Source organism: Pseudomonas bijieensis (assembly GCF_013347965.1).
Classification (GTDB): domain Bacteria; phylum Pseudomonadota; class Gammaproteobacteria; order Pseudomonadales; family Pseudomonadaceae; genus Aquipseudomonas; species Aquipseudomonas bijieensis.
Genome location: NZ_CP048810.1, coordinates 1,669,861 through 1,727,531 on the forward strand (window position 1 = coordinate 1,669,861; position 57,671 = coordinate 1,727,531).

General features: G+C 60.6%; 50 protein-coding genes, 1 tRNA gene and 3 pseudogenes (2 of these 54 only partly in view). 34 read left to right on the forward strand and 20 right to left on the reverse strand.

Features of this window, described 5'->3' with window-relative positions; all coding sequences use genetic code 11:
* From GN234_RS07010 to GN234_RS07040, 7 genes are all read left to right on the forward strand, one after another.
* Positions 1–346, forward strand: partial view of an ABC transporter substrate-binding protein gene (locus tag GN234_RS07010; RefSeq protein WP_176688157.1) — the 3' portion only. The gene continues 572 nt to the left of window position 1, outside the view; 346 of the gene's 918 nt are visible here — the last part of the coding sequence; its start codon lies off the left edge, out of view; its stop codon occupies positions 344–346.
* Positions 346–1,509, forward strand: coding sequence for a phosphotransferase enzyme family protein (locus GN234_RS07015; protein ID WP_176688158.1), 1,164 nt, complete (start codon positions 346–348; stop codon positions 1,507–1,509). Before GN234_RS07010 ends, GN234_RS07015 begins: the two co-directional genes overlap by 1 nt.
* Positions 1,506–2,390 carry a sulfurtransferase gene (locus tag GN234_RS07020; RefSeq protein WP_109755271.1) on the forward strand — a complete coding sequence of 295 codons (885 nt, stop codon included), beginning with the start codon at positions 1,506–1,508 and terminating at the stop codon, positions 2,388–2,390. Before GN234_RS07015 ends, GN234_RS07020 begins: the two co-directional genes overlap by 4 nt.
* 120 nt (positions 2,391–2,510) lie before the next feature.
* Complete coding sequence (locus GN234_RS07025; protein WP_176688159.1) at positions 2,511–4,700, forward strand: TonB-dependent siderophore receptor; 2,190 nt, start codon at positions 2,511–2,513, stop codon at positions 4,698–4,700.
* Positions 4,701–4,735: 35 nt separating this feature from the next.
* Positions 4,736–5,362: a nicotinamide riboside transporter PnuC gene (pnuC, locus tag GN234_RS07030; RefSeq protein ID WP_109755273.1), complete on the forward strand. Its 627-nt coding sequence runs from the start codon at positions 4,736–4,738 to the stop codon at positions 5,360–5,362.
* Positions 5,363–5,431: 69 nt separating this feature from the next.
* Entirely contained in the window at positions 5,432–6,166 is a 735-nt protein-coding gene (locus GN234_RS07035) for a UTRA domain-containing protein (protein ID WP_109755274.1), read from the forward strand.
* Positions 6,167–6,299: 133 nt separating this feature from the next.
* Entirely contained in the window at positions 6,300–6,746 is a 447-nt protein-coding gene (locus GN234_RS07040) for a helix-turn-helix domain-containing protein (protein ID WP_233459532.1), read from the forward strand.
* A gap of 18 nt (positions 6,747–6,764) precedes the next feature.
* Here GN234_RS07040 and GN234_RS07045 read toward each other — a convergent pair whose 3' ends face one another.
* The 6 genes from GN234_RS07045 to pstS form a co-directional block, all read right to left on the reverse strand.
* A complete protein-coding gene (locus GN234_RS07045) occupies positions 6,765–7,409 on the reverse strand; it encodes a hypothetical protein (RefSeq protein ID WP_411828784.1) in 645 nt (214 codons plus the stop codon).
* Positions 7,409–8,107 carry a hypothetical protein gene (locus GN234_RS07050; protein ID WP_109755275.1) on the reverse strand — a complete coding sequence of 233 codons (699 nt, stop codon included), beginning with the start codon at positions 8,105–8,107 and terminating at the stop codon, positions 7,409–7,411. Before GN234_RS07050 ends, GN234_RS07045 begins: the two co-directional genes overlap by 1 nt.
* Before the next feature lie 93 nt (positions 8,108–8,200).
* Positions 8,201–8,962: a phosphate ABC transporter ATP-binding protein PstB gene (gene pstB, locus GN234_RS07055; protein WP_025214260.1), complete on the reverse strand. Its 762-nt coding sequence runs from the start codon at positions 8,960–8,962 to the stop codon at positions 8,201–8,203.
* A gap of 75 nt (positions 8,963–9,037) precedes the next feature.
* Positions 9,038–9,949 (reverse strand): phosphate ABC transporter permease PstA, encoded by a 912-nt coding sequence (pstA, locus tag GN234_RS07060; protein WP_116832030.1) that lies wholly within the window; start codon positions 9,947–9,949, stop codon positions 9,038–9,040.
* Entirely contained in the window at positions 9,949–10,914 is a 966-nt protein-coding gene (pstC, locus tag GN234_RS07065) for a phosphate ABC transporter permease subunit PstC (RefSeq protein ID WP_109755277.1), read from the reverse strand. Before pstC ends, pstA begins: the two co-directional genes overlap by 1 nt.
* Before the next feature lie 75 nt (positions 10,915–10,989).
* Positions 10,990–12,021, reverse strand: a complete 1,032-nt coding sequence (pstS, locus tag GN234_RS07070) for a phosphate ABC transporter substrate-binding protein PstS (protein ID WP_109755278.1) — start codon at positions 12,019–12,021, stop codon at positions 10,990–10,992.
* A gap of 183 nt (positions 12,022–12,204) precedes the next feature.
* Between pstS and ppk2 the strand changes: the two genes are divergently transcribed.
* The gene (ppk2, locus tag GN234_RS07075) at positions 12,205–13,122 is read left to right on the forward strand and encodes a polyphosphate kinase 2 (RefSeq protein ID WP_163854264.1); all 918 of its coding nucleotides are present in this window, start codon (positions 12,205–12,207) and stop codon (positions 13,120–13,122) included.
* 160 nt (positions 13,123–13,282) lie between these two features.
* On the opposite strand, the gene GN234_RS07080 is transcribed toward ppk2, so the two are convergent.
* Entirely contained in the window at positions 13,283–14,215 is a 933-nt protein-coding gene (locus GN234_RS07080) for a LysR family transcriptional regulator (protein WP_109755280.1), read from the reverse strand.
* A 123-nt stretch (positions 14,216–14,338) separates the two neighbouring features.
* Between GN234_RS07080 and ilvD the strand changes: the two genes are divergently transcribed.
* The 7 genes from ilvD (at position 14,339) to GN234_RS07115 (ending at position 23,415) form a co-directional block, all read left to right on the forward strand.
* Positions 14,339–16,051: a dihydroxy-acid dehydratase gene (gene ilvD, locus GN234_RS07085; RefSeq protein ID WP_204334258.1), complete on the forward strand. Its 1,713-nt coding sequence runs from the start codon at positions 14,339–14,341 to the stop codon at positions 16,049–16,051.
* The gene (locus GN234_RS07090) at positions 16,048–17,331 is read left to right on the forward strand and encodes an aconitase X (RefSeq protein ID WP_176688160.1); all 1,284 of its coding nucleotides are present in this window, start codon (positions 16,048–16,050) and stop codon (positions 17,329–17,331) included. The genes ilvD and GN234_RS07090 overlap by 4 nt, the downstream gene beginning before the upstream one ends.
* Complete coding sequence (locus GN234_RS07095; protein WP_163854268.1) at positions 17,328–17,810, forward strand: aconitase X swivel domain-containing protein; 483 nt, start codon at positions 17,328–17,330, stop codon at positions 17,808–17,810. Before GN234_RS07090 ends, GN234_RS07095 begins: the two co-directional genes overlap by 4 nt.
* 91 nt (positions 17,811–17,901) lie before the next feature.
* A complete protein-coding gene (locus tag GN234_RS07100) occupies positions 17,902–19,179 on the forward strand; it encodes an FAD-dependent oxidoreductase (RefSeq protein ID WP_176688161.1) in 1,278 nt (425 codons plus the stop codon).
* A 78-nt stretch (positions 19,180–19,257) separates the two neighbouring features.
* Positions 19,258–20,622 carry an MFS transporter gene (locus tag GN234_RS07105; RefSeq protein WP_176688162.1) on the forward strand — a complete coding sequence of 455 codons (1,365 nt, stop codon included), beginning with the start codon at positions 19,258–19,260 and terminating at the stop codon, positions 20,620–20,622.
* Positions 20,623–20,735: 113 nt separating this feature from the next.
* Positions 20,736–21,965: an OprD family porin gene (locus GN234_RS07110; protein ID WP_176688163.1), complete on the forward strand. Its 1,230-nt coding sequence runs from the start codon at positions 20,736–20,738 to the stop codon at positions 21,963–21,965.
* A gap of 52 nt (positions 21,966–22,017) precedes the next feature.
* Entirely contained in the window at positions 22,018–23,415 is a 1,398-nt protein-coding gene (locus tag GN234_RS07115) for an MFS transporter (protein WP_163854274.1), read from the forward strand.
* Positions 23,416–23,498: 83 nt separating this feature from the next.
* On the opposite strand, the gene GN234_RS07120 is transcribed toward GN234_RS07115, so the two are convergent.
* The 5 genes from GN234_RS07120 to GN234_RS07140 form a co-directional block, all read right to left on the reverse strand.
* Complete coding sequence (locus GN234_RS07120) at positions 23,499–25,217, reverse strand: RopAA-2 (protein WP_233459533.1); 1,719 nt, start codon at positions 25,215–25,217, stop codon at positions 23,499–23,501.
* A 243-nt stretch (positions 25,218–25,460) separates the two neighbouring features.
* On the reverse strand, positions 25,461–26,297 hold the full coding sequence (locus GN234_RS07125) for a sugar phosphate isomerase/epimerase family protein (protein WP_176688164.1): 837 nt from the start codon (positions 26,295–26,297) through the stop codon (positions 25,461–25,463).
* A 1-nt stretch (position 26,298) separates the two neighbouring features.
* The gene (locus GN234_RS07130) at positions 26,299–27,540 is read right to left on the reverse strand and encodes an NAD(P)/FAD-dependent oxidoreductase (RefSeq protein WP_176688165.1); all 1,242 of its coding nucleotides are present in this window, start codon (positions 27,538–27,540) and stop codon (positions 26,299–26,301) included.
* Between the two features lie 9 nt (positions 27,541–27,549).
* Positions 27,550–27,870, reverse strand: a complete 321-nt coding sequence (locus GN234_RS07135; protein WP_109755288.1) for a MocE family 2Fe-2S type ferredoxin — start codon at positions 27,868–27,870, stop codon at positions 27,550–27,552.
* 36 nt (positions 27,871–27,906) lie between these two features.
* A complete protein-coding gene (locus GN234_RS07140) occupies positions 27,907–28,995 on the reverse strand; it encodes a fatty acid desaturase family protein (RefSeq protein ID WP_116832020.1) in 1,089 nt (362 codons plus the stop codon).
* A gap of 162 nt (positions 28,996–29,157) precedes the next feature.
* Between GN234_RS07140 and GN234_RS07145 the strand changes: the two genes are divergently transcribed.
* On the forward strand, positions 29,158–30,207 hold the full coding sequence (locus GN234_RS07145; protein WP_176688166.1) for a LacI family DNA-binding transcriptional regulator: 1,050 nt from the start codon (positions 29,158–29,160) through the stop codon (positions 30,205–30,207).
* A 45-nt stretch (positions 30,208–30,252) separates the two neighbouring features.
* Here the strand turns inward: GN234_RS07145 and GN234_RS07150 are convergent.
* Positions 30,253–30,393 (reverse strand): annotated as a pseudogene (locus GN234_RS07150) (FAD-dependent oxidoreductase); the annotation flags it as partial.
* Between the two features lie 325 nt (positions 30,394–30,718).
* On the opposite strand from GN234_RS07150, the gene GN234_RS07155 reads away from it, so the two are divergent.
* The 7 genes and pseudogenes from GN234_RS07155 (at position 30,719) to GN234_RS07185 (ending at position 38,541) form a co-directional block, all read left to right on the forward strand.
* Positions 30,719–31,456: a FadR/GntR family transcriptional regulator gene (locus tag GN234_RS07155; RefSeq protein WP_116832018.1), complete on the forward strand. Its 738-nt coding sequence runs from the start codon at positions 30,719–30,721 to the stop codon at positions 31,454–31,456.
* A complete protein-coding gene (locus tag GN234_RS07160) occupies positions 31,453–32,457 on the forward strand; it encodes an ABC transporter ATP-binding protein (RefSeq protein ID WP_116832017.1) in 1,005 nt (334 codons plus the stop codon). The genes GN234_RS07155 and GN234_RS07160 overlap by 4 nt, the downstream gene beginning before the upstream one ends.
* The gene (locus GN234_RS07165; protein ID WP_176688167.1) at positions 32,454–33,572 is read left to right on the forward strand and encodes an ABC transporter ATP-binding protein; all 1,119 of its coding nucleotides are present in this window, start codon (positions 32,454–32,456) and stop codon (positions 33,570–33,572) included. Before GN234_RS07160 ends, GN234_RS07165 begins: the two co-directional genes overlap by 4 nt.
* Positions 33,569–35,070: pseudogene (locus tag GN234_RS07170) on the forward strand (ABC transporter substrate-binding protein). The gene GN234_RS07165 and the pseudogene GN234_RS07170 overlap by 4 nt, the downstream one beginning before the upstream one ends.
* A gap of 34 nt (positions 35,071–35,104) precedes the next feature.
* A complete protein-coding gene (locus tag GN234_RS07175) occupies positions 35,105–36,052 on the forward strand; it encodes an ABC transporter permease (RefSeq protein ID WP_176688168.1) in 948 nt (315 codons plus the stop codon).
* Positions 36,049–36,921 carry an ABC transporter permease gene (locus GN234_RS07180; protein ID WP_076384070.1) on the forward strand — a complete coding sequence of 291 codons (873 nt, stop codon included), beginning with the start codon at positions 36,049–36,051 and terminating at the stop codon, positions 36,919–36,921. The genes GN234_RS07175 and GN234_RS07180 overlap by 4 nt, the downstream gene beginning before the upstream one ends.
* A gap of 24 nt (positions 36,922–36,945) precedes the next feature.
* Positions 36,946–38,541, forward strand: a complete 1,596-nt coding sequence (locus GN234_RS07185; RefSeq protein ID WP_176688169.1) for a gamma-glutamyltransferase family protein — start codon at positions 36,946–36,948, stop codon at positions 38,539–38,541.
* A 192-nt stretch (positions 38,542–38,733) separates the two neighbouring features.
* Here the strand turns inward: GN234_RS07185 and GN234_RS07190 are convergent.
* From GN234_RS07190 to GN234_RS07215, 6 genes are all read right to left on the reverse strand, one after another.
* Positions 38,734–38,809 (reverse strand) — tRNA-Gly (locus GN234_RS07190).
* Between the two features lie 63 nt (positions 38,810–38,872).
* Positions 38,873–39,433: a CDP-diacylglycerol--glycerol-3-phosphate 3-phosphatidyltransferase gene (pgsA, locus tag GN234_RS07195; protein ID WP_018608070.1), complete on the reverse strand. Its 561-nt coding sequence runs from the start codon at positions 39,431–39,433 to the stop codon at positions 38,873–38,875.
* Between the two features lie 32 nt (positions 39,434–39,465).
* Positions 39,466–41,289, reverse strand: coding sequence for an excinuclease ABC subunit UvrC (gene uvrC, locus GN234_RS07200; RefSeq protein WP_109751823.1), 1,824 nt, complete (start codon positions 41,287–41,289; stop codon positions 39,466–39,468).
* 2 nt (positions 41,290–41,291) lie between these two features.
* The gene (gacA, locus tag GN234_RS07205; protein ID WP_003182764.1) at positions 41,292–41,933 is read right to left on the reverse strand and encodes a response regulator transcription factor GacA; all 642 of its coding nucleotides are present in this window, start codon (positions 41,931–41,933) and stop codon (positions 41,292–41,294) included.
* 127 nt (positions 41,934–42,060) lie between these two features.
* Entirely contained in the window at positions 42,061–42,495 is a 435-nt protein-coding gene (locus tag GN234_RS07210) for a GNAT family N-acetyltransferase (RefSeq protein WP_109751822.1), read from the reverse strand.
* Between the two features lie 10 nt (positions 42,496–42,505).
* The gene (locus GN234_RS07215) at positions 42,506–43,264 is read right to left on the reverse strand and encodes a carbon-nitrogen hydrolase family protein (protein WP_176688170.1); all 759 of its coding nucleotides are present in this window, start codon (positions 43,262–43,264) and stop codon (positions 42,506–42,508) included.
* A gap of 616 nt (positions 43,265–43,880) precedes the next feature.
* On the opposite strand from GN234_RS07215, the gene GN234_RS07220 reads away from it, so the two are divergent.
* Complete coding sequence (locus GN234_RS07220) at positions 43,881–44,951, forward strand: 3-deoxy-7-phosphoheptulonate synthase (RefSeq protein ID WP_176688171.1); 1,071 nt, start codon at positions 43,881–43,883, stop codon at positions 44,949–44,951.
* Positions 44,952–45,011: 60 nt separating this feature from the next.
* On the opposite strand, the gene GN234_RS07225 is transcribed toward GN234_RS07220, so the two are convergent.
* On the reverse strand, positions 45,012–46,073 hold the full coding sequence (locus GN234_RS07225) for a hypothetical protein (RefSeq protein WP_232200179.1): 1,062 nt from the start codon (positions 46,071–46,073) through the stop codon (positions 45,012–45,014).
* 323 nt (positions 46,074–46,396) lie between these two features.
* Here GN234_RS07225 and GN234_RS07230 point away from each other — a divergent pair, with 323 nt between their 5' ends.
* The 10 genes and pseudogenes from GN234_RS07230 to GN234_RS07275 form a co-directional block, all read left to right on the forward strand.
* On the forward strand, positions 46,397–47,281 hold the full coding sequence (locus tag GN234_RS07230; RefSeq protein ID WP_176688172.1) for a lipase family alpha/beta hydrolase: 885 nt from the start codon (positions 46,397–46,399) through the stop codon (positions 47,279–47,281).
* Between the two features lie 96 nt (positions 47,282–47,377).
* Positions 47,378–47,659 (forward strand): peptidylprolyl isomerase, encoded by a 282-nt coding sequence (locus tag GN234_RS07235; RefSeq protein ID WP_109751817.1) that lies wholly within the window; start codon positions 47,378–47,380, stop codon positions 47,657–47,659.
* Positions 47,660–47,858: 199 nt separating this feature from the next.
* The gene (locus GN234_RS07240) at positions 47,859–49,727 is read left to right on the forward strand and encodes an extracellular solute-binding protein (protein ID WP_176688173.1); all 1,869 of its coding nucleotides are present in this window, start codon (positions 47,859–47,861) and stop codon (positions 49,725–49,727) included.
* A complete protein-coding gene (locus tag GN234_RS07245; protein WP_176688174.1) occupies positions 49,727–50,785 on the forward strand; it encodes a microcin C ABC transporter permease YejB in 1,059 nt (352 codons plus the stop codon). Before GN234_RS07240 ends, GN234_RS07245 begins: the two co-directional genes overlap by 1 nt.
* Positions 50,785–51,807, forward strand: a complete 1,023-nt coding sequence (locus GN234_RS07250; RefSeq protein WP_176688175.1) for an ABC transporter permease — start codon at positions 50,785–50,787, stop codon at positions 51,805–51,807. Before GN234_RS07245 ends, GN234_RS07250 begins: the two co-directional genes overlap by 1 nt.
* 26 nt (positions 51,808–51,833) lie before the next feature.
* Entirely contained in the window at positions 51,834–53,414 is a 1,581-nt protein-coding gene (locus GN234_RS07255; RefSeq protein ID WP_109751851.1) for an ABC transporter ATP-binding protein, read from the forward strand.
* 136 nt (positions 53,415–53,550) lie between these two features.
* Positions 53,551–54,966, forward strand: a complete 1,416-nt coding sequence (locus GN234_RS07260) for a sigma-54 interaction domain-containing protein (protein ID WP_163854421.1) — start codon at positions 53,551–53,553, stop codon at positions 54,964–54,966.
* Between the two features lie 302 nt (positions 54,967–55,268).
* Positions 55,269–56,660 carry a GntP family permease gene (locus GN234_RS07265; RefSeq protein WP_176688176.1) on the forward strand — a complete coding sequence of 464 codons (1,392 nt, stop codon included), beginning with the start codon at positions 55,269–55,271 and terminating at the stop codon, positions 56,658–56,660.
* 7 nt (positions 56,661–56,667) lie between these two features.
* Positions 56,668–57,444: a 3-hydroxybutyrate dehydrogenase gene (hbdH, locus tag GN234_RS07270; protein ID WP_116832006.1), complete on the forward strand. Its 777-nt coding sequence runs from the start codon at positions 56,668–56,670 to the stop codon at positions 57,442–57,444.
* 157 nt (positions 57,445–57,601) lie between these two features.
* Positions 57,602–57,671, forward strand: a pseudogene (locus GN234_RS07275) (acetoacetate--CoA ligase); it runs 1,887 nt beyond the window's last position.

The following is a 57,671-nucleotide window of genomic DNA, read 5'->3' on the forward strand; positions in this document are numbered from 1 at the left end:
TTATCACAGCTACCTGCTGGGCGCCCATGAGCGGACGCTGGAAACGCAACCCGAACTGACTCGCGCCTTCCTGGCAGCCACCGCCCGAGGTTACCTGGCCACTGCTGCCGATCCCGCCAGCGCCCTGCAAGCCTATGAGACTGTCACCCCCTATTTTCCCCGTGAGCTGCTGGCGGAATCACTGCAGAAGATCGCCCCGACCTGGTTGCACGAGGGCGCCTGGGGCCGGCAACGGGATGAATTGCTCAAACCTTACGCTCACTGGCTGCAAGACAACGGCGTGCTTGACGATGCCGAAGCATGGCGCCAGGCAACCAGTAACGCCTACTTGCCGGAGACGGTCTGATGGCCACCGTCGAAGCCTTGATGGTGCACGGTTTGAGCCACGAGCCGGTGGCTGCGGACTGGCCGCCACTGGATACCCGCGATGTCGAACAACTGTTGCTCGGCTACCCGCAACTCGGGCCGCTACTCAGCCTCAATTGGCATAGCCCCCGACCATTTTCGGCAGCCAGCCTGGTACAGACTCGCGCCGCAACGGTGTTCATCAAACGCCACCATCAGCGAATTCGCACCCCCGCTTGGCTGAGCGAGGAGCATCGGTTCATGGCGCATTTGCGTCAACGTGGTGTACCGGTGAGTCAGGTATTGGCCGACCGCAACGGCGAAACGGCGGTCGCCCAGGGCGAATGGACGTATGAAGTGCATGGGCTGGCGGAAGGTCAGGATCTGTATCGCGAGTCGTTGTCCTGGACACCGTTTTTCAGTCAGCAACACGCCTGGTCCGCCGGCGCGTCCCTGGCCCGATTGCACCTCGCCGCCAAGGACTATCAGGCCGCACCCCGCCAAACCCCGGTGCTTCTGGCTAACTTCAAACTCTGCACCTGCCAGGATCTGCGTGCCTGTCTGCAAAAGGCCATACACTTGGACCCCGTACTCACCGACTACATGAGTCAGCACGACTGGCGCGGCGAATTGCTGCCGCTGCTACTGCCCTGGCATCGCCAGTTGCAACCGTTGCTTGGCCAGCAGCCCGGGTTATGGACCCACAACGACTGGCACGGCTCCAATCTGCTATGGAGCTCAAGTGCCGTCGACGCAGCGGTGAGTTGCGTGCTGGACTTCGGCCTGTCGGACCGCACATTCGCCCTCTTCGACCTGGCCACAGCCATCGAGCGCAATGGCATTCCCTGGCTGGAGCTGGACGATGGCGGCAGTGCCCAGGCCGCGTTGGATGACATCGATGCCTTGCTGGATGGCTATGCCAGCGAAAAACCCTTGTCCTCGGCCGATCTACTGACGCTGGCAGCCTTGTTGCCACTAGTCCATGTGGATTTCGCCCTGTCCGAAATTGCCTATTTCCAGGGTGTGGTGGGTTCCACCGCCAGTGCCGACGTGGCGTACCACGCCTACTTGTTAGGCCACACGCGCTGGTTTTCCACTGAACCGGGCCAGTCTCTGCTCGATCATTTACGGCGCCTTGCCTTAACCAGGAGTTCTGGATCATGACCGCCACCGCAGCCCCCATCCTGATCAGCCCCGAAACGCTAGTCGGGTACATGGCCGATCCCGATCTGCGAATTCTCGATGCCAGCGTCGAATTGCCGACGCCGCGTTTCGATCAGGATTATCGCGTCGCCAGCGGCCGCGACGGTTGGCTCCAGGCCCATATACCCGGTGCGCTACACGCGGACCTGCTCGAAGAACTGGCCCAGCCTCAGGCCTCATTCAGTTTTGCCCTGCCCTGCGCCGATCACTTCGCCAGCGCATTGGCCAGACTGGGCGTCGGAGCCAATAGCCACATCGTGATTTATGACCGCACCGACGGCTTCTGGGCCGCGCGTCTGTGGTGGATGCTACGCAGCGTGGGCATTGCGGCTCAGGTGCTGGACGGCGGTTTCAATGCCTGGCGTGCTGCCGGTTTGCCTCAGCGCCAGGGCAATGAATCACCCGTGCCAATGGCCGAACTGCGGTTGCAGCAAAGCCCGGGGTTCTGGATTGACCGTCAAGGCGTGCAGGCAGTGCTGGCCGGCGAGCGTCCCGGGGTACTGGTCTGCGCCTTGTCCTCAGCCTTGTTCAGCGGTACCGCCCCAAGCCGCTACGCCCGACGCGGGCATATTCCCGGTAGCCTCAATCTGCCGGCCCGTAACCTGCTGGACCCACAGGGCAAATACCTGCCGAGCACGCAACTGAAAGACCAACTGGGTGACGAGCTGCTCAAGACGCCAGCCCCTCTGGTGCTCTATTGCGGCGGCGGTATTTCAGCTGCCGCAGTGGCCCTGGCGATGACACTGGTCGGACGTGACAACGTCCTCTTGTATGATGGCTCGCTTCAAGAGTGGGCCGCGGATTCAAACTTGCCAATGACCACCGGAGCAACTCCGGCCTGACGCCCCCAGGGCACACATCGCTTTTTCCTGTATTAACAGCACGGCTCGTTCCTGGAGCGCGCCTGGGTACCTGTGCCCGGTGTTCGCCTGTCTCGGGATCGCAATCGTCGAGGAGTATTCATGGATATGCTTTACCGGACGTCCCGCGAGGGAGTATCCGCCCCACGATTCACGCTCAATCTTCTGACCCTGAGCCTGCTGCTGGCCAACACGGTGCATACCGCGCAGGCCGCCGACACCGAACTTCCGGCGGTGACCGTAACGGGCGAGGACACCTCTGGCTATCAGGTCAAAAGCGCTTCAGTTGGCGGTTTCGATGCCACGCCATTGCTGGATGCACCGGCGTCGATTTCGGTGATCAACGAGACCTTGATCAACGACCAGCAGGCTCGCCTGCTCAGTGAAGTTCTGAAGAACGATGCCTCGGTGGGTGAAAGCTACGCGCCGGTTGGCTACTACGAAAACTTCGTCGTACGTGGCTTCTCCCTGAACTCCGCCAGCAGCTACAAGATCAACGGCCGCACCATCACCGGCGAGCAAAACGTCGGGCTGGAAAACAAGCAACAGGTTGAAGTACTCAAGGGGCTTTCCGGCTTGCAGAGCGGCGTCACCGAGCCTGGTGGACTGGTCAATTACGTGACCAAACGGCCGACCGATGTGCGTTCGGTCACGGTGGCCACTGACGATCGCGGCAGCGGCTACCTGGCGACAGACGTGGGAGGATTCTTCGGCAGCGAACAGCAGTTCGGGCTGCGTGCCAACGTGGCTCATGAAGACCTGCATTCCTACGTCGAACATACCAATGGTCAGCGCGACTTCGCCTCCCTGGCCTTCGACTGGAACATCAGCCCCGATGCCCTGCTGCAACTGGATGCCGAGTACCAGACCAAGGAACAACGCTCGGCACCGGGATATCAATTGCTCGGCGGCTCCAGCCTGCCACACCATGCCTCACCGAAAAAACTGCTGGCACACCAGAGCGGCTCGAAGCCCGTTACCACCGATGCACTGAACCTCAACGGCAGCTTCGAGTATCGTTTCAGCGACACTTGGAAAGGCAACATCAGTGCAGCGCGCAGCCGTGTGGTGATCGATGACTACAGCTCGTTCGCCTGGGGCTGCTACGGCTCCGCCAGTTGCGCCGGCGCGGCTGTGCCCAACTACTTCAGCCCGGAAGGCGACTACGACATTTACGACTTCCGCAGCCCTGACGATACCCGCCGCAATGACGAGGTACAGGCTGTCCTCAATGGCGTCTTCGACACCGGTGGCCTTGGTCACGAACTGAGCGTAGGCACCAGCGCGTTTCGTCGCGTGGTGGATAAACGCGACGCCATCAACGTGATGATCGGCAGCGCCAATATCGATAGCGAGCCGGCAGATTTCGCACGCTACGACGGTCCGCTCAACGACTCTTATCGACGCCTGGACAGCCGCCAGTACGGACTGTTCTTCAATGACCGGATCAGCTTCAACGAACAATGGCAGACCGTGCTCGGCGGGCGCGAAGTGCGTCTGGATGAGGAGACATTCGACAGCCAGGGCGATACCACCCGACACACTCAACGCTACGTGTTCCTGCCCCAGGCTGCACTGATCTACAAGCCGGTGCAGAACCTGTCGCTGTATACCCGCTACAGCAAGGGCCTGTCACTGGGCGGTGAAGCGGCGTGGTTCACCACCAACGCCTATGAAATCCTCGCGCCCACCGTATCCCGGCAGATCGAGGCGGGCATCAAGTATGACTGGCAACGTATCAGCCTGACCGCAGCGCTGTACCAGATCCGCCAGGCATACCAGTACTCCCGGCCGAATGACGACGGCACGTTCACCTTCACCCAGCAGGGTGAACAGAAAAACACCGGACTGGAACTCTCGGCCAATGGCTGGGCCAGTCAGCGCCTGCAGATTTCGGCCAGTGTCGCGGCGATCCGTGCACGGGTCAGCGACAGCGGCACACCGGCCTATGAAGGTCACCAAGCGATCAACGTGCCGACACTGCGCGCCAGTCTCTACGGTGACTACGCCCTGCCCTGGGTCGAGGGGCTTGCCCTGCTCGGCGGTGTGCAATACAGCGGCAGCAAATACGCCAATCGCCAGGGCGAGGTCGAGACTGGCGCCTACGCCATCTTCAACGTTGGCAGCCGCTACAGCACCCGTATCGACGGTTACGACACCGTGTTCCGACTGACCGTCGACAACCTGTTCGACAAACGCTACTGGCGTGACGCCGGTGAATACATGGGCGATGGCTACCTGTTCCAGGGCGCACCACTGACCGCCCGCTTGAGTGCCTCGATCAACTTCTGATAGCTCCCCTTATCGCTTCAGTTGAGGAACACGTTATGTCCGATCTTGAAATCATCGCCGTCGTGCTCAACATCCTCGGCGTCTGGCTGACCGCCCGGCGCATCCGCTGGTGCTGGCCTGTCAGTGTGCTGGCGGTGTTGCTGTATGCCTGGATTTTCTATCAGGCCAAGCTCTACTCCGACACGCTGTTGCAGGGCATCTTCGCCCTGCTGCAAGGCTACGGCTGGTGGCGCTGGAGCCAGGGCGGCCTGACCCATGGCAAGGTCCGGGTGGCCAGGCTGCCCTTGCGTGAGGGATTGCTCGGCCTGCTTTTCGGCGCGCTCGGTGCCGTGTTGCTCGGCGCCCTGATGTACGGCTTCACCGACGCCGCAGTGCCCTGGCTCGACGCGCTGCTGACCGCCTTCAGCCTGGTGGCGAGTGTCTGGGCGGCACGCAAGTACGTGGTCAGTTGGTGGCTGTGGATCGTCCTCGACTGCCTGTATGTCGGCCTGTTCCTGTTCAAGGACTTGCGCCTGACGGCCGCGCTGTACGCAGGCTTTGTGCTGCTGGCGGTGTATGGTCTGCGGACCTGGCAACGAGATCTGGCGCGCCAGGGGCTGCAACCGGATGCCGGTGACAGTGTGCTCGCAGACAGCTCGACGGCTGGCGAGCCGATTCGTTAGTGTAAGCAGCTTATCGATGGCGTCCACGGACGCCCTCCCTCATCGATCCGCCAACGGACGCACTACCGAATGCCTTTCGATCCTCTTTCACCACACTACCAGCGGATTCGCGAGCAGATCGCCTACGACATCGCCACAGGTACGCCCCAGGCCGATGAAAAATTTCCCTCCGAGCGGGAAATGATCGAACGCTTCGGTTGTACCCGGGTGACCTTGCGCCAGGCGCTGCAACAGCTGGAAGCCGAAGGTTTGGTGTACCGGGAAAACCGTCGCGGCTGGTTCGTCAGCCCGCGGCGAATACGATACGACCCCACGCGAATCAGCGGCTTCATGGACTATGTCAGTGCCCAAGGCCGTACACCGCGAACCGAATGTCTGCAGGCCGAACTGCGCCCTGCCGGCGCCTGGCTGGCCAGACGCATGAGCCTGAGTTCGGAAGATGAGCCGGTATTTTTCCTCCAACGTCGACGCTGGATTGATCGGCGCCCGGTGCTGCTGGAGTTCAACGCACTGCTGGCGAGCTGGTGTCCGGGCTTGCTCGACGCTGATTTGAACACCTCCCTGACTCGGGTCCTGCGCGAGCGCTTTTCGCGGGTGCAATCACGCTGCGAGCTGGAGATGCACATTGGCACCGTCAACGAGGATCAGGCAGAACTGCTGCAACTTTCCCCAGGCTCGACCAGCGTCTACCTGGAACGCCTGAACTTCGGCGAAGAGGACCAGGCCGTGGAGTTCGACCAGGAATTCTGGCGCCCCGACGCACTGTCGATCGTGATGGAGACCCGTTATCCAGGGAAGACTTGACTCAACAGGCAAGCCGCACGGCCAGGAATGCGCGCGGGATCGCCCTGATTGATCGCGGCACGCGCGTTCCTGTGGTGCAACCTACGAAGGTCCACTTCGATGCACGCTGTCCATCTCCCCAATGATCCGGGAAATGGTTAACCGGTTGGCTCGTGAGCCTGCCGATTATCCTTCGGTTGGCCATGCCGCCAGGCTTGCACGAGTGATCCTCGACGAACTGGTCGAAATGCCGCGTGAGCGCTTCAACCTACCCATCTCCGGCAATCCTAAAATTCGTGCGATAGCAAATGCACTGACGCTCGAGCCTTCCGACCGCAGTACGTCAGCCGAATGGGCGAAACGCGTGGCGATCAGCGAGAGGTCGCTGTCGCGATTGATGATTCGTGAGACGGGCCTCACGTTTGGACGCTGGCGGCAGCAGTTGCACCTTGTCGTTGCACTGCGAGAATTGGCCAGTGGTGCGAAGGTGCAGAACGTTGCGGCCGAGCTGGGCTATAGCTCGGTCAACGCCTTTATCACAATGTTCAAAAAAGGCACTAGGGAACACGCCCGCACGGTTGAGCAACTGCACTGCAACTAGTAGCGGAGTCGTACCACCTTAACTGAGAGGCTCGAGGAAAGCGTCTGCCCGTTGTTGCACCGACTCTTTCTGCCTGAACATTTGCTGCCAGGCGAGCTGCGCCTGGACAATGGCGACCGCCTCCAGGACTTTCTGCGTCCAGCGGTCATCCTCCGGATGCACCACGACAACGCGAAACCCATGATCGTTGCCTTCAATCTGCACACCCTCGGAATCATCGACATGCAAATCGATATCGAACGCCGGCGGATATTTCGAAGGCGCATTCAACATCCCATGCACCGTCAGGGCACGGTTGTGCAGCACGCTGTTGACCACGCCGTCGACGCGGATGCCGTACAGCAATAGCCAATGCCGGATATAGGACGGCGTGCGCCCGGACGACGTGTAGACCCAGATGCTGCAGCCCTGGCGGCGCAGCTCTCGGATCAGGGAGCGTGTGCCCATGCGCAACGGCTCACCCAACCAACGATGAACACAGGCCGGCAGCCTGCTCTGCTCGACGGCACAATGGTGAAGTTGGCAGGCGAGCGTGTCATCGATATCGAATGAAATTCGTATGCGTTGCCGCTTGAACAACCGCGTCGGCATAACGCGGCGGATGGCCCGCCCTACCCGGCTGCCGAAGGTTTTGCACCTGGCGAACGCTGGATACCCGCTCATCAATGGCCACCTTGATAAATGGGCAAGGACTTGTCCTTGAGAAAAAACTTCATGGGATCGGGCGCCTGTTCTTCTAAAAAAGCTGCGTATTTTTTCTTGATCTTGGGCAATTCGTACAATGCCTTGACGCCGTGCTTGGCGGAGTTGCGTATGACTGATGACGGATTGAAGTAGCCCTTTGCGTTTTCCAGCGTCAACACGAAAGGAGGCAAACCCGCACGCATGAGCAAATAGCTGACGATGAGCGAGCCACTGCGGTTGTTACCTTCGATGAACAGCTGCGGCTTGCTGAGAATGCGTACATAGACGCCGGCCGCACGCTTCCAGACTGATTCGCTGCGATACGCGCAGTACCAGTTGTACAAGTCCTTGATGCCTCCCTCAACATTGTTGAAGAAATGCGCCTCGGTGGCTGCCAGGTGCTGGGCGTATTCCAACCGGCGCGCCGGATCTCGGCCACACAGCACCGTGGCATTGATCTCCAGCATCAGGTTCAGTTGCTGAAGATCGAACAGGTCGACGCCGCGGGCAACATAGTCGTCAACCAATGCATAACCTTCAAGCACATTCTGCAGCACTTCGTCAGTCAAGGGGTCGCGTGGCTCGGTGAAGTACCGGCTCAGCTCGACGAAGCGGCCCTGAACTTCACGCAGTGCGCGTTCAATTGCAGGTAAATCAAGGCGGTGCGTAACAGGCATTGGTGCTCCTTGAAAACGTTTGGCAAATGTCTACCGGATGCCGCCAAATCCGTTTGGCTTCTGCAGGTATGCGGCCTTGACCGGATGTGATGCTTAGCTGAACTTGCCGCTGATGTAGTCTCCCGTCATCTGTTCACGCGGGTTGTCGAAAATCTGCGTGGTCGGGCCCATTTCCACCAGATAGCCGGTTCGCGTGCCCTGGGAAATGTCCACCGAGAAGAAAGCCGTGGTGTCGGCGACGCGGATGGCTTGCTGCATGTTGTGGGTGACCAGCGCGATGGTGTAGTCCTTCTTCAACTCCACCATCAGTTCCTCGACCCTCCGGGTAGCGATCGGGTCGAGCGCCGAACACGGCTCATCCAGCAGCAGGACTTCCGGCTCGGTGGCGATGGCGCGGGCAATGCACAGTCGTTGTTGCTGGCCACCGGAGAGCGACAGGCCGCTGACCTTGAGCTTGTCCTTGACTTCGTCCCACAGCGCGGCGCCTTGCAGCGCATGCTTGACCCGGTCGCCGATGTCGCCTTTGTAGCGATTGAGGCGCAGACCAAACGCGACGTTGTCGAAAATGCTCATCGAAAACGGGTTCGGCTGCTGAAACACCATGCCGATGTAGCGGCGCACGACCACCGGATCAACGCCCTTGCCGTAGACGTCCTGTCCGAGGAAATGCACGTGGCCCTCGAAACGGAACCCCTTCACCAGGTCATTCATCCGGTTGAGGCTACGCAACACGGTGCTCTTGCCACAGCCGGAAGGACCGATGAACCCGGTGATCTTGTTTTTTTCGATCGGCACATGGCTGTCACGTACCGCCATGAAGTTGCCATAGAAAATCTTGTCCAGTTTGCAGTCCATGACTACAGGCGCCTGGGTGACAAACGGAGCGGCTATTTGCGCAGTGGATACGTTCAAGATCAGATGCTCCCGTTCTTAATATTTGGGCTTGCCGAAAATACGGCTGATGATGTTCACGAACAGCACGATCATCACCAGCACCAGTGAGGCCGCCCACGCGAGTTCAAGTTGGTTGTCGAAAGGCATCCCGGAGAAGTTGTAGATCAGCACCGCCAGCGAGGCGGTCGGGTTCATGACCTCGAGATTGCCTTGGTGGTAAATCCAATAGTTGCTGAACAGCGCGGTAAACAGCAGCGGCGCCGTCTCGCCCGCGGCACGTGCCACAGCGAGCATGACCCCGGTCAGGATGGCCGGCATGCCGGTCGGCAAAATGATTTTCCAGATCACCTGCGAGCGGGTGCAGCCCATGCCATAGGCGGCATCCTTCATGATCTTGGGCACCATCCGCATCGACTCTTCCGCCGTCAGCACGACGATTGGCAGCATCAGGACCGCCAGCGCCACGCCACCCGCCGGCGCCGAATACGTACCGGTGGTCATCACCACCAGGGCGTAGGCAAACACCCCGGCCAGGATCGACGGCAGGCCCGTGAGCATCTTGGCGGCAAAACGCGCTGCGTTCCCCAGCTTGCTGTCCGGTCCCAGCTCAGCCAGGAAGATTGCCGCCATGATGCCGACCGGCACCGCGATCGCCGCCGCGATACCGACCATCACGAAGGTCCCTGCCATCGCGTTGCCGAAACCGCCACCCATCTCGAAGCCCGTCGGCGGCAGTTCGGTAAAGACTTCCAGGTTGAGACGCGCGCCGCCGCGGGTAATCAGCATGTAGAGCACGGAGATCAGCGGCACACTGGCCAGTAGCGCACCAGCCCAGACCAGGGTGGTCAAGATCAGGCTTCGCAGGGCACGGCCTTCGAACTTGCGCTGCAGGCTGGGCATCGCGCCTGTTGGAGACGTCAGGTCTGTTGCAGCAGTGAGATCAGTCATCACTTATTACCCCGCTGGGCGTACATCATGATCATCGAACCGAAAATGTTCACGATCAGCGTAATCAACATCAACACCAGGGCGGCATACATCAACACCTCGATCTCGTTCGGCCCGGCTTCGGGGAAGTTCAACGCCAGCAGGGCGGCGAGCGTGTTGGCCGGTGCAAACAGCGAGAGGGAAATGTTGTTGGCATTGCCGACCAGCATGGCCAGCGCCATCGTTTCACCCAGGGCGCGCCCCAGGCCCAGCACCAGAGAGCCGAAGATGCCGGTGGCGGCGGAAGGCACCATCACCTTGAGAATCGCTTCCCAATGGGTAGTCCCCATGCCGTAGGCGGCCTGCTTGGTTTTCATTGGCACAGCCGTGAGCGCGTCCTGCGAAACGGCGGCAATGGTCGGCAGAATCATGATGGCGAGCACCAGCGCTGCGGGTAGCAAGCCTGGGCCGCTCAGGGTCGTGCCGAAAAAGGGTACCCAGCCGAGTTCGCTGTTCAACCAGGTTGTCAGCGGCCGAATCGCCGGGATCACCACGTAGATCCCCCACAGGCCATAAACCACGCTGGGAATGGCCGCGAGCAGTTCGACGATGGTACGGAAGATGGCGGCGAGCTTGGGCGGCAGGAAATCCTGGGTCAGGAAAATCGCCATGCTGACGCCGAAAAAACCAGCGATCAGCAATGCGATAAAGGCGCTGTAGAGCGTGCCCCAGATAGCCGGCAGGATGCCGTATTTGCCTTGGTTAACGTCCCAGACGCTGCCCAAAAGCACATCAAAGCCGTGCTTCTCCATGCCGGGAAGTGCCTTGCGTCCCACCTCGAACACCAGCGCAAATACCAACGCCAGAATCAGTACCACGCCGATACGCGCAAGCGCACGAAAGGTGCGATCAACCAGGAAATCCTTCCTCGAAGGTGGTTGGCAGGCAGAGTCCGGATTAACCGGTACGACAAAAGGTTTGTTCATGGGCTGAGTCCGGAACAAGGGGGAAAACTCTCCCGGCGTGGCGCAGACGCACACTCCGAGAGAGACCTCACGGCGTTACTGGATGTTGGCGGACGCTTTGCGAACCTGCTCGACGACCGATTGCGGCAATGGGATATAACCCATCGAATCGGCAATCTTCTGTCCCTCGGCCAGGCTGTATTCGACCATTTCACGCATGGCCTTGGCCTTGGCCGGATTGCCGTTGTCCTTGCGGAAAATCATCCAGGTGTAGGACGTGATCGGGTAGGACTTGGCACCGTCCGGATCAGGCAACCAGGCCACCAGGTTTTCCGGCATCTTCACCGCCGCCAGGGCCTCGGCACCGCTTTCGGCGTTTGGCACGACGTACTGACCGGCCTTGTTCTGCAGTTGAGCGAAGTCAACCTTGGCGAGCTTGGCGAAGCCGTATTCGATGTAACCAATCGCGCCCGGAGTTTGGCGCACAGTGGCCGTGACACCATCGTTCTTCGGCGACTTGATGAACTTGTCGCTAGCCGGCCAGTTGACGGTGTTGCCCTCCCCCAACGCCTGCTTGAACTCCGGATTGATTGTCGCCAGGTGCTTAGTGAATACCGCAGTCGTGCCGCTGGAGTCTGCACGCACAACAACCGTGATCGGCGTATCGGAGAGTTTCAGATCCGGGTTGGCGGCGACGATCTTCGGATCGTTCCAGCGGGTGATTTTGCCCAGAAAAATGTTGGAGTACACATCTCGGGGCAGTTTGAGCCCCTTCGGATTGCCCGGCAGGTTATAAGCCAGCACGATTTCACCTGCGGTCATCGGCAACAACTGCACGCCTTCAGCGACCTTGGCGATATCTTCCTCTTTCATCGCCGAGTCACTGGCGGCGAAATCAACCGTTTTGTTCAGAAAGTCCTGTACACCCGCGCCACTACCCTTGGATTGGTAATCCACAGTGACACCGTCAGATTTCTTGCTGAAATCCTTGAACCAAGTGAGGTAGATCGGTGCAGGGAAACTCGCCCCGGACCCCGTCAGACGGACACTCTCTGCAGCGTAGGACGCCGAGGTGGCACAAAGAGAAACCGCAATGGCGAGCGCAGCAGACTTCATCAAACTTTTCATTAGGGGAACACCTTGTGATTACGGGCTCCCGAACTTTGCAGCAGTTTTGTTACGTTCTCATGAAAGTTGAATGGCAGCAGTACGCTCACTCTCCATATGGCCCGGTAGGGACTTAATGTAATTGGTTCGTAACAAATTACGCCTAACACTTTGCCACCCCATCCTCGTGCGAGCCTCCCTCCTATGTCTCCCAGAGAAGCCACCTTAATCCAGCGCATCCACCGTGAACTGCTTGATCACAGTGACGAAGAGCTGGAATTGGAATTATCCGAAGACGGCCATGACCTGAACGCGCTGTTCGATGAGCACGTAGAAGAAGGTACTGAGAAGGATGCTCGAAGGACCTATTTCAGCGAACTGTTCCGCCTGCAAGGCGAACTGGTAAAACTGCAAAGCTGGGTGGTCAAGACGGGCCACAAAGTCGTGATCCTGTTCGAAGGGCGTGATGCCGCGGGAAAAGGCGGTGTGATCAAACGTATCACCCAACGCCTGAATCCCAGGGTCTGCCGGGTCGCCGCCCTACCCGCCCCCAACGACCGGGAACGTACCCAGTGGTACTTCCAGCGCTATGTCTCGCACCTGCCGGCGGCGGGCGAAATCGTGCTGTTTGACCGTAGTTGGTACAACCGTGCCGGGGTGGAACAAGTGATGGGGTTTTGCAACGAAGATCAGTACGAGGAGTTCTTCCGTACTGTACCGGAGTTCGAACGTATGCTCGCCCGCTCCGGCATCCAGTTGATCAAATACTGGTTCTCCATTTCCGACCAGGAACAGCATCTGCGCTTTCTCAGTCGCATCCATGATCCGCTCAAGCAATGGAAACTCAGCCCCATGGATCTGGAGTCCCGTCGGCGCTGGGAAGCCTACACCAAGGCCAAGGAAATCATGCTTGAACGCACCCACATCGCCGAAGCGCCGTGGTGGGTGGTACAAGCTGATGACAAAAAGAAAGCCAGGCTCAACTGCATCCATCACCTTCTCGGGCAGATGCCCTACGAAGAGGTGGAAATGCCGGTAATCGAACTGCCGCAACGCGTCAGGCAGGAGGATTATTCCCGCAGCCCCACGCCGCCGGAACTCATCGTGCCTCAGGTCTATTAAGGTCAGCCAAATGGGCACGCCGTTAAGGGCTTACGTGCGATTCACAAAATCCAATGGCGCGATGAGGGGCCCGAAGGGCTGCCGATCTGCTGGACCGGCCTGGACGAGCAGAACCCAACCGGGCGGAATCAGTTATTTAAATTAATCATTGCTCCATGAATCAAATCGACATCTGCTCGCTAGGAGAAAAGTCACCGAGCAACTCAATGAAGGACTGACGCAACCAACGATTAGCCGGGTCATGATGAAAGCGCGTATGCCAATACAGGTGTATGTCATATCCGCAGATAGCCCAAGGCAGCGGGACCAGGCGCACATTGGTAATTTCGGAGAACCGCCGGCCGACTGCCAGTGGGACGGTGGCGATCATGTCGGACTCGGCCACCAGGAACGGCACGCCCATGAACCGTGGCAGGCTGAACCGCACCCGTCGTGTTACGCCGTGGGAGGCCAGCTCCTTATCCAGCACACCCATGCCGCGCCCCTCGGCCTGGACGGCGACATGCACGGCGGCCTGGTATTGCTCGGCGCTTATGGTGTCGCCGATGGTGGGATGATCGCTGCGCACTATGCACACGAAAGAGTGGCTGTACAGCGCCCGATGCCGGATCGAGGTGTTGAGCAGACGAGGGAAATAGCCAATGGCCGCGTCGACCTCGCCAGCGTCCAAGCCCTCTTCCAATTGCTCGGAGGACAACGCCTGAGTGCGAATTCTCAGCTTCGGCGCCGTTTTGTCGAGCATGCGCATCAGCCGTGGCAGGAACACCATTTCACCGATATCCGACATGCACAACACTAACTGGCGATCCGAGTGTTCGGCGACGAATCCCGTGGACGGCAGTACCTCGCTACTGACCATCTCCAGAATGCGTTGCACCGGCTCGGCGATCTGCAAGGCTCTCGCGGTGGGCTGCATACCATGGGAGGTACGGATGAACAAAGGATCGTCGAATAGCGTCCGTAACTTGCCCAGGGCGAAACTCATGGCAGGTTGACTGAGCCCCATGAGATCCCCGGCCAGGGTCACGCTTTGCTTTTTGCGCAACGCATCGAAGACTTTCAATAGGTTGAGGTCGACGTCCTTGATATCCATATTTTGGATTTTATCTATAAGTGAAATAAGGTTTTCGGATTCTAGGCCGACGCCTAGACTCGGCACAAGATGGTTAACGTGATTAACCGGATTGGCATTCTTATAACAATAACGGAGCACCCCATGCCCAAGAAGCTGCGCAGCAATTTCCCTTACGGGTCCTATTTGTGGGCTGTGCGCGCCGCCCAGTGGCGCGCCTTGGGGATCGATGAGAGCGAGCTGGAGAAACCCAAGATCGCTATCGTGAACTCGTCGTCCAACCTGGCGATCTGCTTCAGCCATCTGGATGGCATCGCCAATGCCCTCAAGCAATCGATACGCGATGCCGGCGCCCTGCCCTTCGAAATTCGTACTGCCGCTCCCAGTGACTTCATCACCGGCGCTGGTGCCGGGGGTGCCTATATGCTCGCTGCCCGCGACCTCATCACCAATGATATCGAAGTCGCGGTCGAAGGGGCTCAACTCGACGGCATGATCTGCCTGGCCTCCTGCGACAAGACCGTACCCGGTCAACTGATGGCCGCCGCCCGCCTGAATATTCCGACGCTGGTGGTGGTCTGTGGCTACCAGCCGAGTGGCGAATACAACGGTAAGCATGTCGATATCGAAGACGTGTTCATCAGTTCCATGCACGTGGTCACAGGCAAGCTACCGGTCGAGGAATTGGCCGGCATGGCCCGCAATGCCATCAAGGGCCCTGGGGTCTGCTCGGGGATGGGCACCGCCAACTCGATGCACCTGGTGTGTGAAGCCCTTGGCATGGCTTTGCCCGGCAGCGCGCCCATCGCGGCCAACAGCCGGCAGATGTTCGACTTCGTGCACCAAGCCGGCCAACGCATTGTGGAAATGGTCGAAGAAGACCTCAAACCTCGCGATATCCTCACCCCAGAGGCCTTCGCCAATGCAGTGGCGACCATTCTCGCCGCGGGCGGCTCCGTCAATACCATCAAGCATATGCAGGCGGTGGCAGCCGAAGGCGGAGTCGACGTGGACGTCTACCAGCTCTTCAGGGACCTGGGCAAACAGGTGCCTGTGCTGGTTGGCGTACGGCCGGTGGGTGAACATAGCATCGAGCAAATGGAAGCCGCAGGCGGTGGGCGTGGGCTGCTCAAGCGCCTGGAGCCCTTGCTGCATGGCGATGCATTGACGGTCACCGGCAAAACCCTGACGCAGAACCTGCACGGGGTAATCGTCAGCGACGATGCAGTGATCCGCCCGCTGGACAACCCCTTCGCCACCCAGCCAGCCATCGTGATGCTGCGCGGCAATATCGCGCCCCAGGCAGGCATCGTCAAATACGGCATCGACCCGCAGAAGATGCGCCGCTTCGAGGGACCTGCGATCTGTTTCGAACGCTCCGCCGATGCCATCGAAGCCTTGCAGGATGGGCGCATCCAGCCCGGCCATGTGGTGGTCATGCGCGGCGCCGGAGTGCGCGGCGGCCCGGCCATGGGCGGCGGCGCCTCGAAAGTGGTGTTCGCCATTGACGGCGCCGGGTTGGGCGACCACGTGGCCATGCTGACTGACGGTCATCTTTCAGGGTTGGTGTGCAAGGGCCTGGTCGTGGCTGAAGTCGCTCCTGAAGCAGCCGTCGGCGGACCATTGGCGCTGGTCGAGGACGGCGACATCGTCACCATCGACCTGGACCTCAACACCCTCGATGCCAATATCAGCGAAACCGAGATGCAAGCACGGCGTGCCCGTTGGCGGCCTTTGGCGCCACAGTTCGGCGGCGGGTGGCTGGACATCTACCGCAATAACGTGTCGTCCATGGAGCACGGTGCGGTCCTGATCAAACCGCTGGACATCAGCCGTTCGGGAGAACAGCCGCAATGAGATTGCGCGACGACGAGAAAGCCATGCTCGCCGGCGACCAAGGTCCGGCGGTGCAAAAAGCCATGGATTTGCTGGTGCGTTATGGCGAGGCCCTGGACGCAGAATGTCTGGTGGACACGCGCAATGTGGCCGGAACCATCGGTGCCACCACCCCGTTCCTGCGTCAGTACGCCGAGCGCGAGGGAGGCATGGACGCGGTGTTCAGCGAGTTCAATCTCGACAGCGCCGAGGTGGTCAGAATCCCCAAGGTCAAGGTCTTCAGCAGTCACCTGCAACAGGGCATCGACCCTCGGCATGCCGAACGCCAAGGCATCTCGCAGGATGTGGTGCGCATTTATGAAACCGGCCAGGCCTATAGCAGCGGCCTGGGTGTGCAACCGTTGAATACCTGCACGCCCTATCAAGTCGGCAACGTACCAGTGAAAGGCGAGCACTGCGCGTGGATGGAATCCTCCGCCGTGATCTACATCAACTCAGTACTCGGCGCCCGCACCAATGCCGAGGGCCGCGAAAGCACCGGCGCAGCGATGCTGACCGGCAAGATTCCCTATTGGGGCCTGCACCTGGACGAGAACCGTCGCGGTACCCACCTGATCCAGTTGGATATAGACGTGAGCACCACGGCCGACTGGGGACTGCTTGGCTACTGGGTCGGTGAACAGGTGCAGGATTGCATCCCGGTCATCGAAGGCGTGAGCCATCAGCCCAACCTGGCGCGTCTCAAGCACTTTGGCGCGGCGGCGGCTTCCAGCGGTGGCGTGGAAATGTACCACCTGGTCGGGGTCACACCTGAAGCACGCACTCGCGAGCAAGCGTTCGGCGCCTCCCGGCCTTCAGCCACGTTGCGCTTTGGTGAAGCCGAACGGCGCTGGGCCTACGAGCAAGTCAACGTCACGGCGCGCGATGCACAAGTCGATTTCGTCATGCTCGGCTGCCCGCATTACAGCCTCGAACAAATCTGGGAAGTCTGCCAACTGCTGGAAGGCCAGCGTCTGAGTGCGAACACCGAGCTCTGGATATTTACCGCCGCGTCGATCAAGCAACTGGCAGACGTGGCCGGTTACACCCACATCATTGAGCAGGCAGGTGGGCATGTGATGACCGATACCTGCTCGGCAATCGGCAAGGTGCTGCCCAAGGGCACGCGCGTGGCGGCCGTGGACTCGGCCAAGCAGGCCCATTACCTGCCGGCAATCATGGGCATCCAGGCGTGGTTCGGCACCACCGCAGAATGCGTCCAGGCGGCCATCGATGGCCGTTGGAAAGGAGTACTGAAATGAGCGCAACCTTTACGCTCCGAGGCCGCAAGGTTGTCGGCGGCTGCTTCGAAGGCGAAGCCTTGGTGACCCGTGACCGCATCTCCGGCTGGGGTGGCATCGACCCGCGCAGCGGCACTGTCATCGAGACGCGCCACGAGCTCAAGGGCATCAGTTTCGCCGGCAAGGTCCTCGTGTTTCCCGGCGCCAAGGGGTCTTCCGGCTGGTCCTCGCAGTTCCATGTCGCCCGTCTCGCTGGCGTCGCGCCTGGCGCCATGTTGTTCAATGAAATGACGGCGAAAATGGGCCTTGGTGCCGTTGTCGTCCATGCACCAGCCATGACCGACTTCAACGAGGACCCGCTGAACCGGATTCGCACCGGGGATTGGGTCCGCGTCGATGCCGACGCCGGGACCGTCGAAGTGATCCCGCGTCAATCGCGTACCGATCTATCCACACAGCCACAGCCGCCCGGCCTGGAACGAACGCGAAACCCGTCGTAACCCGAATATGACTGCCGAAACACCTGCTCCCGTGGCCCTAGGTCAACGGGCTCGGGCTCGGCTACCCTGTTGACACCTCAAAGGTAGTTTTATGGCTCATGTTATTCGCACGGTACGCCGTACCAGCGCCCTCACCGCCCAACGCTTGCAGGCCGACGTATGCATCGCCGGGGCCGGTATCTCCGGTATTTCAGCCGCCCTCGAGGCCGCCGCGCTCGGCAAGCGCGTGGTGCTGTTCGACGCCCTGCCGATGCTCGGCGGCCAAGCGGTCGGCTCGATCATCGGCACCTTCTGCGGACTGTTCTCCAATGGTCCGAACCGCCAACTGCTGACCCATGGCATTGCCGACGGTATCCTTCGCGACCTGGGTGCCTCGGGAGACTTGCACCAGGCCATCGGGCCATTGACCACAGTGGTTTACTACGACGAAGTCGCCCTCGGTCGCTGGATTGGCCAAAAGGTGCTCGACGCAGGCATCACCGTAGTGCTCGGTGCGGTGTTACGTGATGTAGTGCGCGAAGGCACGCGGGTCCAGGAAGTGGAGTTGGCCACACGCTATGGCGACGTGCGCGTGGCGGCCAACGGTTTCATCGATGCCAGTGGTGATGCGGCACTGGTGTGGAACGCGGGACTCGCCTGTCGCGAGCCGGATACGCCAATCTATGGCACCCAAATGTTCGTCCTTGAACATATCAACGAAGCCCACTTGCCCACCCGTGCGCAATTCACCGAACGGGTCAAGCAAAAGGCCAAGAGCTACGGGATCGAACGCGATGACGGCTTGTTCTTCCAATTTCCTGGACGCGGCACGGCGGCCTTCAACATGACACACATCGAAACGCCCCTGGACCCCGTCGCCGCCTCTCACGTCGCCATCGCCGGGCGCCAGCAGGTGGACCAAGTGATCCACTTCCTCCAATCGGAGTACCCCGAGGCTTATGGCAAGGCCAAAGTGCGGGCGTATGCGTTGCCAGGCATTCGCCAGACTCGCTGGATCGTCGGACATCACCATCTGACAACTGACGAAGTGCGGGCTGCGACGATGTTCCCGGATGCGGTAGCACGTACCTCCTGGCCAGTGGAATTACACGGCAATACCAGCGGTTACCAGTGGGAGCCCTTTGGTGACGATCACATCCACAGCGTGCCGCTGCGCAGCATGCTTCCCCAAGGCAGCGATAACCTGGTCGTCGCCGGCCGCTGCATAGACGCCGATGCAGCCGCGCTGTCGAGCGTCCGCGTGATGGGGCCGTGTATCGCGATGGGGGCCGCCGCCGCTCATGCGCTGGATCTCGCAGGCCCCAACGGCAGGTTGAGTGACATACCCGCCCAGGCATTGCGTGAGCGGCTGGCGTTCAATCTGGAATAGTTTCAAGCGGTTCGACGCGCCCGCCGTGCAGAGCGGGCGCCACTCCAACAACAATAAAAAATGCAGTGGAGAACGCACATGTCACAGCCCCGTACCCTGGATGTCGCGGCACTTATAGAAGGCCGCAAGTTGTCACGCTTCAACTACGTGGTGATTCTGGTCTCGGTATTGATCACCTTCCTCGACGGCTTCGATTTGCTGGTGCTCTCGCACACCGCTTCCTACATCGCCGATGAGGTCGGCCTGGACAAGATCCAACTGGGTGAAATCTTCTCCATCGGCCTGTTGGGCATGATGCTGGGCGGTTTTTTCTTCGGTTATCTGGGTGATCGTATCGGACGGCGTCCCACGATTCTGTTCTCCACGTGCTCGTTCGGCCTGTTGACGCTACTGTTTGTCATGGCCGACAGCTACGAATCGCTGATGGTCCTGCGTTTTTTCAATGGCTTCGCCCTGGGCGCCATGCTGCCATTGTGCTGGGCCCTGAACATCGAGTTCGTCCCCAAGCGTTATCGCTCCACAGTGGTCACTGTCATCATGGTCGGGTTCAGCCTCGGCAGCGCGATGGCCGGCCCGCTGACGGTGTGGCTGGCGCCGCATATCGGCTGGCAGGGCGTGTTCGTGTTCGGCGGCGTGGTCACGCTGTTCGCCTGGGTGCTGTTGTGGTTCACCCTGCCTGAATCAGTTCGTTTCCTGGCCAGCAAGCGTAAGGCACCGGAGAAAATCGCGGCGATTCTCAAGCGCATGGATCCGCAGCTGGATGTGCGCCCCACTGACCAGTTCCTCCTGTTGGACGAGCCGGATATCGGTCGCCAGGCATTTCGAGTCAGCCAGTTGTTCATCGGTCGCTTGAAATGGATCACACCCATGATCTGGCTGGGCTACTCCGCCAGTTCCATGGCCATGTACTTCCTCGCCTCCTGGAGCCCTCTGGTCTATCAATACGCAGGATTCGATCGCGCGACAGCGTCGTGGGTCAGCTCCATAGCCTCGTTCAGCGGCGCGATGGCGGGCCTGGCGATGATGCGCTTCGTCGATACCCGTGGACCGTACATGGTGATGATCTATCCGCTGCTGGCCTTGCCCTTCCTGCTGGTACTGGGCATCACCGGCATGCAGGGCACCGCGTTCCTGATGCTGAGCCTGGTCGGCGGCGTGTTCGTCAAAGGCTCCCACTATGGAATCCTCAGCATTGCCGGGATCTTCTACCCCAGTGCCATTCGCGCCAATGGCGCCGGCTGGGCCACCTCCATCGCCAAAATCGGCTCGATCCTAGGTCCATTGCTGGGCGCTTATGTACTTAACAGCGGCCTGCCGGTGGTCAAGAGTTTCCTGGTCCTGGCGATCTGCCCTGCCGTGCTGGCAGCCTGCGCGTTTGTCATCGGTCACCTGACTCGCCGCCACCCGGCAGCAGCCCCGTTGCCCGCCTCATCACAAACCTGAACGTCCCCGGCTGATTCACAACGCCTGAAGCAGGCAGCCCTTACCGCGTCGTCATCGGCGCGGTCAGGCAACGCTCGTCCTGAATAAACCTACTTATCCTGAGACCAATAAAAATGAACAGGAATCTCGCCCTCGCCACAGCCCTGATGCTCTGCGGCCAAGCCACCTACGCCCATGCGGATTTCATCAAAGACAGCAGCGCGACGCTGACGACGCGCAACTTTTATCTGAATCGCGACTTCCGCCAGAGCGGTGCCCCTCAGGCCAAGGCCGAAGAATGGACTCAGGGCTTCATCGCCGAACTTCAGTCTGGATACACCGACGGCACCGTTGGCTTCGGGCTCGATGCCCTGGGTGAACTGGGGATCAAGCTCGACTCCGGCCCGGGCCGTCGCGGCACCGGCCTGCTGCCCTATGGCCCTGATAGCAACCAACCCGTGGACGATTACAGCGAACTGGGCCTGACGGCAAAAATGCGCGCATCAAAGACCCAGCTCAAAGTGGGGACCCTGATGCCGATTCATCCGCTGGCGTATTACAGCGATACCCGACTGCTGCCCTCGACCTTCACTGGCGCCTACCTGACGTCCGGTGAACTCGACAACCTGACTGTCACCGCAGCGAGACTGACCAAAGCCAACGGCCGCGACTCAGCCGGTAACGACGACATCGGCTATTCCGGCCAAAGCAGCGATCACCTGGACCTGCTCGGCGGCGATTACACCATTGGCAAACAGCTGACCCTGCGCTACCACCACGGTGAGCTGCAAGACATCTACCGTCAGCAGTTCGCTGGCCTGATACATGTACTGCCCCTGGGCGAGGGCGTAAGCCTGCGCTCCGACCTGCGCTATGTCGACAGCAATGACATTGGCGTCGGGAAAGCCGGGAAGATCGACAACCGCAACTTCAACGGCATGTTCACCTTGACCGTCGGGGCCCAGCGCTTCTCCGCGGCGTTCCAGCGCCTGTCGGGCGAAAGTGCGTTTCCTGTCATCGATACCGGCACCCCCTATGTGGTGAACCTGGTCACCTACAACTCTTTCATCAAGGCCAACGAGAAATCCTGGCAGTTGCGTTACGAATATGACTTCGCCGCACTCGGCATACCCGGCCTGACGTTCATGACCCGTTACGTGAAAGGCGACGATATCCGCACGCGCGCCGTCACTGACGGCAGTGAATGGGAACGTGACACCGACCTGACTTACGTCTTCCAGAGCGGTGCCCTGGAAGGCCTGAACGTGCGTTGGCGCAACCTCACCTTCCGCTCCGGAGATGGCCTGCCCCAGCAGCTCGACGAGAATCGCCTGATCGTGGCTTACACCTGGAAACTGTGGTGAGTCCCGTCCTCGGCAATCTGCTCCTTTGCGTCTTATTGTGTGGAGAGCACTCATGACTTCGTCACGCGCAATTGATATCGCCGCCCTGATCGAGGGGCGCAAACTGTCGAGTTTCAACTATCTGATTATCTGTGTGTCAGTGCTGATCACGTTCCTCGATGGCTTTGATTTGTTGATGCTGTCCCATACCGCCGCCTATATGGCCGACGAAATCGGCCTGGACAAACTGCAACTGGGCAACATTTTTTCCATCGGGTTGTTCGGCATGATGCTGGGGGGATTCTTTTTCGGTTATCTCGGCGACCGGATCGGCCGCCGCCCAACCATCATTCTGTCCACCAGTGCCTTTGGTGTCCTGACGCTGCTGTTCACCTTTGCCGACAGCTACGCCTCGCTGCTGGTGCTGCGTTTTCTCAACGGTTTTGCCCTGGGCGCCATGCTGCCGTTGTGTTGGGCACTGAATATCGAATTCGTGCCCAAGCGCTACCGTGCCAGCGTGATCACCATCATCATGGTCGGCTTCAGCCTGGGGGGCGCAGCAGCCGGTCCACTGACCGTATGGCTCGCACCTCAGTACGGCTGGGCCAGTGTGTTCGTGCTGGGCGGCATCGCCACGCTGCTGTCCAGCGCCCTGTTGTTTTTCACCCTGCCGGAATCAGTGCGGTTTCTGGTGAGCAAGCAGAAGCAACCGAAAACCGTGGTGCGAATCCTCAGGCGTCTGGATCCCGACATCGATTTGCGTGCTGGGGACCGCTATTTTCTGGCCGATGAAATCGACATCGGCCGCCAACCATTTCGGGTCGGACAGCTGTTCATCGGCAAACTGAAATGGATCACGCCCATGATCTGGATCGGCTTTGGTGCAAGCTCCATGGCCATGTACTTCCTCGCCTCATGGAGCCCTCTGGTGTATCAGTATGCGGGCTTCGACCGGGCTACCGCGTCCTGGGTGAGTTCCTTCGCGTCCTTCAGCGGCGCCATGGCCGGGCTTGTGTTGATGCGAGTGGTCGACACCCGGGGGCCTTATGCGGTGATGATTTATCCCCTGCTTTCATTACCCTTCCTGCTGGTGCTGGGCATTGGCGACCCGCAGGGCAACGTCTTCATTGTACTGAGCATGGTCGGCGCCATTTTCGTCAAAGGCAGTCACTACGGCATCACAAGCATCGCCGGGATTTTCTACCCCAGTGCCATTCGCGGCAACGGCGCTGGCTGGGCGGCCTCCATGGGCAAGTTCGGGTCGATCTGCGGGCCGCTACTGGGTGCCTATGTGCTCAACAGCGGGATGCCCGTGGTGAAGAGCTTTGCGGTATTGGCCTTGTGCCCGGCGGTGCTTGGAGTATGTGCCTTTACCGTAGCGCGCATCGATAAGCACGCGACCCGCGCCGGGACGCTCAATGCTGATGAGGATGTCTGCGAGTTTTCGGGCACAAAAAAACCACTCATCTGAGTGGCTTTTTTGTGAATCCTGGAGAGGGAGACGAGACGGGCGATCCGGGCTTCCAACTTTTGGTCATGGACACCTCAAGGCTGCTACACGATATCGCCATCATCCTGAGCAGGCGGACGCGCGGGCGCTGAGGACGATGCTTGACCCTGCGTAACCGCGAGCGGCTGCATGGGCATGCTCTGACCATGAGCGGTTTGGCTTTGAGAGGTGGCCGCGGCGCGTTGCCTCAGGGCTCCAATGCTTTTGTCCCAGGCCGATTGGGAGGTGCTGCCAATGGCACCGGCAACACTAATGACTCCATCCCCTGCCGCTTGAGCTGCACTTTTTGTGTGATGGGTCGCTGAAACAGCTGTCTCTTTGACAAATCTGGCACCGGTGAGCGATGTCTTGAGTGCAAGCTCACCGCCCTTGACCGCCACCCTGCCAGCGGCATCTGCGCCCCCTTCGACTGCTTTTGGTACATGGGCATCGACAGCAGCGATGGCTTTTTTCGGCACTGACCCACCTAGCGAGGCGCCAGCTGCCCATAGCCCGAAAGCCAGGGTACCCAATACGTTTTTTACACCCTCCGAGGCGGCGGTAGCCGCCATTTTTCCCAGTTCCTTAGACTTGGCCAAGTTAGCTGTGGCGGTTGTAGCCGCGCCCATTGCAGAAAAACCGCCAATCAGGAGGCCATTTCCTACAACACTGACCGGGTCCAGTATCTCTTTCAAGGCGTCGCCGCTGATGACCGCATTCAGAGCCGTAGCCGCGCCTTCACCAAGCCGCGCGGAAACCATCTTAACCAGGGCAGTGGCATCGAGATCCTTCAAAGTCTCGAAGTCATCCAGCCATTCGGTATCTTGATCAATAGGCTTATGAGGCTGCCCTTGCGGTACAGCATCCCGACGACCATAGAGCATTGCAGGGTCAGCTAAATGGTTAGTGCGATCGCGGCTTACATTGTAATGCTCAATTGCTATACCCACGATGATAGCCGTGACCGGTCGTAGGGCGGGTTGCAGGATTGCATCCAGGTTCTCTTTGCCAGCAGCCGTCATGGCAAGCGTTGATGCGTACATTGCCGTATTACGCACGGCAAACCCGGTGAGCCACTTATTGGCTTCGTCGAAGGCATTACGCAATGGCCCCTTGTCCAACGCCAGCAGCTTTTCCGCCACTGATGCTTGAAGCGCCGGGTGCAGTGTATCGCTCTCGGGTTTAAGGTAATAACCAGGCTTAAAGCCTGCAATCATCTTGTTACCGGCAGCATCCGCCATACCGGCATACAAGCATGACATGGCGTTCTCTATCGCCGCTTCGCGCACTGTATTGCCATGCTTGCCCGCGACCTGAAGGATGGACGGCTCGAAATTACCGGCCTCGGTAAGCGCCGCAAAGGGCGTCCCGCCCATTCCTGACTTTATCGACGCAAACAGTCTGTCGGCTCTGGCTGCGTTTTTTTCCGCCTTCTCCATGTCATGGACGTTATAGCCCCCCGCCTCTAACCGTTGAGCACGGTCATCGCGAATGGCGTTCAGCTCCGCGTTGCGGGCGCTTGAAGCAGAGGCAGCGGGTTGATCGGAGCCAGCCTCTGTTTCAAGGTGAGCCTCGAAATGGTTTTGAAGGCGCACGCTCATCGCTAACCCGATAGCGCCGAGGTCAGGCGAGTGAGAGGCCTGTTGCGTTGCTTCCTGCTGTATCTCATCAGGTACACGAGTCAGCTCGCGGCTTGCACGTACATTAGGCGTATCCATGGCGTTATCACTCTTAGTGATCGGCAGATAGAAGAATGCAAATGACCCCGCTATGAGCGGCGACATCCTTGCACCTGAGTGGCCGTGCCGGAAAAAGCGTTCCAAAGGATTTGATAAAAATGAACACTAAGCGGCTACTGGATAACACGCGCACTCGCCGTGCGTACCAAAATGACCTGCAAGACTTTTGAAATCTGTCAGCCCCCTGACTTGGCTGCCCCAAACGAGGAACAGGATCTTGCGGTTTTCCAATCTGGACCTCAGCCGTTTTATCCACTGATACAGACCGTCAACCCATCATGCCTTAGATCAGCGCCCCGCCTGACACTCATCCCAAACACCACGCATCAGTTCCTTCAGCATCAGCGCCTCGCCCCAGCGATCCGTTATATCGCGCCCATCACTCCCCGTGATCGCATAGGGTGGCGGCCCAAGCTCGCAGGTGAAGGACAGGCTCGCGGGTGTGTTCGGTCGCGCCAGCCAATCCTTGATTCCGTAACGCCACCAGCCCAGAAACCGGTCCAACCAAGGGCGATGCTGGGCGAAGGTCAAGGGCACCTGGACCTGCTCACTATTAGCGACTCGCCCGTGAAACCCCCAACTGTGTCGCAAGATGGTGTGAATCTGCTCGTCGTCTTCGGCAGTGGCCGACTCAGGCAGTTCGCGGCCCACAACGTAATGGGACAAGTCAGCCAACAATTTGAGGTCGGGCATGTGCGCGAGCAAGTCGAGGGTGAACAACAGGTCACTGGTGAGACGATAGCGGTGGGTTTCCAGCAGGATCGGAAAGTCCACCTGCTCGGCCAGACGCTGCCAGCCCTCGATCAGAGTGATCGCCTGAGCCAGCGTGCGCGGCCGGACGTCGGCTTGCAGCGTGAGGTGGTGGCAGCCGTAGCGGGAGGCAACCTCAAGCGCTTGCGCCAAGTCACTCACGGTGCGGGGAAACAGTTGACCTTCGATTTGCAGGCCTTGCGCCTTGGCAGCGGCATGCAGACGTTCGGCCTGTGGCGCAATCCAGAAGTGGTCGGTGATCCCATCGAAGCCCGCAGCGGCAATCTTCTCCACCTGCGCCTCAAGGGAAAGATCACATTGACCACGGTGATCTTGCATGGCCCACAGGGACTGAAATACCAGGAATTCACGCATGTCAGGGCCTTAGCAGATGTTTGAGCGACACATCGGCGTCGGCCAATGCGTCCACAGAGAGTGGGGTCAAGTTGGCAATCAGCCGTTCACACAACTTGATGTCCTTGGCAACGCTGTTGCCCTGCCCCCAACCGCAGGCGCCTTGCAAACGTTGCTCGGTGTCCAGGTAGAACAGCAGCAGACCACCGTCCGCCAGGGTGCGAATGGCCGAAGGTGGTGTCGGTGAGATCACGCCCACCGTCTGCAAGCCCCAGTCGTACTGATCAGACCAGAAGCCGGGAACGCCCTCGAACGGCAACTCGCCGCCCAACAGATTCAATGCCGCGTGACGGCCCTGGGTCTCGGCATTGCGCCAGGTTTCCTGGCGTTGGAATAACGCGTCGGCGTGCAGGCGAAACTCGCACACATCGCCGGCGGCAAAGATGTCTGGCGCGCTGGTGCGCAACTGGGCATCGACTCGAATTCCCTGGTCCACCTCAAGCCCCGCCGCCGCGGCCAATTCGATGTTGGGTTGCATGCCGATACCGACCACCACCCAGTCACAGGGCAGCACCTGGCCGTCCACCAATTGCACCGCCTCAGCGCGTTCAATGCCTTGTACAAATTCAAGCGCTACGTTCAGCCGCACGTCCACGCCCTGTTGCCGATGCAACTCCAACAAGGCCTGGGATATGGCTTCAGGCAAGACTCGCCCGGCCAGTCGTGGCCCAGCCTCCAGCAACGTCACCTGACAGCCCAGGGTTCGAGCCGTTGCCGCGACTTCGAGGCCGATAAAGCCACCGCCGACAATCACCAGGCGCGTGCCGGGCCTCAATGCGCTGCGCAGGGCCAGGGCTTCGTCATGGGTGCGCAGGTGAAGCACGTTGGCCAGAGATTCAGGCACCTGGGGCAAACGACGCGCTCTCCCTCCGGTCGCCAGCAGTAATCGGCTGTAGGACAGCCAACGTCCGTCGCTCAATTGCAGGCGGTGGTGCTGCGGATCCAGACTTTTAACCGGGTTGCCCGCCAGGTGTTCGATGTTCAGTTCAGTGAGCCGGCTCTCCTCCCACAGGCTGCAATCGTCCAGGTCCATCGTGCCCTGCAGCAAGCCCTTGGACAGCGGAGGACGCTCGTACGGCCGATGGCGTTCATCGCCGATCAGGATCAGCCGACCGGTATAACCCTGCTCGCGCAAGGTCAGCGCCGCGCGGCCACCGGCATGGCCGGCGCCGACGATAATCAGTGGAGCATTCATGGCGTGCACTCCTGGCGGTCAAGCCGAAATGGCGAGCAGAACCCGCCCCGCGTCGACCCGTACCGGATAGGTCTTGAGATTGACGCACACTGGCGCCCCCAGGGCTTTACCGTTGCGATAGTCAAAGCGCCCGTTGTGCTTGGGGCACTCGATGACGTGGTCCATCACCAGGCCGTCAGCCAGGTGGATCGACTCGTGAGTACACAGGCCAGCAGTGGCGAAAAACTCGTTGTCAGCAGAGCGGTAGATGGCATAGGTATGCGGACCGTGGTCGAAACGAATGACGTCTTCTTCATTGATTTCGCCCACGGCGCATACATCGATCCATTGATCGTTCATGGCGTTTTCTCTTGTTCGGGATACAGCCGGAAGGTGTCAGCCCAGCGTGGCTTCAGCCTGTGGATGGGCGTCGGTGGCAGGCCTTGAACTACCGACGGGGCGTCGCACGAAATACGTCGGGTCCTTACGCTGCTTCAAGAGGGTCGGAATGATTTCCCTGAAGGCCTCGCCTATGTTGGCGTAAGGCGGCGGGCAATCGTGGCGGATCTCTTCATGGAGTTGCGCCAGGGCGTGGTACGGCACCATCGGGTACATGTGGTGCTCAAGGTGATAATTCATGTTCATGTACAGAAAGCGCAGTACCCGGTTCATATAGATGGTGCGGCAGTTGCTGCGGTGGTCCAGCACGTCTTCCGCCAGGCCCACATGTTGGGTGAGGCCAAACAGGTAGGACAACCAGCCGCCGTACAGGATGGGCAGGCCGATATACATCAGCGGCAACCAGCTGTGCAGGTAAAGCGCCGCGCCAAAGACAACGGCGTAAATCACGAGCCAGATACGGGCCGCCAGGAACACCTTGGACCATTCGGACTCAGGAATGAACGTCTGTTCCTGGGCATCCATTTTGCCAACCGCGTGCCGGCACACGCCTCCCATCGTCTTCAGCAGCAACGGGATCTGGAACAGGCTCAGCAGCATCATGAACAAGCTCGGTGGACGCGGTTCGACGATTTCCGGATCGCGGCCGACGACGATGGTGTCGGTATGGTGCCGGGCATGGCTCCAGCGCCACACATGGGGCTCGAACATGCACATGAAGCTCGCCACCTGGTAGAGCGCATCATTCATCCAGCGGGTCTTGAAGGCGGTGCCGTGACCGGCTTCATGCCAGCGCGGGTTGGAGGCGGTGGCGTACAAAACCCCATACGCAAGGAAAAACGGCACACAAGCCCAAGTGCCCCAGAACCAGTAGCCGCCGAAGCCGGTGATCACCAGGGTCAGCAGCCAGATGGCGGTGTCGAGCAAGGCCGGGCCGTCGCGGCGTTGCATCAGTTGCTTCATGCGTTGACGGGAAATGGGCGACTGGTACCAACTGGCCGATACAAGACCTTTTTCGGCCGCGCGGGCAGCTTCAGGGCCGGTCAGGCGATAGTCCCGGGGAGAGGCTAAGTTGTCTTGAGGCATTGTTATTGTTCTCCGCAAGCGTGAGAGGTCAGGTGCTTTGCGTAAAAAAATATAGAGAGCGTGGAAGGTACCCTCAAGGTCTTGAATACATTCCCTATCAAGCTATCATCCAGTTCCTGCAGGGCTTGATAGTTTTCTATCAAGACGCTTTGAAGGCTCATCATGAATAACAATAAACGCCCCACCATCGCCACGGTCGCCGAACACGCAGGTTTAAGTGTCGCCACCGTCGACCGCGTGCTCAACGCTCGCGCCCCGGTTAATCCAGCCACTGCCGAACAGGTGCTTCAGGCCGCCGAAGCCGTGGGCTATTTTGCTGCGCGGCTGATCGGCCAGCGCATTCTCGAACGCCGCCCCACGTACCGTTTCGGCATCCTGCTGCTGGGCACCGCCCAGGCGTTCTACGCCAACCTGGCCCAAGCCATCACCGAGGCCGCGCAGCGTCAGGCCGGGGCCAACCTGACCTGCCAATTCGAATACGTTTTTGATCGCACCCCCAGCGCCATCATTGCCCAGATCGAACAGCTGGCGGTGCAGTGCGACGGCCTGGCGGTGGTCAGCTTCGCCCACCCGCAGATCAACGCCGCCCTTGCCCAGATTCGCGAGGCCGGCGTGCCCGTGGTGGCACTGCTGTCGGGCATTCATGAGGCGGCGGCCGAGCCCTATGTCGGCCAAGACAATCAGGTAGTCGGGCGCACGATGGGCTGGCTGCTGGCCCGCACCTGTGGCGCGCGCAAAGGCAGCATCGGCATTCTGCTCGGAGGTCATCGCTTTCTTGGCCACCAGGCGCGGGTCGAAGGCTTGCACAGTTACTTGGCCGAACACGCACCTGGGCTGCGCCCGCTGGAGCCGCTGATCAATCTGGACAACTGCGACATCACCGAAGAAGCAACCCTCGACCTGCTGGCTCGGCATGACGATTTGCGCGGGCTATGCGTGGTAGGTGGCGGTGGCGACGGGATTATCAACGCGTTGGCGCAACTGCCCAAGCGCCCGACGCTGTGCTGCATTTTGCAGGAGTCCACCGAGCTGTCACGCCAAGCCCTGGCCCAGGGTTTGGTCGACGTGGTGATCGACTCTCAACCGCGCCAGACTGCAACGGCGCTAGTGGATCTACTGGTGGAATTGCAGACTGCGGAGCAGTTCGATCCTGTGCGTCACCGGGTGCATGTTCCGCTGCAGATTGTGACATCGGAGAATTCCCAAAGCTGAGGGGCTGGCGGCACAACCTTAATGGTTGCAGGCACGCTCATTGTGCTCGGGCAGGTCCAGCAACGTGTCGATACAGGAAAAACCACCCCCGATGATCACGACCTCAGCCTCGATATCGCCTTCAAGGTCCCGATAGTGCAGGTTGTATTTACGGGTTTGGTTGGCATACGAGCACCTCTTCAGCATGTTATGCCCGAACACAAAATTTCCCAGATCAATACCAAGCACCACCCCAGCGCACTACGCACGAATCGATGCACAATCTGCATAAGCGGCGGAAATTGGTTCAATCATCCCCGAACCAATCCTCTTTAATCCCCTGAACCAACCCGACGAACCCTTGCTTATCGGCCCCCGCCGCCGCTGCTCCCGAGTAATAGCTAAGTACATAGCGCTAATCCCGAGGCGAACCAATTTCAATTGGCATCGCGCTTGCACTCACCCTTTTGCCTCGATCTCCTGCCCACAGTCAGCTCGGAGCCGTTTTTTATACTCTGGCGCGAGTACCACGATGCAAAGGTTCGACCCTGACACACCCATCGACAACACTTCGAAACTAGCGCTGGATGCTTTGCGGCAGATGGTTGCGCAACATGCTGCCTTCCCGCACCGGGCATTGCCGACCGAGCGGGATCTGGCCGCCGATTTTGGCCTCAGTCGCCGGGCCATCCGGCGGGCGCTAGCGGTGCTGGAAGCCGAAGGGCAGATCTGGCGGCGCCAGGGCAAAGGAACCTTCGTCGGCCCTACGCCACCGAGTGCGGCCATGAGCTTTGCCCGGTTGTCCGGGCGGACCAACTTCAGCGAGGTTATGGAAGCGCGCCTGCATCTGGAACCGGCACTGGCGTCCCTGGCGGCGGTTCGAGCCAACGGCGACCAGATAGCAATTTTGCGCCGCCTTGCCGAACGCACCAGACACCAACAGGCCGCCGAGCCTGCCGATGCCGAGGGCATTGAGCTGTGGGACAGCGCCCTGCATCGCGGGATCGCCGAGGCCGCAGGTAACCGCCTGATGCTGGATATCTTTGAAATGCTCGATGCGATCCGGCTCGACCCGGCCTGGCGTGACCTGCGTCAGCGGGCTCGCAACGCCGATCGCCTCGACACCTACAGCCACGACCACAACGACATTGTCGACGCTATCGAAAACCGTGATCCGATCAAGGCCGCCACGGCCATGCGTGGCCATTTGCGCGCGCTGCAACAAGCGCTGGACAACGTCATCAATCAAGATCTGGAGGCAAGTTCATGAGCACCACAACTCAGGCCACCGACACGGTATTGAGTGTCAGCAACTTGACCGTGTGCTTTGCAGGCGCACCCGCCAATGTCGTGGACGGCGTCTCGTTCTCGGTCCAGCGCGGCAAGACCCTGGCCATCGTCGGAGAGTCCGGATGTGGTAAAAGCGTTACGTCCATGGCGCTGATGGGCTTGCTACCCGACACCGCCAAGATCGCCGCCCGTACGTCCGCCCTGCTCGATGAAGCCTTGCTGGGCATGCCCGACGAGCGCTTGCTGGATGTGCGCGGCAACCGCATGGCGATGATTTTCCAAGAGCCCATGACCTCCTTGAACCCGGTCTTCACCATTGGCGAGCAGATCGCCGAAAGCGTGATCCGCCATCAGGGTCTGTCGGCCAGGGACGCCCGTCAGCGCGCCCTGCAAATGCTCGAAAAGGTCCGCGTGCCTGACGCCGCGCAACGCCTGGACGCCTACCCCCATGAACTGTCCGGCGGCATGCGGCAGCGGGCAATGATTGCCATGGCCCTGGCCAACGATCCGGCGCTGATCATTGCCGACGAACCCACCACCGCTCTGGACGTGACCATTCAGGCGCAGATCCTGTCGCTGATCGCCAATCTGCAGGCTGAAACCGGCACGGCCATGATCCTGATCACCCATGATCTGGGCGTGGTCGCCGAAGTCGCTGACGACGTGATGGTGATGTACGCCGGACGAGTGGTGGAAAGCGGCCCGGTAAAAACCCTGTTCGATGACCCGCAGCACCCGTACACCATCGGCCTGATGGGTTCGATGCCATCGATTGGCCCGCGTGAAGGTCGCTTGGCAACCATCAATGGTCGCGTCCCGACGCCTGCGCAAATGCCTACCGGTTGCCGATTCGCCGGGCGCTGCCCTTTTGCGATTCAGGCATGTCGCGAGACGCGCCCGCCGCTACTTGAGCTTTCCCCCGGACATTTCGCCGCGTGCATTCGTGCGCCACTGGAACAGCATATGGGAGTCAGCGCGTGAGCCTTTCTGAACGCCAAATAGTTAAGCGTGCAAGCCCTGAAATCATTCTCGACGGCATCGGCCTGAGCAAACACTTCGGGGTGGAAAGCGGCTTGTTCCAGCGCAAGAAGCCGCCGGTGCAAGCGGTCAATCAGGTCAATCTGTCGGTGCGCAAAGGGGAAACCCTGGCGCTGGTGGGCGAGTCCGGCTCGGGTAAATCAACCCTCGGCCGTCTACTGCTCAACCTGCTCAAACCTACGGCGGGCGACATCATTTATGAAGGCCGTAACCTGGCCAATCTGACCCCGGAAAAGCTGCGCCAGGTGCGGCGTGATTTGCAGATCATCTTTCAGGATCCGTTTGCCTCGCTCAATCCGCGCATGACTGTGGAATCCATCGTCGGTGAGCCTATCTGGCTGCACAGCGATGCCAGCCGCAGCGACCGCCAGGCCAAAGTCGCCGAGTTGCTGCGCACCGTGGGCCTGGCGCCCGAGCACGGCGGCCGCCACCCTCACGAGTTCTCCGGTGGCCAGCGTCAGCGCATCGGCATTGCGAGAGCCCTGGCGTCTGACCCGCGTTTGATTCTGGGTGACGAACCCGTGTCCGCGCTGGACGTTTCGGTACAGGCGCAAGTGGTCAACCTGCTGGAAGACCTCAAGCATCAATTCGGTCTGACCCTGGTGATTGTCGCCCACGGCCTGGCCGTGATCCGCCACATGAGCGACCGGGTAGCCGTGATGTACTTGGGGGAAATCGTCGAACTGGCGCCGGTCAACGGCCTGTTTGAAAACCCTCTGCACCCTTACACCCAGGCGCTTATGGCCGCCGTGCCGGTCAGCCACCCGGACCTGCGCCGGCCGCGCCCATTGCTGGGCGGCGACATGCCGAGCCCGAGCCGCCCGCCATCGGGTTGCCGCTTCCATACCCGCTGCCCGCACGCCCGGGCGCTGTGCAAAGAAGTGGTGCCGGTGATGGAAACCGTCGAGGCCGAGCGTCAGGTGGCGTGCCACTTCTGGCGTGAAATCGCCAATGCCGGTGCAGGCACCCTGATTTTGCCGACACCCAGCGCTGCCTACACCCAGCGCCTGAATCTGTTCAAGAACCATCAATCCCTTGCAGTGGAGAGCCAGCCATGAAAATTGCACGCGTCATGACAGGAACCTTGTTATTGCTGGCCGCCAACGCCGCCTTTGCCGAATCCACCCTGCGCATCGGCATTCAGGACGATCCTGATGGGCTCGACCCGCATCGTTCGCGTACCTATCGGGCCGTCTGGTCTATACCGCACTGTGCGACAAGCTGGTGGATGTGAACCCGGACCTGACCTATGCCCCACAACTGGCCACTGCCTGGAGCTGGAGCGAAGACGGCAAGACCCTGACCATGACTCTGCGCGAAGGCGTGACTTATCACGACGGCGAAGCGTTCGATGCTGCCTCGGTGAAGTTCAACCTGGACCGCGCTCGCACCCTGCCCGACTCCCTGCGCAAGAGCGAGCTGGCCTCGGTGGACAGCGTTGAAGTGATCGACGCCAAAACCGTTGCCATCAAACTCAAGCAAGCGGACGCCACCCTGGTCTCCCAACTCTCGGACCGCGCCGGAATGATGCTTGCGCCGAAGGCCGCCCAGGGTGAGTTCGCCTCCAAACCGGTGTGCTCCGGCCCTTACAAATTCGTCCAGCGCGTGCAGCAGGATCGCATTGTGCTGGAGCGCTTCGACAACTATTGGAACAAGCAGGCTTATCACTTTGACAAGGTGATTTTCCTGCCGATTCCGGACACCTCGGTGCGTCTGGCCAACCTGCGTTCCGGCGACCTGGACATCATCGAACGGGTTGCCCCCACCGACGTGAAAACCGCCAAGGCGGACAGCAAGCTGGCGGTCTATAACACGCCAGGGCTTGGCTACATGCAGTTGATGTTCAACATTAACAACGGCGAAAAGGCCAACTCGCCGATGGGCAAAGACAAGCGCGTGCGCAAGGCATTCGAGCTGTCCATCGACCGTGATGCGATCAACCAGGTGGTGTTCGAAGGCCTGTATGCGCCGAGCGCCCAGCCATTTCCGAAAAACAGCCCGTACTACGACAAGGATCTGCCGATCCCGACCCGCGATGTGGAAAAGAGCAAGACCTTGCTGGCCGAAGCAGGCGTGAAGCTGCCACTGGCAGTGGACCTGAAAGTCGCCAACAACCCTATCGCACAACAGGTCGGGCAGATCATTCAGGCCATGGCTGAAGAAGCGGGTTTCAAGGTCAATCTGATTGCCACTGAATACGCCACCATGCTTAGCGAACAGCAAAGCGGCAACTTCCAGATCGGCATGAGCGCCTGGTCGGGCCGTCCTGATCCGGATGGCGACATTCACCAGTTCGTGACCTGCAAGGGCGGCCAGAACGACGGCAAATACTGCAACGCCAAACTCGACGAGCTGTTGGACAAGGCCCGCACTGTCAACGATGTTGCCCAGCGCCAGGCCCTGTACAACGAAGCCCTGCGTTTGCTGGCTGACGAAGTGCCGACCGCGTATCTGTATTTCGATCCGCGAATCATGGCCATGCGTAACAACGTGACTGGTTTCGTGCCGAGCCCGGATGGCCTGATTCGTCTGAACAACGTCGCGTTCAAGCCATGACTGTGAATGATCACCGCAAAAACGAGGGTCCGGCATGCTGATGTTTATCCTGCGACGCCTGCTCAGTGCGATCCCGACACTGATCCTGGTTTCGCTCTTCGTCTTCACCCTGCAGAAACTGTTGCCGGGTGACCCGGTGCTGGCCATGGCCGGTGAAGAGCGCGATCCGGCGGTGATGGAATACCTGCGCGACAAGTATCGGCTCAACGATCCGATCCCCGTGCAGTACCTGAGCTGGGTCGGCAATGTGCTGACCGGCGACTTCGGCACTTCGCTGCGCACCGAACAACCGGTGACCACGCTGTTGGCGTCCAAGTTGCCGGTGACCCTGGAGCTGGCGGTGCTGGCCTTGTTGATCGCACTGCTGATCGGCATCCCCACTGGAATTATCTCGGCCGTACGCAAAGGCACCGTCGTGGATTACGGGGCCAATGTCATCGCGCTGTCGGGGATCTCGATTCCGCACTTCTGGCTGGGGATCCTGCTGATCATGGTCTTCGCCGTGAAACTGCAATGGCTGCCGGCCTCGGGTTTCGTGCCCGTGGGCGAGGACTTCGGGCAAAACCTGAAGACCTTGATCCTGCCGGCCTTCGTGCTCGGCGCAGGGTTGTCGGGGATTCTCATGCGCCATACCCGCAGCGCCATGCTTGAAGTGTTGCGCACCGACTACGTGCGCACCGCCCGGGCCAAGGGCCTGCGCCCGCGCACGGTGATCCTCAAGCATGCCCTGCGCAATGCATTGATGCCTATTGTGACCCTGACAACCCTGCTGTTTGGTGAACTGCTCGGCGGCGCAGTGCTGACCGAGCAAGTCTTCAGCATCCCTGGCTTCGGCAAGATGATTGTCGACGCCGTGTTCAATCGTGATTACGCCGTGGTGCAAGGCGTGGTGCTGTGCATCGCAATTGGCTTCCTGCTGCTGAACCTGCTCGCCGACGTGCTGTACCGGATGATTAATCCGCGTCTGAGGACTGCTTCATGACCGCTATTTCCAGCCTCCCTCATAGCGTGATCGCCCCCCGCAGCCGCTCGCCGTTCGTGAAGAAATTCCTCGCCAACAAAGGCGCGGTACTCGGCGCGGCGGTGTTGCTGCTGTTTATCCTGGCGGCCTTGCTGGCGCCCTGGATTGCGCCCCATGACCCGCTGAAAGCCAACTTTCTCGCGGTCCGCAAGGCACCATCGCTGATCTACTGGATGGGCACTGACGAACTGGGTCGCGATCTGTTTTCCCGCCTGCTCTGGGGCGCACGCAGTTCGTTGCTGGCCGGTGGTGTTTCGGTGGTCATCGCCATGGCCATCGGCGTGCCTTTGGGCCTGTTGGGCGGTTATTTCGGCGGCAAACTCGAAGCGATGATTTCCCGTGTCATGGACGCGCTGTTGTCCTGCCCGTTTCTGGTATTGGCAATTGCGCTGGGCGCCTTCCTCGGCCCGAGCCTGACCAACGCAATGATCGCCATCGGCCTGTCAGCCATGCCGATCTTTGCCCGACTGACCCGTGGTCAGGTGCTGGCCATCAAACACGAAGATTACCTGGAAGGTGCTCGTGCCATTGGCTTGCCGGATCGCTGGATCATCCTGCGCTACGTGCTGCCCAACGTGATGTCGCCATTGGTTGTGCAAGCCACCTTGACCATCGCCTCGGCGATTCTGGCTGAAGCCAGTCTGTCGTTCCTCGGTCTAGGCCAGCAACCGCCCTCGCCTTCCTGGGGATCGATGCTCAACACCGCGAAAAACTTTATGGAGCAGGCACCCTGGATGTCGATTGCGCCTGGCGTGGCGATCTACATTACGGTCCTGTGTTTCAACCTGCTGGGGGATGGTTTGCGTGATGCGCTGGACCCCAAGGGCTAACTTTTCTGCCAAAGAGAAACGCTAATGTTTGATGATCTGGATTACAGCCAACCCTACGCTTCGGCACGCTCGCCAGTGATGGGCAGTAACATGGTCGCCTGCTCCCAGCCATTGGCCGCCCAGGCCGGGCTGGACATGCTGCGCAAGGGCGGCAACGCCGTCGACGCGGCCATCGCAGCCGCCATGGTCCTGACCGTGGTCGAGCCCACCGGTTGCGGGATCGGCAGCGACGCTTTCGCTATCGTCTGGGACGGCAGCAAGTTGCAGGGCCTGAATGCTTCCGGTCGCGCACCGCAAGCCTGGACCCCTGAGTTTTTCGCCGGGCAGAGCAAAATGCCCCAGCGCGGCTGGCCAGCGGTGACTGTGCCGGGGGCGGTTTCGGCCTGGGTCGAGCTGTCCGAGCGTTACGGAAAACTGCCTTTCGCCAGCCTGGCTGAACCGGCCATCGGCTATGCTCGGGATGGCTACCAAGTCACCCCGATCATAGCCCAGTTGTGGAAGCTCGGCGCTGAACGGCTCAAGGATCAGCCGGGTTTTGCCGAGTGCTTCCTGCCCGACGGGCAAGCACCACAGGCCGGGGAGAAAATCCGGCTCAAGGATCACGCCCGCACCCTGGAGCTGATCGCCCAAACCAAAGGCGAAGCGTTCTATCGCGGCGAACTGGCCCAAGCCATCATCGCCCATGCCAACGCCAATGGCAGCGTCATGAGCCTCGACGATCTGGCGACCCACACTGTGGACTGGATCGACACCCTGTCGGTGCCCTACGCCGGCGCCGTCGTTCATGAATTGCCACCTAATGGCCAGGGCATCGCTACCCTGTCCGGCCTGACTATGCTCGAAGCATTGGGCGTCGGCGAGCATCCAGTGGACAGCCTGGAAACCGTGCACCCAGTGTTGGAAGCCATGAAGCTGGCCCTTGCCGACCTGGACGAACACGTGGCGGATAACGACCACATGCGCGTGCCTTCCGAGCATCTGCTGGACAAAACCTACCTGATGGAGCGCGCCGGCCTCGTCACCGACAAGGCCGCCAATCCGGGGCATGGCTCGCCTAAACCGGGCGGCACCGTTTACCTGTCGGCGGCCGATGAAAGCGGCATGATGATCTCGTTCATCCAGTCCAATTACATGGGCTTCGGCTCAGGTGTTGTGGTGCCTGGCACCGGCATCAGCCTGCAAAACCGTGGCGCGGGCTTCTCCCTGGATCCGCAGCACGTCAACTACGTCGCACCGCGCAAACGTCCGTTCCACACCATAATCCCCGGCTTTGTGATGAACGCCGACGGCACGCCGTTGATGTCCTTCGGCCTGATGGGCGGCCCGATGCAGGCACAGGGTCACTTGCAGATGATGATGCGCATCCTGCGCTACAAACAGAACCCGCAAGCCGCCGCAGACGCACCGCGCTGGAGGCTCGAATCTGGCCTGAAAGTCGCAGTGGAACGTGCATTCGACCCACAGGTGGTCGAAGCCTTGCGTGCCAAAGGCCACGACATCGTTATCGAAGAACCTAACGGCGTATTCGCCTTTGGCGGCGCGCAGATTATCCAGCGCACCACTCATGGTTATGTGGGTGGCACTGATCCCCGGAAGGATGGTCTGGTGGCCGCGTACTGAAAGTACGAAGATCCTAGGCGCAACTGAGTTGCGCGTAGGATTATTCTCTGAAAACCGCTAATTCTCATCCCACCGCAAGCTATTGCCAACATGCTTTGCCGCCCAGGACTCAGAACTGTGGCGAGCTTGCATTGGGTCTGTATTTCACAGGCAAAAAAAAGCCACTCATCTGAGTGGCTTTTTTCTGAATCTTGGAGCGGGAAACGAGACTCGAACTCGCGACCCCGACCTTGGCAAGGTCGTGCTCTACCAACTGAGCTATTCCCGCGTCTTGGTGTGGCGCATTCTATAGATTCAGACTACGCCGTCAACCCTTTGATTCAAAAAAGTTTTATTTCGGCTCTACATCCGTCCGCAGATGTGGCCAGGCGGCGCGCAGGTACTGGACCATCGACCACAGCGTCAGGCCGGCGGAAACCAGCAGCAATGCATAGCCCAGCAGCACCCAGAAGCTGAAGTCTGACGGGTTGGCCAGCAGGATCACCAGCGCCAGCATCTGCGCGGCGGTTTTCCATTTGCCGAGGTTCGACACGGCAACCTGGGCGCGGGCGCCCAGCTCAGCCATCCATTCACGGAGCGCCGAGACGACAATTTCGCGACCGATGATCACCGCCGCCGGCAAGGTCAGCCAGAGGTTGCCGTGTTCCTGCACCAGCAACACCAGGGCCACCGCGACCATCAGCTTGTCGGCCACCGGGTCGAGGAAGGCACCGAACGGCGTGCTCTGCTCCAGGCGTCGGGCCAGGTAACCATCCAACCAGTCCGTCGCGGCGGCGAAGGCGAAGACCGAGGCGGAGGCCACGTAGCTCCAGTGGTACGGCAAATAAAACAGCAATATGAAGATCGGGATGAGCAGGACGCGTAGGACGGTAATCAGATTTGGGATATTCATCGGCACAACTGGCTGCGAGGTTGACGGGCATTCTACTCGCTGTGCAGGTTTGCATAAATCGACTCAGCGAGCTTTTTACTGATACCGGGTGCTTTGGCTATCTCCTCGATGCTGGCACGAGACAGTTCCTGCAATCCACCAAAATGTTTCAACAAGTCGCGACGGCGCGTCGGGCCGACGCCTGCCACACCTTCGAGTGTAGACGTACGGCGCGTCTTGCCACGGCGAGCACGGTGCCCGGTGATGGCGAAACGGTGGGCTTCGTCACGGATCTGCTGGATCAGGTGCAACGCCGGCGAATCGCCCTTGAGGGTGAACTCATGGGCGGCATCGTTGAGGTACAAGGTCTCGAAGCCGGCCTTGCGCGTCGCGCCCTTGGCCACGCCCAGCAGGATCAGGTCGGGCACCATCAGCTCATTGAGCACATCGCGGGCCATGGACAACTGGCCCTTGCCGCCGTCCACCAGGAGGATATCCGGCAACTTGCCCTCCCCGTCCTTCAGCTTGCCGAAGCGGCGCATCAACGCCTGATGCATCGCCGCATAGTCATCTCCGGGGGTGACGCCTTCGATGTTGTAACGGCGGTAATCGGACTTGATTGGGCCTTCAGGACCGAACACCACGCAGGACGCTACCGTCGCCTCACCACTGGAATGGCTGATGTCGTAGCACTCCAGCCGTTGCGGCGGCTCGTCCAGGTTGAGGACATCGGCCAGGGCATCGAACCGCGCGGCCACGTGCTGGCGGTTAGCCAGGCGCGCGCCCAGGGCCTGTTCGGCGTTGGTCACGGCCAGTTGCTGCCAACGGGCACGGGTGCCGCGCACGCGATGGCTGATGGTCAGTTCACGACCACGAAGCTTGTCGATGGCTTCGATCAGGGCCGGAAAGTCTTCATGGACCACGTTGACGATCAACTCGGCCGGCAGGTCGCGTTCCGGACTGCTGATGTAGTACTGGCCCAGGAAGGCCGCCATGACCTCGGCAACGTCTTCCTCGATACCGACCTGGGGGAAAAAGTTCTTGCTGCCCAATACGCGACCGCCCCGCACGCTGATCAAGTGCACGCAGGCGCCACCCGGGTTGATGAACGCGGCGATCACATCGACGTCGCCACTGCCGCCTTCCATGCTTTGCTGGTCCTGTACCCGGCGCAGCAGGCCGATCTGGTCTCGCAGTTCGGCGGCCCGTTCAAATTCAAGGTTGACCGCCGCGTCTTCCATCGCCGCTGACAGTTCATCGGTCAGTGCATTGCTGCGCCCCTCCAGAAACATCACCGAGTGACGCACATCCTCGGCGTAGACCTCGGGTTCGACGAACCCGACGCACGGCGCCTTGCAGCGCTTGATCTGGTATTGCAGGCAGGGCCGGGTGCGGTTCTTGTAGTAGCTGTCTTCACATTGGCGAACGAAAAAAGTCTTTTGCAGCAGGCTCAGGCTTTCACGAATGGCCCCGGCGCTGGGGTAAGGGCCGAAATACCGGCCCTTGGCCTTCTTCGCCCCGCGATGAATGCTCAGGCGCGGGAACGCTCCGTCGGACAGGAACACGTACGGATAAGACTTATCATCACGCAGCAGGATGTTGTACGGCGGGCGCCATTCCTTGATCAGCGTCTGCTCGAGCAGCAACGCCTCGGTTTCATTGGCGGTAATGGTGGTTTCGACCTGCGCGATGCGCCCCACCAGGGCAGCGGTCTTCGGTGCGAGGCCGGTCTTGCGGAAGTAACTGGCCAGACGTTTCTTGAGATTCTTGGCCTTGCCAACATACAGCAGGCGCGCGTCGCTATCGAACATGCGGTACACGCCTGGGCGGCCACTGCATGTAGACAGGAAAGCGCTTGGATCAAACAATTCAGTCATTATCAGGCGCTGGCATCGACCATGCCGTGGCGCACCGCCAACAGTGTCAATTCGACGTCACTGCTGATCGAAAGCTTCTCGAAGATACGGTAACGGTAGGTGTTGACGGTTTTAGGCGACAGGCACAGCTTGTCGGAAATGATCTGCACCTTCTGGCAACCGACAATCATCAAGGCGATCTGGATTTCCCGCTCCGACAGCGCATCGAAAGGCGAATCGTTGGTCGGTTGGAATGACTTGATCGCCAACTGCTGGGCGATTTGCGGGCTGATGTAGCGTTGCCCGGCGAATACCAGGCGGATGGCCTGGACCATCTCGTTCAAGCCGGCACCCTTGGTCAGGTAACCCGCTGCGCCCGCCTGCAATAACCGGGTAGGGAACGGATCTTCTTCGCAGACAGTTACCGCGACCACCTTGATGTCCGGGTGACTGCGCAGCAGCTTGCGCGTGGCTTCAAGACCGCCGATGCCGGGCATCTTGACGTCCATCAACACCACGTCGGGTTTCAATTCACGAGCCTTGATCAGGGCTTCTTCCCCGGATTCGGCCTGGCCAACTACCTGCAGGCCATCGATGTCAGCCAGCATTCGTGTAATGCCCGTACGGACGAGATCATGGTCATCGACCACTAACACCCTAATCAAGCAGACACCTCACGATTTGGTCTTATTTGGGTTGCCCCACACCTTAGCAAAAAAGCATCCGACAGACCTAGCGCAAAGGGACAGATAAAAGTTACAACACATCTTTATCGGCACGGCATCCTAGGCGTCAAGCGCCGACGTCCCGCTGCATCCTCAGGAAACATTCATCCTCGCCCACAATGCGCAGGCCCATGCGTTCGTACAACACCCTGGCCGGATTATCCTTGAACACCGTCAGGCGCAGCGCCGGCCGACGCTCCAACCTTACCATGTCCCAAACCTGTCCGATCGCCCAGGTACCTGCACCTTGTCCGCGGAACGCCTCCCCTATTTGCAATTCCCGGATATACAACGCCCGGGCATCACGACTGAGGCTGACAAAACCCAGCGCCTGGCCCGCACGACTGATTATCCAGTTCTGGCGAATGATCCAGGCCAGGTCGAACGCTTCGTCCTGCCAGAGCAAATCATGCTTGAGGTAATAGGCAAGCATATTGTTGCAAGTCAATTGCCGGGCGAAGCCGATGTCCCCGGCCGTTGCGGCACGCCACTCAAAGCTCATGAAGACCTCATCACCCCATTGCCACCGGCACGACTTGCCCCTCCCAGCCGTTGGCGTCGCGGCGGGCAATCACCAACAGTTCACCCGTGCCTGGCGCCGCCGCGAGCAACGCACCGTCCGGCCCCCAGATGGCACTGCGGCCAGCCGATTCCCAGCCTCCGGTGGCGCCGCCATGATTTGCCATCAGCACGGTCATGGCATGCTGCGTGGCATATCCTTGCAACAACGTCGTATCGGGCACGTAGCCACCCTCGGTAATCAACACCCCCGCGGCATACAGCGTAGCGCCCCGCCCGGCTGCCGCAGCAGCATGGCTGGCGTGGGAAAAATCGGCACATACCGCCAGCGCGATGCAATCGCACCCCATCGCCAACATCGAGCCGCCCTGCCCCGGGGCGAAGGCGATTTCTTCACCCGGGTGCAGATGCTGCTTGCTGTACACCCCAAGGGCACCGTCAGCGCCAAGAACCAATGCGCCGATCAATACCGGGCCATCCACCGACAGCCGAATCGGCATGCCGACTACCGCGGTCAGGCCAAGCTCACGCGCCAAGTCACGCAGCGGTTGCAGTACGGCATCCTCCGGCAAAATGGCCAGATCCGCCGCCAGGCCGCGTTCGTAGCCGGTGAGCGACAGTTCAGGGAATACCAGCAACTGTACTCCCTGCTCAGCCGCCACCTGCATGAAACGCTGATGGCACGAGAGGTTGGCGCGGACGTCCCCCGCGATGGAAATCGATTGGGCGGCGGCGAAGGCTGGAGCGGTCATGGGGCTTCCTGAAGAGACAGTACAAACCTGAAGTTTGTCATAAAGCCCGGCGGACTCAAGCCAGGACGAACAATTGCATGCCCTCGATAGAATTTTCTGATTGAACCGGCGCACCGCCCTCTAGTAAGCTCGGGGCCATTCATCGGAGACAGATCATGTTCAACGCCCTCTCACCGCTTCAAACCGCCAGCGCCCCGCGCTCGGTTGCGGCTGCCCGGGCGAACAGCGTTCAAACTCCGGTCAGCTTTTATTTTGGGTATTGGTTTAGCCACTGGCGCGCCTGATACCCAACCGGCGCCCACTTTAAACGGGTCGCCTTCCAGAGTTTTCCAAACCCCCGGTCGGCCTCCCGACCGGGGGTTTTGTTTTTCAGGCCCCAAAACATTTGCAACACCCGACAACTTGAGGATTGAGCCATGAACTACGCCACTTATTACCGTTACGACAGTTTTTCCGCCTGGCGATTTACCAGCCACCGCTCGGGACAGCCTGCCGCCTCCGATCGGTCACCTACCGGTGGCAAGCCTCAGTTGCGGGCCAATACGGCCAATTGTCGAACACCCCACTAGGACCGGCGCGCGGGAACGAACCCGCCCCCCGTCCAGGAAGCCAGATCATGAATTCGTCCGTCTCCGCTTTGCCGCTGTCCACGCTCAACCCTGCCAATGAAGCCCTGACCCTGCGTCTGCCGAGCTCGTTGCAGCTCAAGCATCAACTGCCCCTCAGCACCGCGCTGAGCCAACAGGTGAGCGCCCATCGCCAGGCCATCCGCGCGATCCTCGATGGTGAGGATTCCCGTCTGTTGGTCATCGTCGGCCCCTGCTCGATCCACGACCCGAAATCCGCCCTCCAATACGCCGCCAACCTGGCTCGCGTGGCCCATGAAGTGAGCGACAGCATGCTGCTGGTCATGCGCGCCTACGTGGAAAAACCTCGCACCACCGTGGGCTGGAAAGGCCTGGCCTACGATCCCGGCCTGGATGGCAGCGATGACATGGCCACCGGCCTGACGCTGTCCCGGGAGCTGATGCGCGAGATGCTCCAACTGGGCTTGCCCGTCGCCACCGAACTGTTGCAACCCATGGCCGCCAGTTACTTCGACGACCTGCTCAGTTGGGTCGCCATCGGTGCGCGCACCACCGAATCGCAGATCCACCGGGAAATGGCCAGCGGCCTGGGCATGCCGGTAGGGTTCAAGAACGGCACGGACGGCGGGGTCGGCATTGCCTGCGACGCCATGCGCTCTGCCGCCCACCCCCATCGGCATTTCGGTGTCGACAGCCAGGGGCATCCGGCGATCATCCAGACGCCGGGCAACCCCGACACTCACTTGGTGTTGCGCGGTGGCCATCGCGGACCGAACTATGACCGCCAAAGCGTCACGCAGATACACAGTGACCTGATCCGCCTGAAGATACCGGCCCGGATCATGGTGGATTGCAGCCACGCCAACAGCGGCAAAGACCCGCTGCGCCAGCCGCAGGTGTTCAATGACGTGTTGGAACAGCGCCTGCAAGGCAATCGTTCCCTGATCGGCATGATGCTCGAAAGCCACCTGTTCGAAGGCTGCCAGCCACTGGGTCCATCGATGCGCTACGGCGTATCGGTCACCGATGGTTGCCTGGGCTGGGAGTCCACCGAGCAGTTGTTGCGCGAGGCCCATCAAAAGCTGCAATTACCAACCTGAGTCGCGAACACGCCTTCCCCTGGAACCAGGGGTCGGCGTGGGCCTTGTGGGAACCTTCGCTCAACCTGACACCGTGGAACGCACCTGAACTGTCACTCCCTCTGAACGCTGGCTGACGTCATCCAAGCGCTCGACCTGATAGAACACGCCCACCGATCTGTTGCCTTGACCCCGCCAATACGCCGCGGGAATCACAAAAACGAGCGGCTGGCCTGCCGTGGCCTCGGTGATTTCGCGCTCCAGGACATAAGCGGAGTTGCCGTTGCACTGCAACCAGACCAGCTCTCCCGCCTCAAGCCCGGGATCATCGATGACAATCGTCACTCCCTCTTGCAGGTCGCTGACATCCAGCCAGCCGTCGTTCACCTCCCGAATCCGAGGCGTCTTCAACGCGGGACGTAGCAGAGGACCGATGTGCAGCGACAAGGGCTCGGCGCGACGCACTGAATGTCCACGCCTGACGACATAGACCAGCGCCAAGGTGTGTCCCGCATGGGGAGCGATCAGCGCATGATCGATCCAGAGCGACACCTCACGACCGACAGCATGGGCTTCTATCTCGAGCACATCGCGCCAAAGCGCCTTGGAATCCTTGTTGGCCGTCAGGATCAACCGATCGCCGACCGCCATCCTGGCGTAGGGCCGAATCGTCACCCAGGTTCCATCAGGCACCCGATTCGGATCAAGGCAGCCACCGACCGCATCGTTGGCAATGGCGGGCAGCAGTTGCGGTGACACATCGCCGACTTCAAGTTGCAGGGGCTCAGAAACCAGGGTGTCGGGCAATCGTTTGCCCGTTACTTGGTAGGAGATCTCCAGCGAACCACCGTCCAACTCGGCGATATGCGCTTCGCGCACGACGAACACCACGTCCCGCCCTACTTGCCGCTCCGTGACGAACCCGGCCACTTCATGCCGGTAGGGCCCACCTTCGTTGTTCAGCCCATGCCAGCGCAGCAGCACCTCATCTCCGCACGTCATCATTGGATAAGGTTTGACGGTGATCAGGGTCTTGCGCCAGGCGGGGTCTATCACCCCTTCCCTGGCCGCTGCCAGGATCGGGGGCGGCAGTCTTGTTCCTGACGTTGAACGGGATCGTTGAAGAGATGGGTAGATGATCATGTGCAGGCTCCAGTCCTTGGATAAAGGCACCGTTCGCATAACGGCACCCGATGGAGCCATTAAAACCGGCTCGCCCCAAACCCACAGCCAGACAAGGCGACAAAGGCAGTGGTCTCTGGCGTTCAAAGCTGTAGCTGCAAACGCCTGAGATTATAGGAGACCTCCTACACCTTTAGTCACAGCCGGGTCACTTCCCATTATTCCCACTTTTTTTATTCCGGTTTCCCTGGTTTAGCGCGGTTTCTTCCTACACCGCCGCTTACGAGCCTGGATTAGAGTGAAGTCGCAAACTCAAGGTGAACCTCTTCGAAAAAGGTACGAACATGCAACGGAATGCAACCACTCAATTCCCCATCCTGTTGGTCCATGGGTTGTTCGGGTTTGACAGGATCGGCGGTTTCGAACTTTTCCATGGCATCAAACAAGCTCTACGCGCAGGCGGCGCCCGGGTGTTCATCCCGTATTTGTCGGCCCCCCATTGCAACGAGGCCAGAGGCGAACAACTGCTGGTGCAGATCGATCGGGTCCTGGCTGGCACCGGCGCGGCCCGGGTCAACTTGATCGGCCACAGCCAGGGTGCGCTGACCGCCCGATATGCCGCCGCGCTGGCCCCCGAAAAAGTTGCCTCGGTCACATCGGTCAGCGGTCCCAACCATGGTTCCGAACTGGCTGACTTCCTGCGCAAGGCCCTTACTCCAGGACGGCTGCCAGGACATGTGGCAAGAGGCGTCGCCACACTGTTCGCCGATTTCATCTCGCTGCTCGATGGACAGGAGCACCTACCGCCAACCGCCGTGGCCGCGCTGGCGACGTTGACCACCGAAGGCGTGGGCGCCTTCAATGACAAATACCCCCAGGGCCTGCCCAAGAACTGGGGCGGGAACGGCCCGGAAAGGGTCAACGGCGTGCGCTACTACTCATGGAGCGGCACGTTGCCAGAGGCGACAGAGGAAGAACTGGAGCCTTCGCAGGTTTTCTGCCGCGCCTTTTCCGAATACTTCATCACCGAAGCCGGGCAGAACGACGGCCTGGTCGGGCGTTTCAGTTCGCACCTGGGCAAGGTCATTCGTTCCGACTATCCAATGGACCATATGGAGACCATCAATCCAGGAGACGGCACGCTGCGCAAGGGTACAGCCCCCACGGCGCCTAACCCCACAGAGCTTTACCTGCGCCACGCCGAGCGCCTGCGCAAAGCCGGCCTTTGATCGCCGGCCCCAAGGTTTTGACGCAATTTTGACAACAACCGGTCAATGAATCCGGTAGGCTCAACACCTTTAAATATATCGAAAGGAATTTCCCCCATGGCCAAAGCCACTGCCCGCCACATCCTGGTTTCCACCGAAGACAAGTGCAACGAACTCAAGGCCCAGATCGAAGCCGGCGCCGATTTCGCTGAAGTTGCCAAGGCCAACTCCACCTGCCCATCCAGCCGTCAAGGCGGCGACCTGGGTTCGTTCGGCCCGGGCCAGATGGTCAAGGAGTTCGACACCGTGGTCTTCAGCGCCCCGATCAATGTGGTCCAGGGGCCGGTCAAGACCCAGTTCGGCTACCACCTGCTGGAAGTGACCAGCCGCCAGGATTGATGGTCCCTTGTGGGAGCAAGGCTTGCCCGCGATGAACGATAACGCGGAACAGCTGTTGGACCGCGGCGCAGCAATCGCGGGCAAGCCTTGCTCCCACAGGCCTTGCTCCTACAGATAATCCCTCGCCACAAGGACTGGCGATCCACGCGCCGCTCGCGTACAAATCGTGGTCATCGATCACCCGGCTTTAAGGCTGACAATGCGACTGGCGTTCCCTTCCCTGCTATTGACTGCCGTGGTCCTGCTGACAGGCGCCGCCGGCGTCGAGGCAGCACCGCAACATGCCCTGACCGTCTATGGCGAACCGGCCAAATACGCCGAAGGCTTCGGCCACTTTGCCTATGCCAACCCCCAGGCTCCCAAAGGCGGGACCATGCGCCGCTCGGCCATCGAGATCGGCCATTTCGACCATGTGCTGCCCTATATCGACAAAGGTATCGGGGTCAGTCAGATCGACGGGATGCTGTATTCGCCCCTGGCCCAGCGCTCGCTGGATGAGCCCTATACCGTCTATGGCCTGGTGGCGCAGAAGATGGAGCGTGGCGAAGATGGCCTGTCCCTGCGCTTCTACCTGAACCCCAAGGCGCGCTTCGCCGATGGCAAGCCCATCACCGCCCAGGACGTGCGCTACAGCTTCGAGCTGTTGATGACCCAGGGCAGCCTGCGCTATCGCACCCAATTCGCGGCGGTCAAGGACGTCGTGGTCGAGGACGAGCGCACCGTTCGCTTCGACTTCAAGAACAATGAAAGCCGCACCCTGCCCCTGGACATCGCCACCCTGCCGGTCTTTCCCGAACATTGGTGGAAGACCCGCGATTTCGCCAACGGCGGCGGCTACGAGGCCCCACTGGGCAGTGGTCCCTACCGGGTGAGCAAGGTCGATTCCGGGCGCAGCATTACCTTCGAACGCAACGCCGACTGGTGGGGCAAGGACCTGCCGGTCAGCCGTGGCCTCTACAATTTCGACCACTTCAGCATCGAGTATTTTGGCGACACCGACGTCGCCCGCCAGGTGCTGCGCGGCGGCGCCTATGACTACAACCGCGAATTCTCCGCCACCGCCTACTCCATCGGCTATGACGGCCCGGCCCTGCAGGATGGTCGCCTGCAAAAGGCCCACCTGGCCACCGAGGCCCCCCAGACCGCACAGGGTTTTGTCTTCAATCTGCAAAGACCGCAGTTCCAGGACCGCCGCGTACGCCAGGCCTTGGCCATGCTCTGGGACTTCGAGTGGAGCAATCGCCAGATGATGCGCAACCTCTATGTGCGCCAGCAGAGTTACTTCTCCAACACAGACCTGGCCGCCCGACAACTGCCCGATGCCGGCGAACGGGCGCTCCTCGAGCCGCTGCGCGGGCAGATACCCGACGAAGTCTTCACCCAGGTGTTCGAGGCGCCGAAAACCGACGGCAGCGGCGTGATCCGCGACAAACAACTGCAAGCCCTGGCGCTGCTGGAACAGGCTGGCTGGAAACCCGACGGCGACCGCTTGGTGAATGCCGAAGGCGAGCCGCTGAGCTTCACCTTTCTCAACAGCCAGAACGGTATCGACCGCCTGCTGCTGCCCTATAAGCGCACCCTGGCGCAAATCGGCATCGACATGAGCATCCGTCGTATCGACGCGTCCCAGTACGTCAATCGCCTGATGAGCCGCGATTACGACATGATCATCACCGGCTACCCCGTCAGCACATCGCCAGGCATGGAACTCTATAATTACTTCGGTTCGGCGGCCGCCAACGATCCGGGCGCCAACAACTACATGGCCTTGAAGAACCCGGCGGTGGATACGCTGATCGATGGGCTGGTCAAGGCCACTACCAAGGCCGACATGCTGCGCCATGCCCACGCCCTGGACCGGGTGCTGCAATGGAATTACTACTGGATCCCCAACTATTACCCGCCAGGCAGCTCGACCGTGTGGTGGAACCGCTTCGGCATTCCAAAGGTACAGGCCAGCAATGAGGAAGCGATCGAAAGCTGGTGGGAAGTGAGCAGCACACCGTTGACCAACGAGCAGATGCGCGCCGAACGCCTCAGGCGCGGCACACCCGGAGGGCCGCATTGATGTGGGCTTATATCGCGCGGCGCCTGCTGCTGATCATCCCCACGCTGGTGATCATCCTGCTGGTGAACTTCGTCATCGTGCAGGCTGCGCCCGGCGGGCCGGTGGAACAGGCCATCGCCCACCTGCAGGGCATCGGCGGCGCCAGCGTCGGCAGTTCGGGCAACGCCATGACCGGCAGCTCCCGTGCCAGTCGCGGCCTGGACCCGCAGCTGATCAAGGACATCGAGAAACAGTACGGTTTCGATAAGCCGGCCCACGAGCGCCTGTGGCTGATGCTCAGCAGCTATGCGCGCCTGGACTTCGGCAAGAGCTTCTTCCGCGGCGCCACGGTCACCGACCTGATCCTGGAAAAGATGCCGGTGACCATCTCTCTCGGGCTCTGGGCGACCTTGATCACGTACCTGATGTCGATCCCCCTGGGCATCCGCAAGGCCGTGCATCACGGCTCGGCATTCGATGTGTGGAGCAGCACAGCAATCATCATTGGCTATGCCATGCCGGCGTTCCTCTTCGCGATGTTCCTGATCGTGGTGTTCGCTGGCGGCACCTCGCTGAACTGGTTTCCGGTGCGCGGGCTGGTGTCGGATAACTTCGAGTCGCTGTCGACGCTGGGCAAGATCGCCGATTACTTCTGGCATTTGGTTCTGCCGGTCACGTCGCTGGTGATCGGCGGCTTCGCCACCCTGACGATCCTGACCAAGAACTCGTTCCTCAATGAAATCACCCGCCAATACGTGGTTACCGCGCGAGCCAAGGGCATGAGCGAACGGCGGGTACTGTATGGCCACGTGTTCCGCAATGCGATGCTGCTGGTGGTATCGGGCATTCCCCAGGCGTTCATCAGCGTGTTCTTTGCCGGCTCCTTGCTGATCGAGGTGATTTTTTCCCTCGACGGCCTGGGACGCATGAGCTACGAGGCTGCGGTATCCCGGGATTATCCGGTGGTGTTCGGCTCGCTGTTCATCTTCACGCTGTTCGGCCTGCTCATCAAACTCATCGGCGACCTCTGCTACACCCTGGTGGACCCGCGCATCGACTTCGCCGCGAGGAACGCCTGATGTTCAAGCTTTCTCTCTTGGGCCGCCGGCGCTTGGAGCGCTTCAAGAAAAACCGTCGGGGCTGGTGGTCGTTGTGGCTGTTCATCGGCCTGTTCATCCTGAGCCTGGGCGGCGAACTGATCGCCAATGACAAACCGCTGGTGGTGAGCTACCAGGGCTCGCTGTATTTCCCGGTGTTCAAACGCCATACCGAGCAGGAATTTGGCGGACAGTTGCCGTTCCAGGCCGACTACCGCAGCAGCTACGTGCAAAACCTGATCCACAAGGACGGCGGCTGGCTGTGGTTCCCACCGATCCCGTTCAGCGACGACACGCCCAACTATGACCTCAACAAGCCGGCGCCGAGCCCGCCCTCATCGGTGAACTGGCTCGGCACCGATGACCAGTCCCGGGACGTACTGGCCCGGGTCATCTTCGGCGCGCGGGTGTCGATCCTGTTCGCCCTGGCCCTGACCGCCATCAGCGCGCTGATCGGCATCGCCGCCGGTGCATTGCAGGGTTATTACGGCGGCTGGGTGGATCTGCTCGGGCAACGTTTGCTGGAAGTCTGGTCGGGACTGCCGGTGCTTTATCTGCTGATCATCCTGTCCGGCTTCGTGGAACCGAATTTCTGGTGGTTGCTGGGAATCATGGCGCTGTTTTCCTGGCTGGCCCTGGTGGACGTGGTGCGCGCCGAGTTCCTGCGCGGGCGCAACCTCGAATACGTGAAAGCCGCCAGGGCCCTGGGTCTCAGCGACCGCAAGGTGATCGTGCGGCATATCCTGCCCAACGCGATGAACGCCACCCTGAGCTACCTGCCGTTCATCCTCACCGGCGCGATTCCCACCCTCACCGCCCTGGATTTCCTCGGCTTCGGCATGCCGGCCGGCAGCGCCTCCCTGGGCGAACTGATCGCCCAGGGCAAGCAGAACCTGCAAGCGCCATGGCTGGGATTGACGGCGTTCTTTACCCTGGCGCTGATTCTTTCCCTGTTGGTATTTATCGGCGAGGCGTTGCGAGACGCGTTCGACCCACGCTCTTGAAAACAGCCATGAAGCGGAACCTTGAGATGAGCGACAACCTGATCGAAATCCGCGACCTGAGCGTGGCCTTCAACGACAACACCGTGGTGCGCAACCTGTGCCTGGATATTCGCCCTGGCGAATGCCTGGCCTTGGTAGGCGAGTCGGGTTCCGGCAAGTCGGTGACAGCCCATTCGATCCTGCAATTGCTGCCCGAGAACGGCACCCGCACCACCGGCAGCATTCGCTATCGCGGCCAGGAACTGCTGGGCGCCGAGGCCAAGACCTTGCGCGAACTGCGCGGTAACCGGATCGCAATGATCTTTCAGGAGCCGATGACCTCGCTGAATCCGCTGCACAGCGTCGAAAAGCAGATCGGTGAAACCCTGATGCTGCACCGGGGGCTGGGCGGCAAAGCCGCGCGCCAGCGCATTCTGGAACTGCTGGCCCTGGTGGGCATCCAGAAACCCGCCGAACGCCTCAAGGCCTACCCTCATCAACTGTCCGGCGGCCAACGCCAACGGGTGATGATCGCCATGGCGCTGGCCTGCGAGCCGGAACTGTTGATTGCCGACGAACCGACTACCGCGCTGGACGTGACCGTGCAGCGCAAGATCCTGCTGCTGCTCAAGTCACTGCAGCAACGACTCGGCATGTCCCTGCTGCTGATCAGCCACGACCTCAACCTGGTGCGCAGCATCGCCCAACGGGTGTGCGTGATGAAGGCTGGGGAAATCGTCGAACAGGCGCCTTGCGAAACCCTGTTCAGCGCACCGAAACATCCCTACAGCTGCGAGCTGCTGCACGCCGAACCGGAAGGCGAAGCCTTGCCCCGGGACGAACGCGAAGACGTGTTGCAGGTACAGGACCTGCGCGTCAGTTTCCCCCTCGGCGGTGGGCTGTTCCGGCGCAAAGAATATTTGCACGCCGTGGATGGCATCAGCCTGTCCATCCAGCGCGGCAAGACCCTGGGCATCGTCGGCGAATCCGGCTCCGGCAAGTCCACGCTCGGCCAGGCGATCCTGCGGCTGATCGAGTCCGAAGGCAGCATCCGCTTTCAGGGCCAGGCCCTCGATCAGCTGTCGCACAAGGCGCTGCGACCATGGCGCAAGCAGATGCAGGTGGTGTTCCAGGACCCGTTCGGCAGCCTCAGCCCACGGATGTCGGTGCAACAGATCATCAGCGAAGGCCTGGAGGTCCACCAGCCCTCCAGCCCCGAACAGTGTGAAGCCCGGGTGATCCAGGCCCTCAAGGAAGTGGGCCTCGACCCGCTGACCCGCCATCGCTACCCCCATGAATTCTCTGGGGGCCAGCGCCAACGCATCGCCATTGCCCGGGCGCTGGTGCTCAAGCCGGCCCTGATCCTGCTGGACGAGCCGACCTCGGCCCTGGACCGTACCGTGCAAAAACAAGTAGTCGCCCTGCTTCGCCAACTCCAGGAGAAGTACGACTTGACCTACCTGTTCATCAGCCATGACCTGGCGGTGATCCGCGCCCTGGCCCACGACATGATCGTGATCAAGGACGGTAAAGTGGTCGAGCAAGGTGCCAGTCATGACGTGTTCGATTCGCCCCAGCACCCTTATACCAAGGAGCTGTTGGCGGCGGCGCATCCGGGGTGGGCATAATCCGGCGCATGGCATAGCTTCGTGTCGCCCCATCGCGAGCAAGCTCGCTCCCACACTGGAGCGACGCGGGCCCGTGTGGGAGCGAGCCTGCTCGCGATGACGGCGGCACTGACATCACCTATTCGGGACAATATCGATGAACCCCACCGAAAGCCTCAAGGATTACAAGCGCGTGCGCACGCTGGCGATCCGTTCGTTGTTCGAAATCATCGAGCAGTCCAGCGAAGGCACGGTGATTGTCGACCGTGACGCGAATATCGTCTGGATGAACGAACGCTACGCCCGCCGCTTCGGCCTGAACTCGGCCCAGGAAGCCATAGGCCGGGCGTGCGAGAGCGTGATCCCGGGCAGCCTGCTGCGTGAAGTGGTGCGTACTGGGCGGCCGATCCTGCTGGACATGCAGGACACACCCAAGGAACCGCTGGTGGTGATGCGCCTGCCGATCCACGACAGCGCAGGCGCGGTAATCGGTGCCATCGGTTTTGCCTTGTTCGACGAATTGCGCAGCCTGTCGCCCATGCTCAAGCGCTACCTGAGCATGCAGGAAGAACTGGCCTCCACCCGCTCGCTGCTGCGGGCGCGGCAAACCAAGTACAACTTTGCCCATTTCATTGGCACCAGCAACGCCGGCCTGGAGGTCAAGCGCCGCGCCCGACGCAGCGCCAGCGCCGACTCCCCAGTGCTGCTGCTCGGCGAAACCGGCACCGGCAAGGAACTGCTGGCCCAGGCCATCCACAGCGCTTCGCCGCGCGCGCACAAGGCGTTCGTCAGCATCAACAGCGCGGCGATTCCCGAAGCGCTGCTGGAAGCCGAATTCTTCGGCACCGCGCCAGGGGCTTTTACCGGGGCTGATCGCAAGGGCCGCGCCGGCAAACTGCAGATCGCCCAGGGCGGTACGCTGTTCCTCGACGAGATCGGCGACATGCCGCTGCCGCTGCAAAGCAAACTGCTGCGGGTGCTCCAGGAAAAGGAATACGAACCGGTAGGCTCCAACGAGGTGCTGCAAAGCGATGTGCGAGTGATCGCCGCCACCTCCATGGACCTGGAAGCGGCGATCAAACGTGGGGAGTTCCGCGCCGACCTGTATTACCGCCTCAACGTGCTACCGATCCAGGTCCCGCCGTTGCGCGAACGCCTGGATGACTTGCCGGCCTTGAGCGAGGCGATCCTCGAAGAACTGCGCAGCCAGCACGAACTGAACCACGACGCCCTCGATCTGCTGCGGCAACACGCGTGGCCGGGCAACATCCGCGAACTGCGCAATGTGCTGGAGCGGGCCGCGCTGCTCAGCGATGACCTGGTGCTCACGGCAGCGGACATTCGCGCGGCCATCGGCACATTCATGCCGGTGACGCGAGCGGCGGACGTTAGCTTCGAATCCCTGCCCCATGAAACCTTCAGCCAGGCCCGCGCGCGATTCGACCGGCAACTGATCGAAACCACCCTCGCGCAATGCGGGGGCAAGGTGGTCGAGGCGGCTGAGCGGCTGGGGCTGGGGAGGTCGACGTTGTACAAGAAGATGGTGGCGTTGGGAATTGCGGAGTCTCAATAAAGAGACTTCTGTCTCTATATTTAGACAACTTCTTTTGGAGCGCTTCGCGCTCATCGCGAGCAGGCTCGCTCCCACAGTGGACTGCGTTTTCCAGTCGAACACGGTCAACCTGTGGGAGCGAGCCTGCTCGCGATGAGGCCCGCACAGCTCCGAAAATCTCTAAACAGAGACTAAATCTTTAGGCCACTCCAACAAATCAAAACAATCTCCTTATATTTCAGCCAGTTACACACCTGGCACAAAACTCGCTAAAGCCTCCTTCACAGCTTCACCACAACAATAACAATCCCAGGAGACACACCATGAGTGTGATCATTGCCTTGGCAGCCCTCACGCTGCTGATGGTCGCCGCCTACCGTGGCTACAGCGTTATCCTCTTTGCCCCCATCGCCGCCCTCGGCGCCGTCCTGCTCACCGACCCGTCCGCCGTCGCCCCTGCCTTCACCGGGGTGTTCATGGAAAAAATGGTCGGGTTCATCAAACTGTATTTCCCGGTGTTCCTGCTTGGCGCGGTATTCGGCAAGCTGATCGAGTTGTCGGGTTTCTCCCGCTCCATCGTCGCCGCCGCGATTCGCTTGCTGGGTACGCGCCAGGCCATGCTGGTGATCGTGCTGGTCTGCGCCTTGCTGACCTATGGCGGCGTATCGCTGTTCGTCGTGGTGTTCGCGGTGTACCCGTTCGCCGCCGAGATGTTCCGCCAGAGCAATATCCCCAAGCGTCTGATCCCGGCCACCATCGCCCTCGGCGCATTCTCGTTCACCATGGATGCCCTGCCCGGCACGCCGCAGATCCAGAACATCATCCCCAGCACGTTCTTCAACACCACCGCCTGGGCCGCACCGTGGCTGGGGGTGATCGGCACGATCTTCGTGTTCAGCCTCGGCATGCTGTTCCTGCAACGCCAGCGCAACAAGGCCCAGCGTGTGGGCGAAGGCTACGGCACCGAATTGCGCAACGAGCCGGAAACCGCCGAAGACATCAAGCTGCCGAACCCATGGATCGCTGTTTCGCCACTGCTGGCGGTGGGGATCATGAACCTGATGTTCACCCAGTGGATTCCCCAGTGGTACGGCAAGACTCATAGCCTGGCGCTGCCGGGCATGGCCGCGCCGGTCACCAGCGACATCGCCAAGCTCACCGCGATCTGGGCGGTACAGGCTGCGTTGCTGGTGGGCATCATCATGGTCCTGCTGTTCGGTTTCCGGGCTATTCGCAGCAAACTGGCCGAAGGCAGCAAGAGTGCCGTGGGCGGTGCCTTGCTGGCAGCGATGAACACGGCTTCGGAATACGGCTTCGGCGCGGTGATCGCCTCGCTGCCAGGCTTCCTGGTCCTGGCCGACTGGCTCAAGAGCATTCCCAACCCGCTCGTCAACGAAGCCGTAACCGTCACGCTGCTGGCGGGCATCACCGGCTCCGCCTCGGGTGGCATGAGCATCGCTTTGGCGACGATGTCCGAAACCTTTATCAACGCCGCCCACGCCGCCAACATTCCCCTGGAAGTGCTGCACCGGGTGGCCGCCATGGCCAGCGGCGGCATGGATACCCTGCCTCACAACGGCGCGGTGATCACCCTGCTGGCAGTGACCGGACTGACCCACCGCGAAGCCTACAAAGACATTTTCTGCATTACGCTGATCAAGACACTCGCGGTGTTCTTCGTGATCGGTGTGTTCTACGCCACTGGCATTGTGTGAGGTTTCCATGACAACCACTCTTTCGGGCAAGACTGCCCTGGTCACCGGTTCCACCAGCGGCATTGGCCTGGGCATCGCCCTGAGCCTGGCCAGGGCCGGCGCCAACCTGATCCTCAACGGCTTTGGCGATGCCTCGGCGGTGATTGCCGAGGTGAAACAGTTCGGCGGCCAGGTCGGCCACCATCCAGCCGACGTCAGCGACCCGGCGCAGATCGCCGACATGCTCGCCTACGCCGAGCGCGAGTTCGGCGGCGTGGACATCCTGGTGAACAACGCCGGGATCCAGCATGTGGCCGCCGTGGAGGATTTCCCCGTGGAACGCTGGGATTCGATCATTGCCATCAACCTGTCCTCGGTGTTCCACGCCACTCGCCTGAGCCTGCCGGGCATGCGCGCCAAGGGTTGGGGGCGGATCATCAACGTCGCCTCGGTGCACGGTCAGGTCGGCTCGGTGGGCAAGGCGGCGTATGTCGCGGCCAAGCATGGGGTGATTGGCCTGACCAAAGTGGTCGGCCTGGAGACCGCCACCAGCAACGTCACCTGCAACGCCATCTGCCCCGGCTGGGTGCTGACGCCGCTGGTGCAGAAGCAGATCGACGACCGCATTGCTACCGGTGTCGATCCGCAACAGGCGCAGCATGACCTGCTGGCCGAGAAACAGCCGTCCCTGGAATTCGTCACTCCCCCGCAACTGGGGGAACTGGTGCTGTTCCTGTGCAGCGAAGCCGGCAGCCAGGTGCGCGGCGCGGCGTGGAATATCGATGGTGGGTGGTTGGCTCAGTAGGCTCCTGCGAAGCCCTGTGGGAGCAAGGCTTGCCCGCGATGAAGTCGATGCGCTTTTTCAGAATCGAGGCGCCTGTTTCGCGAGCAAGCTTTGCTCCCACACCCGATTGAGCCGCTCTATAGTTTGTGTGTGTGCATAAAAAAATAAGAGGCACCCCATGTCCGACATCCTCTGGCAACCCAGTCCCGAACGCATCGCCCAGTCGCGCATGAACGCCTTTCGCCGGT

Coding starts and splice junctions, on each gene's coding strand:
- GN234_RS07015 (WP_176688158.1), top strand. CDS start 346: ATGGCCACCGTCGAAGCCTTGATGGTGCACGGTTTGAGCCACGAGCCG.
- GN234_RS07020 (WP_109755271.1), top strand. CDS start 1,506: ATGACCGCCACCGCAGCCCCCATCCTGATCAGCCCCGAAACGCTAGTC.
- GN234_RS07025 (WP_176688159.1), top strand. CDS start 2,511: ATGGATATGCTTTACCGGACGTCCCGCGAGGGAGTATCCGCCCCACGA.
- pnuC (WP_109755273.1), top strand. CDS start 4,736: ATGTCCGATCTTGAAATCATCGCCGTCGTGCTCAACATCCTCGGCGTC.
- GN234_RS07035 (WP_109755274.1), top strand. CDS start 5,432: ATGCCTTTCGATCCTCTTTCACCACACTACCAGCGGATTCGCGAGCAG.
- GN234_RS07040 (WP_233459532.1), top strand. CDS start 6,300: ATGGTTAACCGGTTGGCTCGTGAGCCTGCCGATTATCCTTCGGTTGGC.
- GN234_RS07045 (WP_411828784.1), bottom strand. CDS start 7,409: ATGAGCGGGTATCCAGCGTTCGCCAGGTGCAAAACCTTCGGCAGCCGG.
- GN234_RS07050 (WP_109755275.1), bottom strand. CDS start 8,107: ATGCCTGTTACGCACCGCCTTGATTTACCTGCAATTGAACGCGCACTG.
- pstB (WP_025214260.1), bottom strand. CDS start 8,962: ATGGACTGCAAACTGGACAAGATTTTCTATGGCAACTTCATGGCGGTA.
- pstA (WP_116832030.1), bottom strand. CDS start 9,949: ATGACTGATCTCACTGCTGCAACAGACCTGACGTCTCCAACAGGCGCG.
- pstC (WP_109755277.1), bottom strand. CDS start 10,914: ATGAACAAACCTTTTGTCGTACCGGTTAATCCGGACTCTGCCTGCCAA.
- pstS (WP_109755278.1), bottom strand. CDS start 12,021: ATGAAAAGTTTGATGAAGTCTGCTGCGCTCGCCATTGCGGTTTCTCTT.
- ppk2 (WP_163854264.1), top strand. CDS start 12,205: ATGTCTCCCAGAGAAGCCACCTTAATCCAGCGCATCCACCGTGAACTG.
- GN234_RS07080 (WP_109755280.1), bottom strand. CDS start 14,215: ATGGATATCAAGGACGTCGACCTCAACCTATTGAAAGTCTTCGATGCG.
- ilvD (WP_204334258.1), top strand. CDS start 14,339: ATGCCCAAGAAGCTGCGCAGCAATTTCCCTTACGGGTCCTATTTGTGG.
- GN234_RS07090 (WP_176688160.1), top strand. CDS start 16,048: ATGAGATTGCGCGACGACGAGAAAGCCATGCTCGCCGGCGACCAAGGT.
- GN234_RS07095 (WP_163854268.1), top strand. CDS start 17,328: ATGAGCGCAACCTTTACGCTCCGAGGCCGCAAGGTTGTCGGCGGCTGC.
- GN234_RS07100 (WP_176688161.1), top strand. CDS start 17,902: ATGGCTCATGTTATTCGCACGGTACGCCGTACCAGCGCCCTCACCGCC.
- GN234_RS07105 (WP_176688162.1), top strand. CDS start 19,258: ATGTCACAGCCCCGTACCCTGGATGTCGCGGCACTTATAGAAGGCCGC.
- GN234_RS07110 (WP_176688163.1), top strand. CDS start 20,736: ATGAACAGGAATCTCGCCCTCGCCACAGCCCTGATGCTCTGCGGCCAA.
- GN234_RS07115 (WP_163854274.1), top strand. CDS start 22,018: ATGACTTCGTCACGCGCAATTGATATCGCCGCCCTGATCGAGGGGCGC.
- GN234_RS07120 (WP_233459533.1), bottom strand. CDS start 25,217: ATGTCGCCGCTCATAGCGGGGTCATTTGCATTCTTCTATCTGCCGATC.
- GN234_RS07125 (WP_176688164.1), bottom strand. CDS start 26,297: ATGCGTGAATTCCTGGTATTTCAGTCCCTGTGGGCCATGCAAGATCAC.
- GN234_RS07135 (WP_109755288.1), bottom strand. CDS start 27,870: ATGAACGATCAATGGATCGATGTATGCGCCGTGGGCGAAATCAATGAA.
- GN234_RS07140 (WP_116832020.1), bottom strand. CDS start 28,995: ATGCCTCAAGACAACTTAGCCTCTCCCCGGGACTATCGCCTGACCGGC.
- GN234_RS07145 (WP_176688166.1), top strand. CDS start 29,158: ATGAATAACAATAAACGCCCCACCATCGCCACGGTCGCCGAACACGCA.
- GN234_RS07155 (WP_116832018.1), top strand. CDS start 30,719: ATGCAAAGGTTCGACCCTGACACACCCATCGACAACACTTCGAAACTA.
- GN234_RS07160 (WP_116832017.1), top strand. CDS start 31,453: ATGAGCACCACAACTCAGGCCACCGACACGGTATTGAGTGTCAGCAAC.
- GN234_RS07175 (WP_176688168.1), top strand. CDS start 35,105: ATGCTGATGTTTATCCTGCGACGCCTGCTCAGTGCGATCCCGACACTG.
- GN234_RS07180 (WP_076384070.1), top strand. CDS start 36,049: ATGACCGCTATTTCCAGCCTCCCTCATAGCGTGATCGCCCCCCGCAGC.
- GN234_RS07185 (WP_176688169.1), top strand. CDS start 36,946: ATGTTTGATGATCTGGATTACAGCCAACCCTACGCTTCGGCACGCTCG.
- pgsA (WP_018608070.1), bottom strand. CDS start 39,433: ATGAATATCCCAAATCTGATTACCGTCCTACGCGTCCTGCTCATCCCG.
- uvrC (WP_109751823.1), bottom strand. CDS start 41,289: ATGACTGAATTGTTTGATCCAAGCGCTTTCCTGTCTACATGCAGTGGC.
- GN234_RS07210 (WP_109751822.1), bottom strand. CDS start 42,495: ATGAGCTTTGAGTGGCGTGCCGCAACGGCCGGGGACATCGGCTTCGCC.
- GN234_RS07215 (WP_176688170.1), bottom strand. CDS start 43,264: ATGACCGCTCCAGCCTTCGCCGCCGCCCAATCGATTTCCATCGCGGGG.
- GN234_RS07220 (WP_176688171.1), top strand. CDS start 43,881: ATGAATTCGTCCGTCTCCGCTTTGCCGCTGTCCACGCTCAACCCTGCC.
- GN234_RS07225 (WP_232200179.1), bottom strand. CDS start 46,073: ATGATCATCTACCCATCTCTTCAACGATCCCGTTCAACGTCAGGAACA.
- GN234_RS07230 (WP_176688172.1), top strand. CDS start 46,397: ATGCAACGGAATGCAACCACTCAATTCCCCATCCTGTTGGTCCATGGG.
- GN234_RS07235 (WP_109751817.1), top strand. CDS start 47,378: ATGGCCAAAGCCACTGCCCGCCACATCCTGGTTTCCACCGAAGACAAG.
- GN234_RS07240 (WP_176688173.1), top strand. CDS start 47,859: ATGCGACTGGCGTTCCCTTCCCTGCTATTGACTGCCGTGGTCCTGCTG.
- GN234_RS07245 (WP_176688174.1), top strand. CDS start 49,727: ATGTGGGCTTATATCGCGCGGCGCCTGCTGCTGATCATCCCCACGCTG.
- GN234_RS07250 (WP_176688175.1), top strand. CDS start 50,785: ATGTTCAAGCTTTCTCTCTTGGGCCGCCGGCGCTTGGAGCGCTTCAAG.
- GN234_RS07255 (WP_109751851.1), top strand. CDS start 51,834: ATGAGCGACAACCTGATCGAAATCCGCGACCTGAGCGTGGCCTTCAAC.
- GN234_RS07260 (WP_163854421.1), top strand. CDS start 53,551: ATGAACCCCACCGAAAGCCTCAAGGATTACAAGCGCGTGCGCACGCTG.
- GN234_RS07265 (WP_176688176.1), top strand. CDS start 55,269: ATGAGTGTGATCATTGCCTTGGCAGCCCTCACGCTGCTGATGGTCGCC.
- hbdH (WP_116832006.1), top strand. CDS start 56,668: ATGACAACCACTCTTTCGGGCAAGACTGCCCTGGTCACCGGTTCCACC.